Genomic DNA, 56,891 nt, shown 5'->3' with positions numbered 1-56,891 from the left:
CCCCAGACCGAACAGTAGCGGGACCCCTCTCGAAGCACTGCCGCACACGGCCGCGACCACAAGCGCCTGTGGACACGAAGCACGTCAGGAAGTCGTGTCTTCGAGTCCTTCCAGACTGTCCATGAACGAGCTGACGGAGAACACCGCCCGGCCGGGACCTGCCGGGCCGTAGCCGGGTGGGGAGCTCAGGCCGTACTCCTCGAGCGTCGCCCGGTAGGTCTCCAGCAGACGGATGTGGTACTCGAGCGGTGCGCCCAGGGGATTGGCCTTACCCAGTGGCGTCGTCGGTTCAGGGCACCAGGTGGTGAAGCGCGGTACGACGCCGTTCGACATGAAGAACCGCAGGCCCTCGGCGGTCGATTCGATCGCCTCGCTCACCTTCGTGAAACCGAAGGGCTCGGCCATCTCGATACCTGCCACGAAGTTGGGGATTACATTGCGAGGACCGAACACCTCGGCGGAGTCCAGGATCCTGCGGTGCCATTCGTCGCGGCCGACGTAGCGTTCCTTGCCCGGGCAGTGAAGCTCGAACAGCCGGCGGTCCCACACCTCGAAGTTGGGGTGGTAGATCCGGATGCCGGAGTCATGGAAGCGCTGCACGTCGTCGCGGGGCAGCGCCTGGGCGACGACCTTGCCGATCCAGCGGCCGGGGAAACGCTCCTCGATGGCCTTCGCGTAGTGGCCGTAGAAATCGGCTTCGTCGCGGCCGGCGACCTGTGAGGTGATCGAACCGCCCGTGAGGGTGTAGGCCCGGGATGTCCCCGCGGTGTCGTAGCGGTCGATGATCTCCAGGGCCTCCAGCACCTCCTCGACCGGCTTCACCCCGGTGTACGGCCGGCCTGCCGCCTTGTGCTGGCGCCAGTTGTGGTTGATGTCGCAGAACTGGCATTCCTCCTTGGCGCCGAAGTACTGGCACACCCGAAAGACCGTCAGGTAGATGAGATAGCCCCACTGGATGGTCGGCGCGACCTCCATCACCGACTTGCCGTTCGACAGCTTGTGCCGGTAGTACTCCGGCATCGGCGGCAGGCCGACGTCCGCGATCCGCACGCCGTCCAGATACAGGCCGAGCGCGCCGTCCTCGCCGCCTCGCACGACATACGGGGAGTCCGGATTGACCCGTACGGACACGACGGTGCGGCGCAGTTCGTACGGGCCACCGGTGAGCACGATTTCCTCGGGAGGCCGGTTGAGCGCGGCGGCGCCGAGCTCCGGCAAAGTGCGGTGATCGAAGGAGAAGATGAAGTACGACTTCGGCTTGACGTCGCCGGAAGCCCCGTCGGCGGTGTCGCTGAGCGCGGACTCGTCGAAGGCCATGCCGCCCCGCAGGAGGTCCTCCTTGATCACGGCTTCCCTGGGCACCTGCGGGAAGCGCCCCATCAGGCCCTCGACCAGCGCGGTACGGCTGAGGCTCTCCATGTGCTGCTCCATCCCAGGGGGCTCCTTGAGGGTCGCTTCGAAGCGTAACCCCCTGTTTCTTCCGCCTTCGCAGCGGCCATCGTGAGCTTGACCTCTGGAAACGGCGGCCTGTCACGCCCAGCGCGTGCGCCGGGTGGAGCACCTCCAGGCCCGGCGCCCGAGCAGACATCTCGGCGGAGTTGGCATTCACGGCCAGGAGAGCTGCTCGTGCCCGGGCGACCCGCCGACCCGCACACGGACCCGTGACGTCGGAGCTCACCGGACGTTGACCAGGCCATGAAGAAGCGAAGCATGGCCGCTGTTGCGTCTCTCGTCACCGGCATCGTGGCATCCCTTATCGCCCCCTCCCCCAGCGCGCACGCCGACACGCTCGACAACCACTTGGGCTTGCCGCTCGCCGTGCCGTCCGTCGCGGACGGATCCCTTGAAGATGCCGAGGAAGTCCTCGCGGCCGAGTAACCGAGCCACCACGAGCGCCAATTCGAGCCACGCGAGGCAGCGAGCCCCGGTCACCGTCGGGGGGACTCGTCCAGGGTCGCCGCCGGTGTCGGCCGGTTTCCGTCAGTGACGACGGCGGCAGACCGGCGGCCGCTCTTCGCAACGTGGACCTCGCGCAGCAGTGCGGCCGCTGCCGCACTTGTCGGATTGCCCGTTACGGTGACGGTCTCCCATGCCGGTACGGCTCCTGCAAGCCCGACAAAGTGCACTCGATCGGTCTTGACCGCGAAGGACTGCGGCACGAGCGCCACACCGAGCCCGCACGTGACCAGATCGAGCAGGGAGTGCGTGTCGGTCACCTCCAGCGAGACGTGGCGTTCGACGTCTGCGGCGGCGAGCACGTTGTCGACCAGGTCTCGGGTGCCCCAGTCCGGGTGGAAGTCCACGAATTGCTCTTCGCGCAACTCGGCCAACTCGACCTGTGCCCGGTCGGCGTACGGATGCTCGGGCGCGCAGGCCAGGACGATTGGCTCGCTGGCCAGCGGCGCCACCACGACGTCGTCCGGGATCCGGTCCGGGCGGGAGACGAACGCCAGGTCCAGCCGCCCCGCTCGTACTTGGTCGATCAGCTCGCCGGATCCTCCCTGCCGCAACCCGATCTCCAGGCCGGGGAATGTGCCTCGGAAGCGTGCGAGCACGGCCGCAAGGTGCACTGCGTGCAGGCATTGCAGGGAGCCGATCGCCAGGCTGCCGCGCAGGAGTCCCTGCACTGCCGCTACGGCGTCCTTGGCGGCATCAGTCGCCGACAGAGCCCGGCGAGCCTCGACCAGCAGTGCCCGCCCGGCGGCGGTCAGCTCGACCTGTCGGGTGCTGCGCATGAAGAGGGAGGCACCCAGTTCACGCTCGAGCGAGCGGATCGAGGCCGACAGCCCGGACTGCGCGACATGAAGACGCTTGGCCGCACGTGTGAAGTGGCATTCCTCAGCGACGGCGACGAAGTACTCGAGTTGCCGCAGTTCCATGATTCATCACCAGCACTGCTCAAAGGGATCAGATTCTTATGTTGGACAGCTTAAACGCCACGGTGGAAGCTGGGACATACCGAAAAGATCTCCAGAAGGAACCTCCCATGCAGACACGCACCATCAGCGACGTCCAGGTCAGCGCGATCGGTCTCGGCGGTATGCCGATGTCCATCGAGGGGCGCCCCGATGAACAGCGTTCGATCGCGACGATCCACGCCGCGCTGGAGGCGGGCGTGACACTGATCGACACCGCGGACGCCTATCACAGGGACGCCAACGAGGTCGGCCACAATGAATCCCTGATCGCCCGTGCGGTGGCCGGCTATGGCGGCGACACATCGGACGTGCTGATCGCGACGAAGGGCGGTCACCTGCGTCCGGGCGACGGCTCGTGGACCCTGAACGGCTCGCCGGAGTACTTGAAGACGGCCTGCGATGCCTCGCTCAAGCGGCTCGGCGTCGAGGCCATCGGGCTCTACCAGTTCCACCGGCCGGACCCGACGGTCCCCTACGCGGAGTCGGTCGGGGCGATCCGCGATCTGCTGGACGCGGGCAAGATCCGCTTCGCCGGCATCTCCAACGCCAATCCCGATCAGATCCGGCAGGCCAACGAGATCCTCGGCGGCCGACTGGTGAGCGTACAGAACCAGTTCTCGCCCGCATACCGCTCCAGCGAGCCGGAGTTGGAGCTGTGCGCGGAACTGGGCCTTGCGTTCCTGCCGTGGAGCCCGCTGGGCGGGATTTCGCATGCCGGCGAGCTGGGCTCGCGCTTCGCCGTGTTCGCGGACGTGGCGCAGGCGCACGGGGTCAGCCCCCAGCAGGTGAGTCTGGCCTGGATGCTCGCCAAGGCACCCGTGGTGATCCCGATTCCGGGCTCTTCGCGCCCCGAGACCATCCGCGACTCGGTTGCCGCGGCCGAACTGAAGCTGGCCGCCGAGGAGCTGGCCCGCCTCGACGCGGCGTGATGAGCTGACGAGGAGCGGGGGCGGTTTCTCTGGGCCATCGTTCGCCCGGATTGGCCAACACCGGGCAGCCACCCTGGCCCGGCACGGGCACGAGCTGCCAGTGGGTGACCGCCCGTTGAGCGTGCCGGCTTGCTCCTGGACGTTGCCGAACACATCTCGATCACCCCCGTACGCGACAGGTCGCCGTTCATCCGCCGATCAGCCGCTCATCGCCGGGCGAACCGGCGCGCCAGGAGGACCGCCAGGACGGCGACGAGGCCGGCGAAGACCAGCACGGCGTCGCGGACCGGCACCGTCTGCGCGGCCAGTCCCAGCCCCAGAACCGGGACGGACAGCCCCAGATAGGCGGCGAGGAACAGCCCGGTGAGAGTCTCTCCGCGCCTCTCGGGCACAGCCAGCGACAGCACCGTACTGACGCTGCCCTTGAAGGCCGTACCGGCAGCCGCGCCGGAGACCACGCCACCGACGAGGAACAACGGGAGGTCGGCAGTCCAGACCGCGGTGGTCAGTACGGCCATGCCGACCGCGAGGAACCCCAGTCCCGCGATCAGGTGGGTGCGGGTGCTCAGGCGGGCGAGCAGGATCTGCGCCAGCGCCGCCGAGCCGAAGACCAGGAAGGCCGCGAGTCCGGTGACGGTGGGGGAAGCAACGTGCAGGTCCTTGAGCACGACCGGCGTCAGCGAGGTGAAGAGGCCGAAGACCGCGAAGATGAGCAGAGCCGCGCCGGCCGCGGCGAAGAACGCGGGACGGGCCCGGTCGGGAACGCTGACGCGCTGGGGGCGGTACCGCGGCCGGGGCTCGGGCCGCTCGACGGTTTCCGGAGCCAGGACCACCGGCCGGCGAGGCGCTCGTACCGGCCGCGCGTGCGGCGCTGCGTGCCGCGGAAGAGGCACGGTCGGCGGTGGACGCCGTGCAGGGGCTGTTGCGGGGGACGGTGACGGTCGGCACGATGCAAGGCCTCTGGGCCGGCCTCCACCACGCCTTGGCCGCCTTGAGGGCGGAGCATCCCGCCGTGGTCGTCCGACTCCGGCAGGCGGCGGTGGCCGACATCCGTCAGGCGCTGCGCGACGGCACGGTGGATCTGGCTGTGGTCGCCCTCGACCGCCAGCAGCAGCGGGGGCTGGTCACCCGGCTGCTCTCCCGCGAGGAGATGGTCCTGGTGACCTCTCCCCGGCGAGACGTCACCGGAACGGGAGGGGATGGAAAGGTCGCACTCGACGAGGTGGCCGGGCTGCCCCTGGTGGACTTCGCCCCCGGCTGGGCGATCCGCCATGCGGTCGACCGCGCGTTCCGTGCCGCCCTCGTCGAGCGCGACACGACCTTCGAGGTCAACGACATCGTCGCGGCGTCCGAACTCGTCCGCCACGATCTGGGCGTCTGCATCATGCCCGAGTCGATCGCCGCGCGCTTCCCCGACCTGACCGTGCGTCGGCTCGAACGCCACGCGCCGCACTGGAACGTCATGGTCGTACGGCCCCGGGGCGAAGCGCCCCCGGTAGTCGCCGCTCTGCTGCGCCACATCACCTGACGGCGCAGACGCCCCGACGCCTGGGGAGCAGCGGGCTCGCGGGGGTCAGAGCGGCGCCATTTCCACCCTGCCGGTGAACCGGCCACCCACCTGATCGGCGAGCCATTGGATACGGGCGGCCTGGTCATCGCGCCGCACGTGCACGTGGACGGTGTGGTCCTGCGAGAGCTCGTCCTGGTACAGGTCCCGGGAGTTCACCGAGAGCGTGAGGTACGCGTACTTCTGCGAGACCTCTTCCAGTCCCGCTTCGGGGACCGCGGGCCAGCCGTCCAGGTCCCACCGGACAGCCGCGGGATCTGGCCCGAGGGCGGCGATGAACGGCTCGGCGCGGTCCAGCGGACGGCCCCAGTCGAATACCCGGATCGGCAGACAGTCCGCAGGGTCGCCGCCGGCCTCCGACGAGCCGCACTCCTTGCCGGCCAACGCCCACCATTCGAGGTCGGGCAGTACGTGGCGCACGTGCGCCAGGACATCTGACGACCGGATCACGCCTTCGAAGTCGACCTCCCCGTGCCTGACGTCTGCAATGCCCAACAAGGTACGGACGGCGCGTATCGCCTCGGCCAGGTCGGCGGTCGTGAAGACGGCAGCCGCATTGGAGTTGCTCATCCCGGGAACCATAGGGCGGCATGTGAGCAGCGGCAACCGGCCGAAGAAGAGGTCCCGTTCGGCGCGGCTGGTCACTGAACGCGGGTGTCAGGGGACCGGTCCGTGTCGCATGATCACGTCATGACGAATCCCGTGTCCTTCCGCGATCGGACCAACTGGTCCCATGGCTACTACTGGCCGGATGGTCGCAATCAGCAGGACCGGTCGTGGTCAGCCGGTCGCGGACCGTCTGACCATGCACGAGTACGGGCGGTCCAAAGCCGGCCCCTGGCCGTCACCGGCAAGGGAAGTGGCCACCGCTTCGGTCCCCGGCCGGCGGACGCGGGAGCCGGCGGCGGGACGCTCTCAGGCGACCCAGTGCGCTCGCCGGGCAGCGGACGAGGGTGAAGGTCCATCGGCGAGGGCGGTTGCCATACGGCGCACGGCCTCGCGCAGGGTGTCGGCAGGCGTTGTGTGGGGTCCGAGAGAGCGTCCGCACCGCCCGGCTGAGGTACCGACCCACCCGCTGATCGCGTGTCACTTCGCCCCCGCTGGGGCTCGCACAGTTCCGTCGGCCATACTGCTCGCCGTGGAGAAGCAGCGCATAGGTTCAGACATCCCGCCGGTGCACGCCGCCGGGCTCGATCCGGCATACATTCCCGGTCTTGTGCCCTCGGGCTCCGAGGTGGCCGACGAGGCGGACGACACAGCTTTGGAGCAGGGCAGCGAGGCCACACCGACGGACGCTGTCCCGTCTGAGGAGGCCGTCGTCCCGAACGCGCAGGAGGATCCTGCCGACGAAGAGGACGATGGGCCCGTCTTCGAGGTGTCCGACCGGCGAGGTGCCATCGTCGCCGACCGTGCCGGCATCACCTTCCGGCTGGACGAGGAGGTAGCCGAGTTCGGCTGGGACGAGATCGGGGCGGTGGAGATCGACACCCCGCGTTTCGGGCGGCGGTTCGGCGTGACGGTCTATATGTCCGGCAGGCGCTGGTTCCAGGCCGATGTGGAGGCCCCGTCCAGAGGGGTGCTCAAGGAGTGGGCAGCGGAACTCGACACGGTTCTGGACGCCCGGTTCGAGGAAACCGAGGCGTAGACCCTCGTTTCTCAGGGCCCCTCCGGCCTCCTTCAAGGCCCGTTCCTGCAAAGCCCTCGAACGACGAGCGGTGGAGATTCCGAACCCGTCCGAGCCACCCGTCTGACGGCACCTGACTGGGCCACGGCGGGGTATTACTTCTCTCAAGAGACGGGAGAAGTCATGCGTACCGAATGGTGGGTGGTGGTGGCGGTCGCCGCGGCGCTGATCGCCACCACCGTGGTGCTGGCCGGCCTGCTCCTGGTCAGACTGGTGAGGACACGAAGGCTGCTCCGGGACGCCGGAATTCCCGTCGAGAACAAGGTGATCTTCTGGGGCGCCCTGATCTACCTGGCGAGCCCCGTCGACCTCCTGCCCGACCCGGTCCTCCTGGACGACATCGGCGTCCTGCTACTGGCAGTGCGCTCTCTCCAGGCCGCGGCGGTCAGCGCCGGCGTCGCCCGCCGACGCTGACCATCCCTGTCGATCTGCTTTCAGGAGCGCGTGGGCCCTGGACGTCACGTCGGCCGTCACACCCATCCCAAGGCGTCTCAGCCGGCCACGGCCCGTTGATGTACGAGGTCCGTGAAGCGCCGCAGCCCGTGCCCGCCGCTGTGGGTGATGAAGAGGTTGGGTTCCACGAGCTCCAGCTCCATCACGACCGGTGATCCGTCGTCGCCGAGCGCCATATCGACCCGCGCGTACAGGTGGGTGTCCTGCCCGGGTACGGCCGCAAGCGCGGCGGCGGCGAGGTCCAACTCGGCGGCGGAGGGTTCGTGGGGCGCCAGCCCCGGATGCGCCGCCCGGTCGTTGTCGACCACCCCGACATCGGTCAGGACCGGCCCCTTGCGCATCGCGTGGCTGAACGCGCCGCCCAGGAAGACGAGGGCCCGTTCGCCCTCGTCGATCCGGGACAGGTACGGCTGCACCATCGCGGTCGCCCCGGCGGCGTGGAGCGCGGTGATGTGCCGTACGGCCAAGTCGTGGTGGTGTTCTGCGTACCGGGCGCTGTCGCGGGCACCGGCGGATACAGCGGGCTTGACCACGAAGGGGCCCTCGGGGAGGACGACGTCCTCGCCGGAGGCAACGAACCGGGTCGGGACGACCGGTACCCCGCGATCGGCAAGTTCCCGCAGGTACCTCTTGTCGGTGTTCCAGCGCACGACCTCGGCCGGGTTGTCGATCCGCGTCACGGCCGCGACCGCGTCGACCCACGCCAGGTACTCCGGCCACCGATCCGCGTACCCCCACGTGGACCTGATGACCACCGCCGCGCACTGTGACCAGTCGAAGTCATCGGCGTCCCACGCCACCGGCACGGCGTCGACCCCGCGCTCGCGAAGCGCCGCCACCATCCGTGGCAGGTCCACGTCCCAGCGCCGCCCCATGGCCGACGTGGCCAGCGCCACGCGGATCGCGACGGACATCCTTACCCCCAGCAGCAGTACACGCTGTGGATCTGCTGCGGCCCGCACGGTGTGCCGCAGCCTGGCCAGATCAGCGTAGGCCTCCCCCTGATCTCAAGCACGCGGGTTATTTGTCTGCGGGCTGCTGCGCCCCCAGGAGTCGCCTTGGGAGAATGCCGGTCATGCCTTCCTTGGTCGCTCCTGCGATGTCCGCTGGTCATCTTGCCGAATCCGACCAGCCCACTTTGCCGGTCGGAGGTGATGTGTTGCTACGTCCTTGGCTGCTCACAGACGCAGCCGCGCTGATGCAGGCGTTCCAGGATCCGGCGATCCAGCGCTGGCATGTTCGGAGGGCTGATTCCGTGGATGAAGCGCGGGAGTGGATCGAGGGGTGGCAGAGCAGTTGGCAGGACGAGACCGGGGGCCACTGGAAGCTGGTCGACGCCGAAAGTGAGACGCTTCTGGGCAGGGTCGCTTTGAAGTCGCTGATCCTGGCAGACGGTAAGGCCGAACTCGCCTACTGGATGGTGCCATCAGCACGCGGTGGTGGGCTGTGCCCCCGCGCGGTCATGGCGCTGACACATTGGGCTCTGGGGAAGGGCGGGTTCCACCGAATAGAACTCGAGCACTCGACCGCTAATCGGGCGTCTTGCCGCGTCGCGGTCAAGGCCGGGTTCGAGGAGGAAGGCGTCCGTCGGGGGGCGTGGCTGCATGCGGACGGCTGGCATGACGTGCACCTTCACGCCCGCATTCGACAGGACTGACTACTGGCAGGGTCTGTCCTGGCCAGCTTCGGCGAGTTCGGCCCGGGCGCCTGTGGGGTGAGGCAGAAGCACTCCTCACTGTCCACCGCGAGCTCCCAACTGGCGCCCAAGCAGGGCTCAGGCCCGCATGCCGCCGTCGACCCTCAGCACCGTGCCGGTCACGTAGGAGGAGCGGTCACTGAGGAGCCAGGCGGCGGCCTGGGCGATCTCGTCCGGGTCGGCTGCGCGGCGCAGCGGGGTGTGTGCGTTGAGCCGCTCGACGATGCCCGGGGAGCTTTCGTTCCATGCGCGCACCATCTCGGTGAGCGTGGTGCCGGGCGCGATGGCGTTGACGCGGATGCCCTCCGGGCCGTAGGTGACGGCGGCCGATTCGGTGAGGCTGTTGACCGCCCGCTTCATGGCGCCGTACGCGGGCAGTTCGGGGTTGCCCATCAGGCTGCCGACGCTGGAGTTGTTGACGATGGCGCCGGTCCCGGCCGTGGCGCGGATGGCTGCGACCTCGGCGGCCATGGCCAGCCAGGGACCCTTGAGGTTGACGGCGTAGAGGTGGTCGAAGTCAGCCTCCTGCACCTGGTCCAGCGGGCCCGGCGGCACATTCGTCGCAGCGTTGTTGAAGGCGGCGTCGAGCCGGCCGTACAGGTCCACGGCGCGGTCGACGGCGGCGCGGACGCCGGCCGCGTCGGCCAGGTCGCACACCACGTGGTCCGCGGTGCCGCCCGCCGCCCGGATCTCCTCGGTCACCGCCTTGAGCTGGGCCTCCGTACGGGCCGCGAGCAGCACCCGGGCGCCTTCCCGGGCGAACAGCCGGGCCGCGGCGGCACCGATGCCGCGCCCGGCGCCGGTGATGAAGACGACCTTGTCGGTCAGCAGGCCGGAGGCTGCGGCGGTCGGTGCGGAGGGGGTGGATGTGTCGGTGGTCGGTGTGTTGTCCATGCCGACGAGCCTGCGTCCGGCCGCACCAGCTATCCAGGCACCGGCGGTACCTGGCTGGGAGCGTGGCGCCCGCGCACACTGGGGGTGTGGACAGACTAGAACTGGCGGCATTCCTACGCAGCAGGCGCGAGCGGATCACCCCCGCCGACGTGGGGCTGCCCGCCGGGCCGCGCCGACGCACCCCAGGGCTGCGCCGCGAGGAGGCGGCACAGCTGGCGTACATCTCGACCGAGTACTACACGCGACTGGAGCAGGCCCGCGGACCGCGCCCCTCCCGCGAGGTGCTGGCCGGACTCGCCCGCGCCCTGCGCCTGTCGGACGCCGAGCGCAACCACCTCCACCACCTCGCCGGCGCTCCCCCGGGCCCGTCGGCCGGGCCCTCGCGCGAGGTGCGGCAGAGCATCATCGACCTGCTGCACCGGCTGCCGCAGGCCGCGGCGATCGTGATGTCCGCGACGTACGAGGTCATTGCCTGGAACGACCTGGCGGCCGCTCTCATGGAGGACTTCTCCGCCCTGTCGCGCCGCGACCGCAACCTGGTCCGCCGCGTCTTCCTCGGGCCGCACCCGGAGGGGCGACCGCTGTACGGCCAGTCGGACACGGACGCGTTCGCCCGGACCTCGGCCCAGCACCTGCGGGCCACCGCCGCCCGCTACCCCGACGACCCCGAGGTGGGCGGGCTGGTGGACGAGCTCCTCGCCGGCAGCGAAGAGTTCGCCCGGCTGTGGGCCTCCCACAACGTGACCGCCGAACCCACTCTGTACAAGACCCTCCAGCACCCCCTTGTCGGCCCCGTCACCGTCAATTGCGACGTGCTGGACATTGCCGACCGGGACCAGCGGGTCGTCATCTACACCGCCGACCCAGGATCGCCGTCCGAGGAGGCGCTGCGGCTGCTGTCGGTCATCGGCACGCAGCGTATGGATGTGCCCGGCTGAGCCGTGCCGGACCGCCGCCCTGCGGGCGGACGGCGCTATTGGTCAGACACGGCCCAGGCCGTCAGGTTCCCGGGCGTCAGGAGTTCCGGGCCCGCGCTCGGTAGTCGGCGAGGGTCTGCTCCAGGGCCTCTTCGAGTGGGGTGGCCGTGGCACCCAGGCGGTCGGTGATCTTGCCGCTGTCGACGATGAACGGCTCCTCGAACTCGTATCGCATCTCTATCAGTTCTCGAACCGTGGGGTTGAAGATCCCGAGGGCGCGCAGGGCGAGGGTGGGGACGCTGCGCAGTCTCGTACGCGAGTGGCCGGCCAAGTGGTAGACCATGTCGACGAGTTGGCGTGTGGTGTGGGTGCGGGGATCGTTGGGCAGGTGCCAGATCTCGCCGCCGGCATCCGGGTGCTCGCCGAGGAGTGCGAGGCCCTCGCCGATGTCGGGGATGTAGGTGTACGTATGCGGCTGGTCGGGATCGCCGATAACGCCGGCCGTCGCCCCACGCAGCGCGGGCCGGAAGACGCGGTCACCGAGGACGGTCTGGCCTCCTCCGCGAGGCCCGAAGTAGTCCGACGCGCGGCCGATCGCGACCTCGACGCGGCCCGCCCGATGGGCGGCCAGTAGGTGGTCTGCCATCCCGCCCCGCAGACGGCCCTTGCGTGTGGTGGCCGCGTTCGGACTGGTCTCGGTGAAGGGCCGGCCGCCGGGGCGCCCGTACATATAGACGTTCTCCATGCTCACCAGCCGCGCCCCGGTGGCTTCGGCCGCGGCCAGTACGCCCGCCTGGAGGCCGGGAAACTGCTGAACCCATTGGTGGTAGGGCGGGTTGAGGATCTGGTAGACGACCCGGGCTCCCCGCGCGACCGCGGTGGTGAACGCGGGATCCTTGGCGTCGCCTCCGACGACGTCGACGTCCTCGGGGACCGGAGCGGAGCCGGACCGATTCACCAGCCGGACGCTTTCGCCGCGGCGCCTCAGTGCCTCCACGGTGGCGAGGCCGATGGCTCCGGCTCCGAAGACGACATGGTTCGGGCTGTCGTTCATTGGGACACCTTCTCGGGCGTACGGACGGATGTACCGGCGAGCGTACGGGCGGGCCTGGTGATTGAACGGAAGCCGCCCGCAGGCCGTACAGATAAGGGCGGCCCCGACCTCCCGAGCCTGGTCCGCCGTTCCACCACCGGGCTTCGCACGGAAGGACCTTCGGGTTGTCGCTCTTCACGCGCTCTCGTCAGCTGCCGAAAACGGACAAGGCAACCACAGAGGCGGGTCCGACGCCGGACGGCCCCCCGGAGCCCACGCCGGAGGGTGCAATGGGCCATCAGGAAGCCGCCGCCAGCGGCGATCCCGACCAGGCCGTCGCAGGCAGCGGCTGGCGGGACAAGCACCCCGCCGCGGCGCGGACCGTGGCGCGGGTGAGCACCGCCCTGGCCGTCGGCCTTGTGCTCTTCGCCCTCCTCCTGCCGAACGAACTCACCCGCATCACACCCAGCGCGTTCGTGCGCATCCCCGTGGAGGGGATATCCGGCGCCGCCGTGCTGCTCGTCCTTCCGCCCAGGGCGAGGCGGGTGGTTGCGGTGCTCGCCGGGGCGGGCCTCGGCCTGCTGACCATCCTCAAGCTCCTCGACATAGGCTTCTACTGGTCTCTCGACCGGCCGTTCGACCTGGTGCTCGACTGGATTCTGTTCGACGACGCCGAGGCGTTCCTCAGGGACTCGGTCGGCCAGGCCGGCGCGATCGGTGCCGTGATCGGGATCGTGGTCCTCGTCCTCGCCCTGCTCGTCCTCATGGCGCTGGCGGTCGTCCGGCTGAGCCGCCTCATGGTCCGGCACAGCGCCACGGCGACCCGTACCACCCTGGTACTCGGGACCGTCTGGATCGCCTGCGTGGCGCTCGGCGTGCAGATCGCCGGCACACCGGTCGCTTCCCGGAGCACGGCCACGCTCGTCCAGGACCGCGCGCACCAGGTGCGTGCGAGCCTGAAGGACGAGCGGGAGTTCGCCAAGTTGACCGCCGTCGACGACTTCCGCGACACCCCCGCCGACCAGCTGCTGACCGGGCTGCGCGGCAAGGACGTCATCTTCGCCTTCGTCGAGAGCTATGGCCGCAGCGCGGTCCAGGACCCGCAGATGGCGTCGCAGGTCGGCGCGGTGCTCGCGGACGGGACGAGCCGACTGCGCGCGGCCGGGTTCTCCTCCCGGAGCGGCTTCCTCACCTCCCCCACGGCGGGCGGCGGCAGCTGGCTGGCCCACTCCACCTTGATGTCGGGTCTGTGGATCAACAACCAGCAGCGCTACACGAGCGTCACCTCGAGCGACCGCCTGACCCTCACCGGCGCCTTCCAGCGCGCCAGTGCCTGGCGGACGGTCGGCATCATGCCGGGCGTTACCAGGGCATGGCCGGAGGGGCAGATCTACGGGTTCGACGAAATCTACGACTCCCGGCAACTCGGGTACAACGGCCCGAAGTTCAGCTGGGCGCCCGTACCCGACCAGTACAGCCTGTCGGCCTTCGAACGCCTGGAGAACAGCAAGCCGGGCCGCGAACCGTTGATGTCGGAGATCATCCTCGTCTCCAGCCACAACCCTTGGGCACCCATCCCCAAGATGATCGGCTGGGACGAGGTCGGTGACGGCTCGGTCTACGACGCCATGAGCGAGGAGGGCAAGGACCCCAAGGAGGTGTGGAAGGACGCCGACCAAGTGCGCACCGAGTACCGGCGTTCCATCGAGTACTCGGTGAACAGCCTCATCTCCTGGGTGGAGAAGTACGGCGACGACAACACCGTGCTCGTCTTTCTCGGCGACCATCAGCCGGCCCCGATCGTCACCGGCGACGATGCCGGCCGGGACGTCCCCATCGCGATCGTCGCCCACGACCCGGCCGTGATGGAGCGGATCTCCGGCTGGGGCTGGCACGAGGGCCTCAAGCCCGGCCCGAAGGCCCCGGTCTGGCGGATGGACACCTTCCGCGACCGCTTCCTGACCGCGTACGGCCCGCGGCCCGGACCCGCCCCCTCCCCGTCGGCCCGATAGCCACGGCGCCACCGATGGGAGGCCGCGTCGGCGGTCCCCCGAGGGTGGATCTAGAAGTTGCCGTAGTTGACTTGCCAGGTGGGCAGGCCCATGCGGCGCCAGATGGCGACCACGCGGTCGCGGTCGTCCAGCGAGACCCGGACCGCGTAGCGGTGACGTACGTGCGCATCGAACAGTTCGGCCTTCACGACATCGTCGCGGCGGCCGTCACGCGCGGCACGCATCCACAGCTCGTCGTAGGGCACCTCGTGGCGCTCCAGCCACGCCTCCGTCTGCGGGCGGTGCTCCTCGCCACGCCCGGACAGGAGCACGATCACGTCGCTGTCGGCGCGCTGGAAGGAGGCCAGGGCCCGGCGCACCGAGACGTTGAGCAGGTCCTCACCGCAGCGGGTGAAGTCGTAGGGCGCACGGGCGCCCCTGATGGCGAGGGTGCCGTCGATGTCGCACATCACCGCCGACGGCAACCCCGGGTCGAGGACGTACGGCTCGACGGCGGGCTCATCGTTCAGCCAGTCGGCGGTGAGGCGCCAGCCGCCCCGGGTGGACTTCGCATGCTTGTCGGCCAGGATGCGGATGATCTCCTCGCCCACTGCCCTGGGTCGGTCGGCGTCCCGGCGGATGCACTCCTCGAGGGGTACGTCGGTGAAGTCGTGCACGAGGAACGTGGCCAGGCCGGCCACCGCGGCCTTCAGCCGCTTGGGGATGTGGGGCGTCAGGTGCGTGTTGTCGACGACCACGTCGAAACCACCGTCGACAGCCGCCCGTACGGCAGCATCCTGGATCGCCAACACGGTCTGCTCGTGCGCGTACGACCGGCCCCGCTCGGGCGCGGGGACGTCGAGCATGGCCCGCAGGTCATCGAGGTTGACCCGGCGCATCCGGCCCTCGGACTCCTCCTGCAGCTTCCGGGCGGCAGTCGTCTTGCCCGAGGCGGGCAGCCCCGTCATGACGTGTACTACGGGCACTGGTCAGTTCTCCTCATCGGTCGTGAACGGGTCGGCTGCCTCCGGCCGCAAGGACCGGTACGTGACGAGCTCGGTCGGGCGCCCGTCGAGGCGCAGGAACATGGTGGAGCGGATGCTCGCGTCCGGCAGCGCCTGGGCGGCGCGGGCGAAGGCGCCCCGGTCGCCGCCGAGGTGCGCGATCGACTCGAAGGCCTCGTCGATGGCGCGCTCGCGGTTCGCGGCGTCGCGCTCGATACGCGCGATCACCTCGCGCACCCACGCGTCGAACTCGTCCGGCACCTGCTCCAGCAGCGCGTCGAGGGGCCTGCCGCCCGACACCTCGATGTCCGCGACCGGGCAACCGAGCGCCTGGGCCGCCTTTTTGGCAGGCAGACCGGCGAAGCGCTGGATGCCGTGGCTGCGCCAGATGTCCCGCTCGGTGACGCCGGTCAGCACCTTGTGGAGCCGTACGTACTCGGAGAGCTTGGCCTTGGCCCGTACACCGGACGCGAAGCGCAGGACGAAGCCCTCGGCGTCGGTGCCCGTGGCGGTCCGCCCGCCGGGCATCGTGTTCGACTCGGTCAGCGCGAGCAGTTCGGCGAGCGGCATGGCGGGCCACACGGTGACCACCGAGCCGATCTCCTTCCAGTCGGCCGCGGCCTCGTCGAGGGGCACCTCCGAGCCGTCCTTGGCGAACGCGGCGAGAAGCACCAGGTCCCGGCGGTCGCCGTAGTCGACGACGATCCGGTTCTGCGGGTACAGGATCTCCGCGAGGTAGGTGACGCCAGGGGTCAGAGCCGAGGTGTCCTTGGCGTCGAGCCGGCACTGCGCCCAGGTCGCCTGCGTGCTGATGAACGATCCCTTGGAGGCGACCCGCCACCGGCCCGCGTAGTGGAAGACCACTGCGAGGCTGCCGTCGACCTTGTCGTACACCTCGAACGGCTCGTCCGGCAGGGCGGGCGCGTACGGCTGACAGGCCTCGTGCTCGCCGACGTTGAAGAACTTCGGCAGGGGCAAAGCGACGATCTCGCCTGTGGCGTCGTCGGCGACGAGGCCACGGCAGCGCGTGGTCACCGGGTTCCAGATCCGCTCCCACTGGCAGATCCGGCTGTAGGTGTAGATCGACAGCGGCAGCTCAGGGTGCGACTTGCGCGTGACATGCCCGGCATCGAGTGCGGCCGTCAAGTCCTGCGGCGGCAGCAGCTCCTGAAGAGTCAGGTACGCCTGGCTCATGGGTTCCTCCCCCGTTTGTGATGCTTGATTCTTTCGTGCGGGAGGCCCTGACCGACAGCGATTTAGCGCGGTCCGGCGGCAAGAGACACAGGTCACGGCGGAGCCGCCGAGTGGATTGCATGTGCAGCGCGCCGCCTGCCGCGGGAATGAGAACACCCACTGTGTGGAGAGGGCCCACGTCCCCCACGGCATGCTCAGCGGGCCTCGAGCTCCGCGATCAGCTTCTTCGTGGCAATGGTGCGGTAGCTCTCCTCCACCCAGTCACAGAGCACCTCCGCCGACGGCGCGCCCTTCTGGGCGAGGGGGATCTGCACCCAGCCCGCCTTCCCCAGTCCGTAGCCGGACGGCTCGGCGCCCGGGCACGACAGGGCATGCGCGTGCATCGCCTCGTCCTTGAGCTTGACACCGACACCCAGCGGATAGCTGCCGTCGTCCACTCCCAGAAAGACAAAGATCTTCTTGTTGACCTTGACGACGGTCTCGCCCCACGGGAATTCCTCACCGGCACCGGGCAGTCCAAGGGCAAAGGACCGCACCTTCTCCCATTTCGCCAGCGCGTGCTTCGGTGGTGCCGCCATCTCGTCCTCCCGGTAGCGCGGTCCGTCCCCTCCCACGCTAAGCGGCCCCGGGGAAGTCCGGGCGGCGTCGCGGGCCGATGGCTGTCGCCTGGCTGCGTTGTCGGCCCGGCAGGATCGGCCGGACAGTCGCACGGGGACGGGGCGAAATGGCAGCCGGGCCGGCGCCCGGCCGCCACGAGGGGAAGCATCGCTGGACATCGCTCAATTCAAAGTCCGTTGAAGTGACGCCAGTTATGCGACCCAGGTCGTCCGCCCCGTGGCGGGACCGTGGGAATCGGGTCTACTCGCGGGCTGGTTACCGTCGGGCCATGATGCCCGAGTGAGCGTTTGCCGATGCAACGGTCCACACCGGGTGCTGGGGCTCGTACGCCGGGTGCTGCGGGATCCGGCGCAGTCCGGGGACGTGACCCAGGACGTACTGCTAGAGACGTGGCGTATCGCCGGGCGGTTCCGGCCCGAGCAGGGCAGCGCGATGACCTGGTCCAGCCGGCCTCCCCCGTGCGGCTTTCCCGCCTGTTGACCTCGGTCCCGTGACCGGCCTGGTCACAGGCGGTTTCCCGGCCGCACGCCCGACGGGCAACAGGAAACCCGTCGACCCCCGGTGCGCACCGGCGACAGGCTGAGGGCGTCAGCACGAAAGCAAGACCCTCAAGGGGGAAGTCAATGCGCAAGATGATGACAACCGCTGCGGCGCTCGTGTTCGCCGCCGGCGCGGTGACCGCGGTCGGTGCGACCCAGGCCCAGGCCGCGACCACGGCCAGCCACGGGTGCGACTCCGGGTACGTGTGCCTGTACCCGGGCGCCGGCTGGAACAACGACCGGCCGACCCACAAGTACTACACATACGGGGCCCACAACCTCAGCAACATGTACGGGACGTACCGCATCTTCAACAACCAGAGCGGCGGCGCGACCATGCAGACCTGCACCGGGTACAACGGCACGGGCTGTCAGGGCCACCTGCCGTCCGGCTGGTACATCGACAAGGACATGACGCCGATCAACTCGATCGTCCTCAACCGGCCGTAACCTCCTCCCCGCGTGGACAGCTTCCGGAGCCGCCATTCGGCGGTTCCGGAAGTTCGTGTTTTAGTCACACCAAAGGAAAGGCTCGGTTCAACGTCCGACCCCCGCAGTAGCCTGGGCAACCGCCGTCTCACGGCTTGGGCGCACATTGCCATGGGGGATGCTTTGCGGGAGCAGCAGTACGGACACGAAGCCCACAACCCGAGCGAGCTGCCGGAAGGGGCGACGCCTTCCTTCCCCGCACAGCTGAGACGATTACGCCTGCAGCGCGGCCTGTCACTGGCCGACCTGGCGCGGCAGACGCACTACAGCAAGGGCTATCTGAGCAAGATCGAGACCGGTTCGAAGCGCGCGACCATCGATGTCGCACGGCGCTGCGACCAGATACTGCGGGCAGAGGGCGAGTTGCTCCGGCTGCTGCGGGAGACCCCTCCGCAGGACGGCGGCGCCGGATCCGATGCCGCTCCGCCGGGACCGCAGTCCGACGGCGAATGCCCGTACCGGGGCCTGCCGGCGTTCACCCCCAGGGACTCGGGATGGTTCTTCGGCCGGGAGCGTGCGACGGCCGCGCTGGTCGAGCGGGTCTTCGAACGGATCGGGAGCGGACCGCTGATGCTGGTCGCCCCCTCGGGCGCCGGGAAGTCGTCCCTGCTCAACGCCGGTCTCGTGCCGGCTCTCCGGCGCAGCGGCGGCTTCCCGATGCCGGGCGCCGACGGGTGGCCGGTGGTGACGTTCACGCCCACGGCGCATCCGCTGGCCGAGCTGCTCGACTGCACCGCGAAGGTCCTGGGAAGCGATCTCGGCCTCACCGCAAGGGAGTTACAGGACCGGCCCGACACGCTGCTCGAAGCTGTCCGGGGACTGATCGACGACACGTCGGCGGGCGCCGGGGACCGGCAGCCCCCGCCCATCCGTCCGGTGTTGATCGTCGATCAGTTCGAGGAGCTGTTCACTCTCTGCTCCGACGTGGACGAGCGGCGGGCCTTCGTCCAGGTGCTCTCCGCCGTGGCGACCTCCCGGCCGGCGACGGGTGGGCACGACCCCGCCGTCGTGGTGCTCGGCGTGCGGGCAGACTTCACCGGGAGCTGTCTGGAGCTTCCCGAGCTGGCCCCGGTCTTCACCGACGGGCTGTTCGTGCTGCCCCCGATGTCCGTGGCGGAGCTGCGGGAGTCGATCACACGACCGGCGGAGCTCGCCGGAGTCGGGCTCGAACCGGGCCTGGTCCAACTGGTCCTGCGGGACGCCGGGTTGCGCGACGATCCGGGTACGGGGGCCCCGGGGACCGTACCCGACCTCACGCCGTCCGGTGCGCTGCCCCTGGTGTCCCACGCGCTGATGGCCACCTGGCAGCGGCGCGAGGGTGCCACGCTGACCGTCGCTGGATACGAGCACACCGGTGGGATCCAGGGGGCGATCGCGCGTACGGCCGAGAACGTCTTCGCCCGCCTGTACCCGGCCGAGCAGAGGACGATCCGCCGCGTCCTGGTGCGCCTGGTCCATGTCGCCGACGGCACCGGGCCGACCCGGCGCCGGATGAGCCGTACCGACCTGATGGAGCAGCTGGCCGACGCGGACGGTGCCGCGGCGGCGCTCGACACCTTCGTACGGGCACGCCTGATCACCATGGACAGCGACACGGTCGAGATCACCCACGAGGCCCTGCTGCACGCCTGGCCACGGCTGCACGGCTGGATCCACGCCGACCGGGCCGGCCTGCTGATACACCAGCAACTGGCCCACGTCGCCGCCGAATGGGAGCGCGAGGGCCGCGATTCCTCCCTCCTCTACCGCGGGACCCGGCTGGACACCGTCCGCTCGTGGGCCGACGAACTGGACGGCAGGAGCCGGCTCGGCCCCCAGGAAGAGGCTTTCCTCCAGGCGAGCCAGGCCGAGGAGGACAGCCGGGGCAAGCAGGCCAGGCGCCAGGTCCGGCTGCGGCAGCGGATGCTGGCCACCCTTGTCGTCCTGCTGGTCCTCGCCCTTACCGCCGGAGGCCTGGCATACCAGCAGCGCGCGGGCGCGCTCGACCAGGAACGCGTCGCCCGCTCGCGGGCTCTCGCCGTACAGTCCACCTCCCTGGCCGCCGGTCAGCCGGAGGCATCGATGCTGCTCGCCGAGGAGGCCTACCGCACCGAGGCGACGACCGAGGCGCGCGGGGCTCTCCTGAGCGCACAGTCCCAGCCATTCTCCGCCCGGCTCGGCGGGCACAGCGGGCCGGTCAACGCGGTGGCCTTCGCGCCGGGTAACCGGTCGCTGGCGACGGCCAGTTCCGACGGGACAGTGACACTGCGGCGGGTGGCCGACCGCCGGACGATCGCGACGTTCACCGTCCCCGGGCGCGTTCGCTCGGTCGCCGTCAGCCCCGACGGCCGGACGCTCGCGGCGACCTCCACGGATGGGCCCGTACGGCTCTGGGACACCGGCGACCACGGTGTGCAGGCGGTTCTCCCCGCGAGCACGACGGGCGCGCGGGCGGTGGCCTTCGACCCCCGCGGACGGACGCTCGCCACCGCAGCCGCCGACGGGACGATCCACCTGTGGGCCACCACCCGGAACCACCGGGCCGTAGGGTCCCTCACCGGCCACGCCGGAAGGATCAATGCCCTGGCCTATGCCTCGGACGGCCGGACCCTGGTCTCGGCCGGCTCCGACCGGACCGTACGGCTGTGGGACGCGGTAGGTGCCCGTCCGCTCGCCGTTCTGAGGGGGCACACCGACGAGGTGCTGGGTGCGGCGTTCGCTCCGGACGGGCGGACGGTCGCCACCGGAGGCGTCGACCGGACCGTACGGGTGTGGGACGTGGCCGTACGGCGGGTGACCGCGACGCTGACCGGGCACAGCGACGACATCAACTCGGTCGCCTACACGCCCGACGGCACCACGGTCGTCAGCGGGGGCGGAGACGGTACGACCCGGCTGTGGGACGTGCGCAGCGGACGGCTGACCGCGACGCTCGCCGGACACACCGACTACGTGCTCGGGGTGGCCGTGGACTCCAGCGGCACGGTGCTGGCCACCGCCGGGTTCGACCAGTCCGTGGTGCTCTGGGACCTCCGCGGCCCGGTTCTGACGTCGCGGCCGTTCACCGAGATCTGGCAGGCCGCGTACAGCCCGGACGGGAAGCTGCTCGCCACCGCTGACGCCGATCACACGGTCCGGCTGTGGGATGCGGCGAGGCGCCGGGTCCTGGCGACGTTGACAGGTCACCGCGAGACCGTGTTCTCGGTGGCCTTCGCGCCCGACGGGCGGACGCTGGCCTCCGCCGGTTCCGACGGCACGATCCGCCTGTGGGACGTCGCCGGGCGCCGCCCGCTCGCCACACTCACCGGCCAGAGCGGAGAAGTGTTCTCGGTGGCCTTCGCCCCGGACGGGCGGACGCTGGCCTCCGCCGGCGCCGACCGTACGATCCGCCTGTGGGACGTCGCCGCACGCCGCGCGCTCGCCACACTCACCGGCCACACGGACTTTGCCAACGATGTCGCGTTCAGCCCCGACGGACGTACCCTGGCGAGCGCCGGTGACGATCTGACCGTGCGGCTGTGGGACGTCGCCGCTCGCCGCCCGCTGGCCACGCTCACCGGGCACACGGGCGCGGTACGGGGTGTGGCCTTCAGCCCGGACGGGCGGACTCTCGCGAGCAGCGGCAACGACGGGACCGTTCGGCTGTGGGACGCCCGGCGGCACAGCTTCGTGGCCGCGCTGACCGGCCACACCGGCTCCGCGCGGGGCATCGGCTTCTCCCCCGACGGCCGCACGCTGGCGAGCAGCGGCAACGACCGTACGGTGCGGCTGTGGGACGTGGCCGGGCGGCGGCTGTGGGCCGCTCTGACGGGTCATACGAACGCGGTGTGGGGCATCGACTTCTCCCCCGACGGACGGACCGTGGCCAGCAGCAGCAACGACGGCACCGTACGTCTGTGGAACCTGGACATCGGGGCCCGGCTCGCGGAGATCTGCCGGCTGCGGGAGGGTATCGGCCCGAAGGAGCGGGAGACGCTCATGCCCGGCCTCCCTCGCTCCCCCGGCCCCGCCTGCGCCCGTGCCTGACCCCGGCGGCGAAGTGCCCTGCTGGGGAAGGGTTTCCCAAGTGTTTCCCGTTGCCCGTCCAGATGGGGTGACGCCGAACCCTCGCCGAACGGGAGCCCGGCCCGCAGGCTGATGTCCACGTACGGAACGACGAACGGCACAACGACCAACGGCAACAGGAAACGGGGGTCCTGGCATGCTCCGCCGGACCGGAATCATCGGCATACTCATCGGGTTACTGGCCTTCCTTCTCTGGGCGCCCACCACCGCGGCCGCCGCAACCGCGCCCGCGGCCACAGCAGTTCGTACGGCCGCCGCCGACGGCGAGTGCGCCGTCCTGGCACCGGGAGCGTCCGCGGCCGCCGAGCGGGCGATCGCCGCCGCCTGCGCGCAGGTGGCAGCGGACGTCTGGTACACGTGGGGCGGCGGTCACGGACCCCAGCCCGGTGCCACGTACGGGCAGGTGGACCCCACCGACCCGGCCAGCGAGCACGATCCCGAGCGGCTCGGCTTCGACTGCTCGGGTCTGGTCCGCCACGCCTACGCCCAGGCCACCGGCGTGGACATGCTCAACGGGGTTGCCAGCGCCCAGTACTACACGCATCGCGCCGCCGAACGCTTCACCGCCGCCCAGGGCCTCGCCCCGCTGCTCCCCGGCGACCTGCTGGTGTGGGGCACCTCGCAGAAGCTGCATCACATCGCCATCTACCTCGGCGCGGGCAAGATGGTGGAGGCCAAGCAGTCCGGCACCAGACTCATGGTCAGCGATGTCCGGCTGACCGGCAGCTACTACGGAGCGGTCCGCGTCAACACCGGACCGGTGACCGGGCACGTCTTCCAGACCTGGGGCAACGGCGTCTGGACCAAGGCCCAGCCGTCCACCAAGGCCGCGCGCGTCTACGCGCTCGCCCAGCCGACGACGATCCGCGTCGAGTGCCAGAAGCACGCGGAGCTGGTCACCTCCGACGGCTACACCAACGACGCCTGGTCCTATCTGCCGGACTACAAGGCATGGGTGACCAATATCTACATCAAGGGGCCCGCGTGGCTGGACGGTGTGCCCACCTGCACCTTCTGACGTCGCGTGCCGTTCGCACCAGTGACCGCCACGGGGGTGCGGCCACTGGTGCGAAGGCGTTGACCGGCCGGGGTGGGACAGCGGATCGCACGCGCGGCGGAGGTTCAGCCGGACCGTTGCGCGAGGTCTTCCACGACGGCAGACACAACCGCGCCCAGTGGCACCCATCGTGCGGCCGCGCGGTCATGATGGATCCAGGTCAGCCAAGCGCTTCCGGCTGTCCGGAGAGAAGGTCGTCGGCAACTGCCGTCAGCACATCGGGCAAAGCCACGGCGAGGGCATCGACGGCTATCTGCCAGGCGTCGAGTCGCACTGCCTGTGCAATCAGCGGACACGCGCGAGCCGCCCCGACCTGGGAAGCCAGGTTCACCAACGCTTGCGCCCGGTAGTGCGTGAGGCTGATGCTCCAGGCGATCTCCTCGGCGTGGTCGATGTCCCCCGCCGCAGCCCATGCCTCCACCACCTCTGCCAGCCCCCACGCCTGCTGCTCCAGGTCGCTCGTGATGCTCCGGGCGACCGCCTCGGCCTCGCGGGCCACGGCCTTCGCGCGGTCGGTATCCCCCGCTCCGGCCCGCGCCCGCGCCACGTCCGCCAGCGCCCACGCCTGATCGACGGGATCGGTGATGCTCCAGGCGAGGTCGACGGCGAGGTCGACCTCCCCCACCGCGGCCAACGCCCGCGCCAGGTGTCTCAAGGCCCACTCCTGCCAGTCGTCGTCGATGCTCCAGACGATGTCCTCGGCGCGTTCGATGTCCCCCGCTCTGGCCGCTGCCTGCGCCACGTGGGTCAAGGTCAACGCCTCATCGACGGAATCGGTGAGACCCCGGGCGAGGCCGTCGGCGCGGTCGACGTCCCCCACCGCGGCCAACGCCCGCGCCACGTTCCTCAACACCCGCCTCGTGGGGTTGGCGATACTCAGGGCGAGGTCCTCGATCTCGCGGGCAATTGCTCCTGCGCGGTCGACGTACCCGGCTTCAGCCAACGCCTCCACTATGTCCGCCAGTTTCCACGCCACCTTCTCGGGGTCGGGAGTGTTCCGGGCGACGGCCTCAATCTCACGGGCCAGAGCCTCAGCGCGGGCGAAGTTCCCCGCTGCGGCCCACGACCGCGCCACGTGCGCCAACGACCATGCCCGTTGGTCGGGAACGACGATGCTTCGCGCAAGACCCTGGGCGCGGTCGACGTGCCCTGCCTCAGCGGCCGCCCACACCGCTTCCGCCAACGCCCGCGACTGCTTTTCGGGGTCGGTGATACCGCCGACAAGGTCTTTGGCGTAGTCGATGTCCCCCGCACCGGCCGCCGCAGCCGCCTCGTCCACCACTGTCCGGGTCTCTTCGTCGATATAGACGTAGCTCCGGGAGAAATACCCCTCCCCTTGGCCGGAGTCGCCAGCGCTGTGGGTGCGGTCATCGCCCTCAGCCGCTGCCCATGCCAGCTTCGCCGCCCGCGGGACGAACTCCGACGTCCACGTTCGCTGCTCTTGCCGTTCAAGGTCTGTGACGATCTGGGCCAGCTTGCGGGCGTGAGCACCGTATCCAGCCCTGGCTACGGTGCTCACCAAATCGACCAAGCCGTTGTACATCCCTGGATCCTGATGCGAAGCGGAGTTGGCGAGGGAGACAATCTCGTCAGCCAGAGCCCCTGCCCGAGAGCGGTCACCGCCCTCGGCCAACGCCGCGGTCACAGCGCCCAGCGCACGAAGCTGATCACGCCGATCCGGGATGGACCTGGCCAGGGACTCGGCGCGTAGGGGATGCCCCAGCATGGCCCATACGGCAGGCAAACCGGGAGGGATACTGGTGTTGCGCCGGGTGAGGTTGTCACGGTGGACCGACAAGAGGGTCATGGCCCACAGATCCGGAACGCCGCTCTCGAGGATCGCGTCCTGCGCGGTAGTGATCTCCGTGAGCGCGGCGGCATCCGCGCCGCTCACATCGAGCATCCGTCCGTGCCGGGCCCTGTCCAAGGCGCAGGCGATCATCCTGGTGAGGTCGCCCTCGGCCCGCAGCAATCGAAAGTAGCCGAGAAGCAGATACTCAGGTGTTCCGGCGGGCCACTCCTGCTGGCGGTACTCGTCCGCCCAGGTGTGCAGCCGCTTCCGGTACTCATCCAGGCGTGCGTCGCCCAGGAAGTCGACGGCAGCTCGTTGGAGCTCTTCGTGGCCGAGCACGTAGACCTCGTACCTCGCCGCCGGCGTGGACCAGCCCGACACGGGCCGGCGGGCGAACGTGCGCCCGGCGACGGCGTGGAGCGACTCCTCGATCTCCCAGACCTGGCGTCCCGTCAGCTCGGCCAGGTCCTGTCCGCTGAGCCCGCCCCCCGCCGCCGTGACCAGGCCCAGCAAGTCCTGTTCCGCTGTCGTGCCGTGAAGCAGCCGCACCAGCTCCCGCTCGGCATCGTGCCGGACGTCCTGGGCGTGCGGTGACGCCTCCACGTCTCGTATTACGGCCGGATCGCGCAGGGGGTGCTTGGGTGGCACATCGGACGGGACCGGCGGGTCGTGACGCCCCGACACCACGATGCGCATGCCCGCGGCAGGTCGAGCCGGGAGCAGCGCGGCAATACTGTGGGCGGCGGCCCCGCTGTCCTCGTCGAGGCCGTCCACGACCAGCACGAGGCGCTGTCCTTGCTCCTTGCAGGCCGCGGCCGCGGAATCGAGCATCGCCCACAGGTGTGAGGCATGGGTAGCGGCGGTCAAGTACGGCGGTACCGGCTCGCCCAGGAGGGTCGCCAGCTGCTCGATGACGACGTCGAGGAACGCCGCGCGATCGCTCTGGGCGGCGAGGCGGGCGGTGATGAAGAACGAGACGATGCGGGTCTCGCGTGGTGGGTGCAGGACGAACCACGACATCAGCGCGGACTTGCCCGCCCAAGCCCTGGCGCGCCACCACTGGTAGTCGCCGGCGTCGGGACGGGTGCAGAAGTCCGTGAGTTCGGCCAGCTCCGTCTCCCGGCCCGTCAGGACTTCGGGGGCGATCGCCTGTACCTGGTAGAGATACGCGGACTGTGCAGCCGGCCGGCCAAGCGCGGACACGTTGATCTGGACGTTGCCGTCTCCGACCTGCAGTCCCCTGGCTCCGCGGGCGTCGACTCCGGGGCCTGTCTCGTCTGCTCCCACCGGCGCGGCCCTGTCAGTTGAACGTGTTGGTCTGCGTGTTGTGGTCACCCACCTGCACGCCCTTGGCCTCCCGGATGTCCATCACGTTCACCCCGCCGTGCCGACCGGCCGCGTCCAGCTCCCGGAGCAACAACCGTGCGGCGGCCAGGATTTCCCCGTCCGGCTCCGAAGCTACACTCCCTGAACACCGTGCGGGCGGGGACGCCTGGGCTCCCGCCCGTGCCCGACACGTAGCGGTGGGCATCGACGCGGCTACTCGAACCGTGCGATGTCGCCTGCTCCACGGCGTACGATCTCGGCTTCGCCGCCGGAGAAGTCGATGACCGTCGTCGGCTCGGTGCCGCAGTCGCCCGAGTCGACCACCGCGTCCACCACGTGGTCGAGCCGTTCCTTGATCTCCCAGCCCTGCGTCATCGGCTCGTCCTCGCCCGGCATGAGCAAGGTGCTGGAAAGGAGCGGTTCACCGAGTTCGGCGAGTAGAGCCTGAGCGACGGCGTGGTCGGGAATCCGGACTCCGACCGTCTTCTTCTTCGGGTGCAGGAGCTGGCGCGGCACCTCCTTCGTCGCGGGGAGGATGAAGGTGTAACTGCCGGGTGTCGCTGCCTTGATCGCGCGGAACACGTCGTTGTCGATGTGCACGAACTGACCCAGCTGCGCGAAGTTCTGGCACACGAGGGTGAAGTGGTGACGATCGTCGAGGTTCCGGATCGACCGGATCCGGCCGATGCCGTCACGACTGCCCAGTTGGCATCCCAGTGCGTAACAGGAGTCCGTCGGGTACGCGACGAGCGCGCCGGACCGGATGCTGTCAGCGACATTGCTGATGGTGCGCCGCTGAGGATTCTCGGGGTGCACGTCGAAATACTTCGCCATCCGCCGAGTCTAGGTGATCCGGACATCCGCGCTCACGTGACAGGGACGGCGCCGCCGGGCCGACAGCGTCCTGAGCCGACAGCTGGGGCCCGTACAGAACAGCCTGGCTCCGATCGCCGTCCGTCCTACTCCGGATCACCGGCTTTGGGCTCCGGCGTCGCGTCGTGAACGACGGCGAACAAGCCGCGCGCCCTAGAGCCGTCCGGCTGAAGCCAGCCGGCGGCGACGTATCCCACCGGCTGTCTCGCATGGGCCGCTGAGTCGCCCTGGCCGGCGCGCAGGACACGGTTCACTCGGATGGACAGCTCTCTGTCCTGGCGGGTCCCCGAACCGGCTGTGGCGGCCGTGGTCCGTACGAGGAGATTCGTACCGTTCGACCCGTTGGTCACGCTCATCGCCCTGATCACCGCTGTAGGGCCGGTCTCTGCGAAGAAGCTGGTGACGGTCGCGTCGAGGGTGTCGCTTGCGTTCTGGTCCTGCGGCTGGGCCTCGCCCTGGATGAGAGCGAACAACTGCGCGACGAGAACGGGGTCATGGGTTCCGTCGTAGATCCACCGCCGTCCCAGCACCCCGTGCTCGGTGGTGCCGACGAGCGCGTGGTCGGCACCGGCGAGTGGAGACCCCCGGTAGCCGAGCGGCACCTGATACGTCATCGGCTGGTCGCCGGACCCGTCGGTCACCACCATGAACTCGATCCCGACCTCGCCCTCCGGGTCGTCGATCCGGAAACCGCCCACCTTGGTCAGTTCCGGCTCGCGCCCCGAGCCGACGTACCACGACTGCCGAGGAAGCCATCTCGCGAGAAGCTCGACCTTGCTGGGCGTCAGCGTGGTGTTGTGGACAACGGCCATACCGTTGCTTCCTTCCCATGAGTAGGGCGCTCTCTGCCAGTTGGGCATCCGGTCCTGGCTGCCGCCGACCACCGCCTGCCGGAGATTCGCAGCCGGCCGAGCTTCAACAGCGAGGGCTTCGTCGACGACTATGACGCGTCGCCCGCCCGCCCGGCTGTCGGGTTGCCGTACGCCGTCGACTCCGCCACGAGGTCGGCCGGTTCTGGGTCAGTGGCCAGACGGGCATGCAGGTGCTCGTCGTAGTACGCCCCATCGCCGAAGCGGTGAGAGTCCCGCAGCGTGCCCTCGGGGAGGTAGCCGCAGCGGTGGGCCACCCGGCAGGAGGCCTCGTTGCCGACTGCGTGGGCGATCTCGATCCGGCGGGCACCGGCCGTCCCGAAGGCCCAGCTGGTCACCGCCCTGGTTGCTCGGGTGGCCACACTCCGTCCGCGGGCGGCCGGCACCGTCCAGTAGCCGATCATCGCCAGGCCGTCCGCGCGGTCGACCCAGCGCACGGTGACGCTGCCCAGGAGGGCGCCGTCGGCCGCGGCCAGCGCGGCGAAGGAGGCGCTGTCACCGCGGTCCCAGCCTCCGTCGCGAGATTCCAGCCACGCCAAGGCGTCGCTGTGGTCGGATGTCGCGAGAGGGTTCCAGAGGGCGATCAGCGGGTCCGCCGCGGCGGCTGCCAGGCCGTCCAGCGTCCCTTCCAGCTCGGCGGCCTCCCTGCCCCACGGGTGCAGCAGCACATCACCCAGGTCTAGCGTCGTGCGGACGAAGGTCCGCCGGTCGACGGGGTTCTGGGGCGCGGGCGGGGGCGTGGAGGTACTCATGGCGCCCTTCCTATCCGGCCATCAGGCCCACCGCCAGCGATTTTCCGGCGGCCACGGGCAAGCCTCGCAGCTGAGCGTGTGCACCAGGCCCAGAGAGGTGATCTCCTGCATTTTACTGCTCCTTGTCCGAGGTCACATGGATGGTGCCGTCCTTCTTGGCGTCCCCTCGGGACTCCTGCGCAGGCCAGTCCCCCGGAGGATGACGGCTTCCGTATCAGGCGAGAGCGGATGCGCGTCTGATCGCGTCGAGCGTGCGCGTGACGTCGTCGTCGGTCGTCGACCAGTTGCTCACCGAGATCCGCATGACGCGACGGCCGTGCCAGGTGGAGCCGCTGATCCACGCCGTGCCGTCGTCGAGCAGCCGGGTGAGTACCTGTTCTGTGCGTTCGTCGCTGCCGAACTCGGCGCAGACCTGGGTGAAGACCACGTCGTTGAGGACACTCGCCCCGTCGATCCCGGCGATGCCGGCGGCGAACGAGGAGGCGTGCCGGCACAGCCGCTCGACGAGGTCGGCCACACCTGCGCGTCCGAGTGACCTGAGGGCGGCCCACACGGTGAACGCTCTGCCGCGCCGGGAGAGTTCGGGGACCTTGTCGATGGGGTCGCCGTGTTCGTCCTGGATGAGGTAGTCGCCGTGCAGGCCCATCGCCGCCCTGACCGCGAACGGGTCGCGCACGATGGCGAGGCCGCAGTCGTAGGGAACGTTCAGGGTCTTGTGGGCATCCGTCGCCCATGAGTCGGCCTGTGCGGCACCCGCCGTCAGATGTGCGTACGCCGGGGAGACAGCCGCCCACAGTCCGAACGCGCCGTCGATGTGCACCCACGCGTCAGCCTCGCGAGCGGCGCGGATCGTCTCGACGAAGGGGTCGAAGGCGCCGGAGTGGATGTCTCCGGCCTGGAGGATCACGATCGTGGGGCGCTGCCCGCCGGCCGCCAGGGTGTGCCGCAGGGCCTCGGGCTCGATGCGTCCCTGATCGTCCGCCTTCACCACTTCGGGTCTGCCGAGCCCCAGGTAGCGCAGCGCCAGATCGATGGCCATGTGGCGGTCCTCGCCGACGATGACGCGCACGGCCGGCCCACCCGCGAGGCCGTCGCGGGCGACGTTCCAGTCGGCACGGCGCAGCACCGCGTCGCGCCCGGCGGCGAGGCAGGTGAAGTTCGCCATCGTGGCACCGGTGGTGAAGCCGACGGCGCTGTCGCTCGGCAGGCCGAGCAGTTCGAGCAGCCACGCGCCGGCTATGTCTTCCGCCGCCGTGTGCGCGGGCGAGACGGCGCGCATCACACAGTTCTGGTCCCAGGCGCTGACCAGCCAGTCCGCGGCGAGCGCGGCCGGTCCGGTGCCACCGACCACGAACCCGTAGAAACGGCCGCTGGGAAACGCGGTGAGCCCCGGCTCGCAGGCCGTGACCAGCAGGTCGACGACGTCGGCGGGGGTGCTCGGACCGTCGGGCAGCTCGACACCGAGCGCGCTCACGATCTCGTCGACCGAAGCGCGGGCTGGGACCCGGCGATCGGACAGGCTCGCCAGCCAGCGGACGGCATGGCCGTATGCCTGTTGGAGCGCCTTCTCGCGCGCGTCCATACCTCGGACTATGAGACAGTCCCCGCCGCCGCGCAAGCCACGACTCACACGGCGCTCCCAGCCCCAGCCGGCTGACTTCCGATACGCACGCCGCCTCCGGCGGAAAGCTCGGTTTCCCGGCATGCCGGCTTCGTACCTGGATGTGGACTCGGTGTTCCCTGTTCAGGAGGTGATCGATACGGTCCTGCCATGTCACAACCAGCCGAAGCAGCAGCAAGCCCCTCCCGCGTCACCGCGGACGACCTCGACCAGGCCGTACAGCTCGCCGTGACCGTCCTCCAGGAGGCGCCGGCGACGGCGTGGGGTGGTAAGGCCGGCACGTTGGAGTGGGACTGCTGGGAGACCGTCGAGCATCTCAGCGACGACCTGTTCGCGTACGCCGTCCAACTGGGCCCCAGAACACCGCCGTTGGACGGCGAAGTGCCCTTCGTCTGGGAGAGCCGACGGCCCGGTGGCCCGGGGAACGCTGTCCATGCGGACCGGACGGCGGGTCCTGCCGGGCTGCTGCAGGTGCTGGAGGCGAGCGGGGCGCTCCTGGTGGCCATGGTGCGGACCACGCCGTCGCATGTCCGCTCGTACCACGGGTACGGAGTATCTGACCCCGAGGGATTCGGGGCGATGGGGATCGTGGAAACCCTTGTGCACACGTACGACCTGGCGGAGGGGCTCGGGCTCGTCTGGGATCCGCCTGCCGATCTGTGTGCGCGCGTGCTGGCCCGCCTGTTCCCCAACGCACCGGTGGACACGGACCCGTGGCTCACCCTGTTGTGGGCAACGGGGCGCACCGAGGTGGACGGGCGGCCTCGCCTCACCACATGGCGCTGGTACGGCGAGCCCCGGGGCTAAGCGGCCCCGGGGAAGTCCGGGCGGGACGGTCGCCTGACCCACAAAATCCGCTGGCGCACGGCGGGACGGGCATGACAGCATCTCCCGCATGACCTATGGAATCGAGTCCCACCGCACCCGGTGAGCGCCCCGGAAGAGCGCGGCGCGCTCACCCCTCGGCCCTCTCTGTACGAATACGCCCTGCGCCTGCATCGCGCGGAGCCCGACGGCCGCGTGCCCAAGGGCGGCTACTCACTTCCCGACCCGCCGCCACAGCGCCGCGGCAGCCTCGGCTGGGCCGAGGCCCAAGTGGCCGTCAGGGAGGCCCTCGTCCCCCTGCTGTCCGCCCCGGACACGTTCCGGGCCGCCGACGAGGTCCACCTTCGCCTGCACGAACTGGGCGCCCTGGACCGTCACATCCATGCCGCCGTCGCCGGACTGCCCCTGGACGACGAGGCGACAGCCCGCGCTCTCGGTCGCCGCCTCGTGCGTATGGGTACCAGCACGCCGGCCGTGAGCGTCGGCGTCGGTCTCCTGGCCCGACTCGGCGAGCCGGAGGATGTGCCGTACCTCAAGGTTCTCGGACTGCTGCACGGCTTCGCCCGCCCGGCCGTCCAAGCACTCACCGCCCTCGACTGCCCTACCGCGGCCCTGGTATGGCTGGGCCATCACGTCGAGGGCCGGGAACTGCGCCACTTGGTCGCCGCTCTCGCCGCGCGCGACGACCAAGCCGCCCGCACCTGGCTGCTGGAAGTTCCCATCGAGCCTCGCGCCGTAAGCTCCTCGACCGCCCGCAAGATCGCAGAGGCCGTCGGACTCGCCGATGTCCTCCGTGAGGATCCCGTCGACAGCCGGGTCCTGGCCCAGGCAGGACGCCTGCTGTCCCTCATGACAAGTCTGCGCGACTACCGGGCCGAGATCCTCGCCTACCCACAGGCCCTCACCGCGTACGACGCGCTCGTTGCCCGCGCCTCCCAACTGCCCCCGACCCTCGACCACTACGCGACGCTGCTCTCGCTCGCCCTCGACCTGCACAGCGGCCCCAGCTTCCTCCTCAACTGGCGGCCCGGACAGCGCGAGGCACTGCTGAACGCCCTGGAGACCGTCCTGGGTACACCCGCCTGGTCCGCCGTACCGGTCGGCGAACCCACCGATCCCACCGAACGCCGCCGGACCCACTGGATCCGGCGCGCGGCGCGGCAGCCCTTCAGCGCCCGGGCTACGTCGACCCGGCTACGAGTCGAGGTCGCCGTGCGCGACCCGGCAGACCCGGACACCGCCGAGACCCGGCTTCTGATCGACGGCCGCCCCCTGGTGCCGGAGGCCTTCGGCCTGGGCCCCGCCAACTCCCCGGAGTACCTGCTCGACAGCGGCCGCCTGCGGGCCGCGGCCGAACCCCGGGAAGTGCGGCTCGCCGAGGCCTACTGCACGGAGGGCTGCTGCGGTGCGCTCTACGTCACCATCTGCCGCGAGGGGGAACATGTGGTGTGGCGCGACTGGCGCCGCCCGGCCACGCCGCCTTCCCGGCAACCCCCGCCCGAACTCCCGGAATACCGCTTCAACGCGGCCGACTACGACGCCGAGATCGCGCGTGCCGAGAGCGACCACTCATGGGCGTGGCCCGCCCGGATCACGGCGCGGCTGATCGCCGCGGGCCTGCGAGACCGGCCGGACCTCCTCACTCGGTGGGACGCCCAGCATGGCTGGACCGGCACGGCCTTCAACGACCCGGACGTGACCTCGCTGTCGTTCACGTACTGGCCGGGGCTCAGCGCCGGGCAGAGGGACGAGGACGGCCCCTGGCTTCAGTTCGTCTGGAGACTCCCGGACGACGGCACCCCTCCCGAGGACCGCGCCGCCGCCGCGCTGCGGCGCCTCGCCACGGAGGACCCGAAGACCTACGCGGACGTCAGGGGCGGCAGCCGCGAGCACGCCGAGGCGCTCGGCTTCCCCTGGCCCGAACGCGAGAGCCGCTAGGCCGTGTCTGACACATAGCGCTGTCCGCCCGCAGGGCGTCGCGCGCCAGGCGGGATTTGTCAGACACGGCCCAGGCCTCTCGTCGAAAGCCCACCTGGCCCGCGGCCCCAACTGCCGCGGGCCTACCGATACCACTGTGGCCACGGAACCTGAGGGCGCCTCCGGAGAATCGCTGAGAAACCCGGATCGGGGCGGCCGGGATTGCCCCCTTGAGGGCCTACGACGGAGGCTTGGGCGGCGCTGCGCCCCCGGCCGTGGGTGGCGCCCTTCTCCCCCTGGCGGGGGCCCCTCACTCGGTCGGCGACAGCGTCCGGCCACCCGGCCTGATCTGGGCTTTTATCCCGGACCAACCTACGATCGACGGACAGGGAAGGGGGACCGGATGGACCGGAACATCCGCACCGTGGACGACGTACTCAGGCTCCTGGACGGCCTGTTCGCGCCAGGGGCCGACCGATGGACAGCCGGCGCCGGATCGTGGTGGGACAGCTTCTACGCCGACCGCTCCAAGCCGGTGCCGTTCTTTGTGGACAAGCCGGATGAGAACCTGGTCTCCTGCCTCGACCGCGGTCTGATCACACCGGGGCGCGCCCTCGATCTGGGCTGCGGGCCGGGCCGCAATGCGCTCCACCTCGCCTCGCTGGGCTTCGATGTGGACGCCGTGGACCTCTCCCCCGCGGCCACCGCCTGGGCCGAGGACCGCGCCCGCGAGGCGGAAGCCGAGGTCCGATTCCTGTGCGGTGACGCCTTCACTCTCGTCGGTACCGAACTCCGCGGCCCGTACGATCTGATCTACGACTCCGGATGCTTCCACCATCTGCCACCGCACCGCCGCATCAGCTACCTTGCCCTCCTCGACCAATGCCTGGCTCCCGGCGGCCATCTCGCCCTCACCTGCTTTGCGGCCGGCGGCATGGGATCCGAACTGGCCGACAGCGACTTCTACCGCCAGTCCAGCCTCCACGGCGGCCTCGCCTACACGCCGACCTCCCTGCGCCGGATCTTCTCCGACCTGACGGAGGTCGAACTACGCCGTATGCGCGACGAGCCGCCGGAGTCCCCGTGCTTCGGCGAACCCTTCCTCTGGACAGCCCTGTTCCGCCGCAACGCCCAGCCGTAGCGGCCACGCGACCGCCCTCGGGCACCCCCGTCAAAGCGCGTTGCCACAAGCCTCAGGACCCAAGGCGCTTCGAAACGCCCGCAAAGGACGGGGTCGCCGGCGCCGGTCCCAGGGTCGTCGTGCCGGGGGCCGCGCGGTGGCCCAGGCCCGTGCGGTACGCGTCGAGTGCCGCCTCGGTCCGGCCCGTGCGGCGCAGCAGGTCGCCCAGCAGCCGGCAGAGGTCGGCCAGGTCGCCCGTCGCTCCGCTCCTTTCCAGCAGGCCGAGCGACAGCACGTAGTGCTCCTCGGCGGACTCGGTGTCCCCCTGCTCCTCCGCGATCATGCCGAGCAGCCGGTGCGCCCCGCCAGCGTGCACGGCGCCGTGCCGGTCGCCCAGTTCGAGCAGCGCCGAGAGGAGTCCGGTCGCCTCGTCATGCCGGCCGAGGCGCCGCAGGACGTCCGCGAGCTCGACCTCCACCTGGGCGGTGTAGAGGGCGGCGCGCTTGGCCGCCAGCATGTCCCGGGCGGTACGCAACTGCCGCTCGGCCGCGTCGAGTTCGCCGTTCTGGGCCTGGACATAGCCGCGCATCCAGTGACAGTGCGCCAGGTCCGTGTTCAGCCGCAGCTGCTGGTAGATCGCCTGGGCCTTGGCCAGGGAGGCGTCGGCGTCCGCCGTACGCCCCTCCGCGAGGAACGTACGGGCCACCTGCCGGTGCATGCCCGCCACCAGCGCCGGGTCGTTGACCTGGGGCGCCAGGGCGAGGGCGAGCTCGGCGGCGTGCGCCGCGCGGGCGTGGGCGCCCATGTCGATGTACGGGCCGATGACGGCGGCGTACAGCAGCACCAGCGCCTCCGGGTCGGCCAGTCCGCTCGCGCCGAGCTCGTCGATGGTGGATTCGAGGAGGTAGCACGCGTACCGCAGCTCCCCGGCGAGGAGGTGCGAGATGGCGCGGCCGCGGATCGCGCGGGCGCGGCGTGGGAGCGGTTCGCCGGACAGGAGCCGCTCGGCCGTCTCGAAGTGGCGCCCCGCGTTACCGAGTTCCCCGGTCTCCAGCGCGCAGTCGCCAAGACCGAGCAGCGCCTCGGCCTGCTCGGGAGCGAGGTCGAGGTGTTCGGCGTCGGTGAGGAGCCGCCGGTAGCGGACCGCCGCCTCGTCGGCGGCGCCGGAGGCGAGCATCTGCTGGGCGTCCGTGAGGGCGAGCCGTAGTTCGGTGGCCAGGTGGGCGGGGCGTCCGGTGGCCAGTTCCTCGTACGAGGTGCCGAGGCGCTCGGCCAGAAAGCGCAGCGCGGTCTCGGAGGGCCGCACCTTGCCGGACTCCAGTGTCGAGATGTACGCGGAGGTGTACGAGGGCTCCGCCAACTGCCGTTGTGTCAGCCCGCGTTCGGTACGCAGACACTGAACACGGCGGCCGATCTCGGCCGGTTCGTCCATGGAGACCCCCTGGTCGCTCGAACTCCCTCAGTATTCAGGGCCGACTGGCCATTGCGCACCTCCCGTGCGCGCCCCTAATTTAAGCAACTCGTTCAACGCACTTATCCGTGCACTTAACTTCCGTACAAGGGGGAGAACTCCGTGCGCTCACACCTGAGCAGAGCCGTGGCAGCGGCCGGTGTCGCCGCAGCCGTCACCGCCGCACTGGCCGGCGGCGCCGGGTCGTCGACCGCCGACCCGGCGCCGCCGACCGGGACGACGACCGAGGCCAGGACGACGGAGGTCGAGATACCGGGGCCGGAGCGCGGCGGAGCCGCCGGATCCGGCCACACGCATGTACCGGCCGACGGCCTCGACCGGCCCGCGCCCCGGCTCTCCGCCCGCGAGGCGGCGGCCGACGGCGAGGTCACCAAGGTGATCGACAACGGCTCCACCGCGGACCGGCTGGACGTGGTCGTCATCGGTGACGGCTACACCGCCGCCGAGCTGGGACAGTTCCACACGGACGCCAAGGAGAAGTGGGCCGAGGTCGCGGCCGTCGAGCCGTACACGACCTACCAGAACCTCTTCAACCTCTGGACGGTCGACGCGGTCTCCAACGAGTCCGGCGTCTCCGGCGACCCCGACCAGGCCACCGTGCGGGACACCGCCCTCGGCTCGTACTTCTGGTGCGACGACATCGAGCGGCTGCTCTGCATCGACGAGACCAAGGTCGACTCGTACGTGGCCAGGGCTCCGGAGGCCGACCTCGTGATCGTCCTCGCCAACAGCACCAAGTACGGCGGTGCGGGCTACAACGAGCCCAGCGAGACCCTCGGCTACGAAGGCATTTCGACCGCGTCCGCCGGCAACGAGCGTTCGGGCCAAGTCGCCATCCACGAGACCGGCCACTCCCTCGGCAAGCTCGCCGACGAATACTTCTACCCCGGCTACCCGGACTACGAGCAGTACACGGGCCCGGAGCCCGGCGACTCCAACACCTCCACCCTGACGGCCGACCGGATGGCCGCTGAGCGCGCCAAGTGGCACCGCTGGCTCGGCGAGACCTCCCCCGACGGCGGCACGGTCGGCACGTACGAGGGCGGCGGATACTTCGTGAAGGGGCTGTACCGCCCCACCGACAACTCGCTCATGCGCGTCCTCGGCAAGCCCTTCAACCTCCCCGGCATCGAGGCGATGATCGCCGGCTTCTACCGCCACGCGACGGTCGCCACCGCCGTCACCCCCACCGACGGCACGTTGCGCTCACGCCACACCGCGAAGGTCGCCGTGCCCCGGCTGGCGGGCGTCGCCACGACGCCGCTCGCGATCCGCTGGTCGCTGGACGGCAAGGAGCTGAAGCGCTTCGAGGGGCGGAGGGAGGTACGCGTCTCCGAACTGGGGCTGAAGCTACTGGACTTCAAAAAGCACCGGCTGTCGGTCACCGTCGTCGACCGGACGGCCTCGGTACGCGACCCGGAGATCGCCGGGAAGCTGCGTTCGTCGGTCGTCTGGACCGTCCGGCGCTGATCCCCGTCACCAGGACGTATCGTCCAACAGCAGCCCCGCCGCCGCCTGCTGCCCGTTGACCAGGGACTGTTCGGTCCACATGACCTTCCCGGCGGGCGTGTACCGGGTTCCCCACCGTCCGGCCAACTGAGAGACAAGGAACAGGCCGCGCCCGCCCTCGTCCGTCGTGGCCGCACGTCGCATGTGCGGGGCGGTGCTGCTGCCGTCGGACACCTCGCAGATCAGCGTGTGCTCGTGCAGCAGCCGCACATGGATCGGCTCGGCCCCGTAGCGGATCGCGTTGGTGATCAGCTCGCTCAGCATCAGCTCAGTGGTGAATCCGATCTCCTCCAGACCCCACGTCTCCAGCTGACGGCCGCACGCGGCGCGGACAGGAGCGACGGCCGCGGGGTCTGAGGCAACGTCCCAGTCGGCAACCCGGGCAGAGTCCAGCAGGTGAGTCCGGGCCACCAGCAATGCGATGTCGTCCCTGCGGTGCGCGGGCACCATGGCACCGAACACGGCCTGGCACGTCTCCTCCGGCGTCCGGTTCGTGTCCTCGGCCAGGGTGCTGCGCAGGAGGCGGAGGCCGGTGTCGATGTCGCGGTCGCGGTTCTCGATGAGGCCGTCGGTGTAGAGGACGAGCCGGCTGCCCTCGGTCAGCCGCAGTTCGGCCGTCTCGACGGGCAGTCCACCCAATCCCAGGGGTGGGGAGACGGGCACCTCGGGGAAGTCGACCGTGCCGTCGGGGCGGACCAGTGCGGGGGCGAGGTGCCCTGCCGTTGCCAGGCTGCACAGACCGGACACCGGATCGTAGATGGCGTACAGGCAGGTGGCTCCCGTGATGCCGTCGCTGTCAACATCGCGGCCCTCCTCCTGGTCGATGCGGGAGACCAACTCGTCGAGGAGCCCCAAGATCTCGTCAGGCGGCAGGTCGAGGGAGGAGAAATTGTGGACCGCGGTGCGCAGACGGCCCATGGTGGCCGCCGCGTGCAAGCCGTGGCCGACGACGTCGCCGACGACCAGAGCGACCCGGGCCCCGGGCAGCGTGATGACGTCGAACCAGTCACCACCCACCCCGGCCTGCGCGGGCAGGTAGCGATAAGCGACATCCAGGGCGTTCTGTTCGGGCAGGACGCGCGGCAGCAAGCTGCGCTGGAGGGTCACCGCCATGGTGTGCTCACGGGTGAAGCGGCGAGCGTTGTCGATGGCCACAGCGGCGCGTGCGGCCAGTTCCTCGGCGAAGGACAGATCTTCCGCATCGAAGGGCCCGGGACGCTCCGCGCGCCAGAAGTTGGCCATTCCCAGGACGACACCACGAGCCTGCAACGACACCGTGACCAGCGAATGCACTCCGTAGGCGAGCGCTTGGTCCGCCCCCGCCGCATCCTGGGCCCGCCAGCCGTGGGCGACGGTCAGATCGGCCTCCAGCACCGCGTGGCCGCTGGCCAGAGCCGCTGCCATCGGCGTGGTGGGGACGACGAATCTGATCACGTCGCCCACCGGCTGGAACGGGTGGTCCTCACGGAGGCCGCTCACTGCCGTTCGCCGCATTTCCGTGTGCACGCCCGACGGCTCCTCGCCAAGCAGTACCGGGTCCAGCAGCTCCACCGTCACAAAGTCCGCGAACCGCGGGACCGCCACCTGGGACAACTCCTCGGCGGTCTGCACCACGTCCAGCGTGGTGCCGATCCGTACCCCGGCGTCGTACAGCATCTTCAGGCGCTCCCGGGCCACCTCGGCCGTGCCGGACAGCGCACGCAGCTCGGTGGTGTCCCGGAGCGTCGCGACATTGCCGGAAGTCCCGCCGAACGGCACCGTGGGCCGCGTGTTGACGGCCAGCAGGCGGTCCCCGGCCAGGTGCACCTCGTCGGTCACCTCACGGTCCGAGGCAAGCAGCTCCGCGGTGTCCGCATCGAGGCCGAGATCGGCGACGTGGCGCCCCTCCGCACCCGGCGGCAGCTCGAGGAGCCGGCGCGCCTCGTCGTTGGCCAGCATCAGCCGGCCATCACCCCCGATGATGAGCACGCCTTCCCGCACGGCGTGCAGGACCGCGTCATGGTGCTCGTACAGCCGGGTCATCTCGGTGGGGCCAAGGCCGTGCGTCTGCCTCCGCAGCCGCCTGCTCACCAGCGCGGAGCTGATTGTGGCCAGGGCGAGTGCGGCGGCGGCGCAGCCGAAGAGCACCGGCATCTGCCGGTCCACCGAGCCCCAGACGTTCTCGATCCGGACTCCGGCGCCGACCAGACCGACGACGGAGCCGTCGGCACCGACAACGGGGACGATGGCCCGCGCGGCGTCATTCGGCTCTCCCTCGAAGATCTCCGTGAAGGCTTCTCCGGCCGCGGCGCGTTCGATGCGCTGGGCGCGCCGGCCGATCAGCGTCGGATCGGTGTCGGCAAGGCGGATACCACCCGTGGACATCACCGCGATGAAGTCCACTCCCGATCCCCGCCGGGCCTCCTCAGCATGGGGTTGCAGCGCGGCGGTCGGATCAGGAGATCTCAGCGCCTCTACGGTGCCCGGGGCGTCCGCGAAGGACTCCGCGGCAGCGAGCGACTGCTTCTCGGCATCCCGCTCGCTGTCGTACCGCGCCTGGAACACGAGCGCCACCAGTGCGCCGGTGATCAGCAGCACCGCGACCGCGATCTGCAGGAAGAGCACCTGACCGGCGGCGCTGCGCACACCCAGCAGGGAACGCACTCCTCGCCGTGGCGAACCCTGTGACGCCCCGGGCGCCTTCCCGTGCGGAGCGTTCCACCCGCGTCCCGAAACGGGATGTCCGTGCCGATCGCGCAGAAGCCGACCGACAAATGAGCGGCCCGCTTCAAGCCTGGATCGCAGGGAATGTCCCTTCATGCCTCATTTCTAGCACTGGGCACTCTTTGCAATGGTCTGCGGGACGGCGACACAGAACGTGGACCCTGAAGGGGCCGGACCGTCGGCCCGGCCGCTTCCGGGCGCTTGCCTGTGCCCTGTGGGGTCGTGCGTTGTCTCAGGTTCAGGGCTTGCGGCCGTAGACGAAGACGTCGTCGCCGTTGCGGAGCAGGCTCCAGTACTTGGCGGCGTCACTCTTGGTCATGTTCACGCACCCGTGTGAGCCGGGCGGCGCCCAGACGCTGATACCCACGGAGTGGAAGGCCTGGCCGCCGTCGAAGAACTGGCTGTACGGCATCGGCACGTTGTACAGGCTGGACACGTGGTCGATGTGGCGCCAGTAGATCTTCTTCAGTCCGGTGCGCGTCTCGTGTCCGTTACGCCCGGTACGCACCGCGACCGGTCCGTACACCAACTTCTTGCCGTCCTGGATCCAGCTGAGCTGAAGGGTCAGGTCGACGCAGGCGATACGGCCCTTGTTCGTGGGGCACTTGCCGGCCTTGTTCGGGTTCTTCCCGACGGCCTTCTGCTTGTTCATGAGATCCATGACGCCCCAGGTGACGGGGCCCGCCAGCCCGGCGTTCGGGCTGATCGAGTGCTTCGTCTGGAAGGCCTGGATCGCCGTGCAGTCGGCGGCCGACTGTTTTCCGTCCACCGGGCGGCCGAGGAACTTCTCGACCTGCTTCTGGTACGCCCCGGTCTGGGTCGTACACGAGGCCGCCTGAGCGGGCGTGCTCCCCATGACCAGAGTGAGCGGGGCCGCCAGCGCGGTGATCCCGAGTGCGACGACTCCTCGTCGGCGTGTGTCCCCCACAGTTGTCGACTCCTTCATGTCCTTCATGCGCGCGTGTTGCGAGTTCCGCCTGGTAGACGGCACAGGGGACGTGGTAGTTGCACGCGGAAGGAAGACGGTTCGGTAACAGCCGCCACGGCAGATGCGTACGACAGCCAGTCGCGCCGCCGAGTCAACAGCGGCTGTACGCGTACCGGAAACGTTCTGGCATGCGGGCGGACGGAATGTGGCCCTGACAGCTGTCAGGGTGCGGGCTGCGCGTACGTGTTCCGTTCTGGATCGACTCGCTGACCACGAGGGGCGAACACACAGTGAACCAGTCACAGGGGAAGGCCAGTTGGCAGCGGGGCAAGGGCGGGCGCCACGCTGTTGTCACCGGACACACCGCCCTTCGGGTTCCGCCAGACGTCGAACCTGCGTCGCCGGTACGACCGTCGGGGCCGCCGCCCGGCCGGATTCCTCGCGACGGGCTGTTCGGGGCGTCGCGCCTGTCGTCGGCCCGGCGTTCCGTTCCGTACTGACCCCCGTACGCGGCCCCGTCGCCGACACCCTGCAGCCGCCGCTCACGTCAGCGCAACGCACGAGCCGCCCCGATTCCGCTGGACGCGCCGGTCACCGGCGCCGCGCACGCCGACGGTGGGCGGCAGAACGGGCGGGGCCCGGTCGTGGGGGCTGCCCGTGTGGTCAGGGAAGCAGCTTGTCGAGGGCCGCGCTGCCCTCGTCGGCCAGTTTGCGCTCTGCCCATGCGAGATTCGCGGGGGTGACGTCGCGCCCGGAAGCCAGCACCACGTCCTCGGGCGTCACACCACCTTCGGAGCCGATGTGCAGCGTTGAGTCGGGTGTCACGCCATCGGACGGCTGATTGCGATCAGGCTGAGTGTTCATGTGGCTCTCCTCGTTCGCCCGCCTTGCTCTTTTGTCATACACCAGCGGCTGCTGACCTGCGACTGCGACGGCGAGGGATCGCTGCTGCCGGTAGGTCGGGGCCCGGTCCGGCGGGACAGCCAGGCCTGGCGCCACCCGCCGGCGCGGGCCGCGAGGGCTTTGATTGTGTCGCGACGCCCGCGGGCCCCGGGCTACGTTGAAGACAACGGCGCTCCAGGGGTCAGGCCATGGCCTTCTCACGTTCCGCGGGCATTGCGCCAGAGGCATGGTGTGCGGTGGCGGTGTAGTACACGGTGGCGCCCTGCTTGGCGCGTTCGACCTTCGAGCGGGCCACCAGCCGTTCGGCGGAAGTCCGCACAACGTTGTCGCTGATCTTGCGGCCGGGGTGGGCGTCGGCGAGTGCCTTCGCGATTTCCGCGGCGGTACGCGGCTCGTCCTGTCGGCTGAGGTGACCGAGAACGAGGTCGGTGACGGCGGGGCCCTTCTCCCCGGTGGCCGCGGCGGGCTTCTTGCTGGTGGCCGCCTTGGGGGCGGCCTTCTTGGCCGGCGCTGTCGTCTTCTCCGCCTTGCGTACCCGGCGCGGTCCGGGAACGTCCGCAGGCTTCGGGCTCGCCGCGTCTCCCAGGGCTGCACTCATGCCGAGCAGCAGTTCGCGATCCTGCTCCAGGGAAGTCAGCTGCGCTTGCAGGGCGTCGATCTCTGCCCGGATGCGCTCCTGTTCGGAGGTGTTCTGCTCCAGGTCGTCGGTGACCTTGGCAGCGTATTGAGCCTTCAGATTGGTGGTTTTCGAATCGGGCACGATGACTCCTCAGTGCGGGGGTGTCTGCCGGATGTTACTCACCTGCGACGACGTGTGTATGCGTGTGAGACTGGGTTATCTCCCGTGCAGGGTGTGGGAGCGCGCAGGTCCGCGAGAGGGGCTGCCCGTTCTCTTTGGCGGAACAGGCATGTGTGGAACGGTAGTTGGAGCGAACTCGGCGGGCCGCGACCGTCCGCCCCGCCCCCCCGGCAAGCCTCCTAGTTGTGCCCTCATTCACAAGCCGTACGGTGCCGTCGCCCGGCCTCTGTCGTTGACACCGCCGTCCGGTACGAGCTGGAGCGAAACGGGCCGGCTGCCGTTGTGTTGGGCCCTGCACTAGGTGGGGCCCCGGCTCATTCAGCCCTGGGCCGCCCCTCGTTCTCGGCGGCTTTGGCCGCCTCGTACTCTCGCTCGGCCGCCGCGCGTTCCGCCGCGCTGCCCTCGATGCAGAATTCGTTGCCGGCCGGGTCTGCGAAGACCACCCAGCCTCTGCCGTTCGGCTTTCGCCTGTCGTCGACGATGGTCGCGCCGAGCGCCGACACCCGCTCCACCTCCTCATCCCGCGGCCGGTCCGGCTCCAGATCGAGGTGCACGCGGTTCTTCAGCGACTTCTTCTCGGGTACCCGCACGAACAACAGCGTCGGTTGACCGGCAGGCACCTCCAAGGCGACCTCGTCGTCGCCCGGTTCGTCGATCGGATCGACCGGTTGACCGAGCACCTGACTCCAGAACCGGGCCAGGTCGTAGGGCTCGTGCGGATCGGCACAGTCGAAGGTGATGTGCCGGACGATGGAAGTCACTTGATCTCCTTGCGTGTTGGGGATGCGACCGGCCGACGTACCCGTCGGCGATCGACATGCTCAGTGGACGCCAATCCTCGCCGGACTGTACCGGGGCAGGTCCGGCGACCGGCGGGCATTTTCGCCACCGCGTTCGACGGGTGCTTCTGGCGGACGACGCGCGAGCGGCTGCCACACCTGACACCGTCCCGCCCGCGGGAAGTGGTCGCGGACAGCGAGTGGAGTGCTGGTCGGGCCCAAGGCCCCGGGCGCCCGTGTGGCCTGTCGGGATGCAGTCGTGTTGAGGCAGGGCGACGATGGACGTACACACCACGCCGCTGCGAATCTCTCACACGCTGCCGGTACTGAAGTCGGTGAGGTAGAACTCCAGGCGTCCGGCTCCAGCTGACCGGTTCCAGCGTCGTCGCGCCGCTCGAGGCAGGACGCACAGGAAAGGCGGAGACCGATGTCGAAATATCTCTTCAGAGTCACGCTGACCATGGAGGGGCTGAAGGGCTTGCTCAAGGAAGGGGGTACGGCACGCCGTGAGGTCGTCGAACGTATGGTCCAGAGCCTGGGGGGTCAGCTCGAGTCAATGCACTGGGCATTCGGCGAGGAGGATGTCTATGTGGTGGTGGACCTGCCGGGCAACGCCTCAGCCGCGGCCATGGGGCTGACCGCATCGGCCGCAGGGGGCGTTCGCACGAGCACGGTCGTGCTGCTGACGCCCGAGGAGATCGACGAGGCGGTCCGCCAGAAGGTGGACTACCGGGCACCCGGCGCCTGACGCATCGGCGCGCTGGGGAATTCACCGGCGCCGAGCCCGTGGAGCAGAACCCCGTGAAAGGTCACGGACCGCTCGGCTTGGGCGAGAGTGCGGTGGGTGTCGGCGCGTCGCGGGGAAATCAGCTTCCGTCCCCGCGCGGTTCCACGCGGAAGTTGAACGCGACGGTCCCGGGATCAAGCGCCGTCACCCCACCGTCAACGGCAAGCACCGCGCCGTTGACGAAGGACGCGGCCGGTGAGAGCAACCAGGCGATAGCTTCGGCAACCTCACGCGGCTCTCCCGGGCGACGCGAGGGGAGCAGTCGAGTCGCCTCCTCGTAGGCCGCATCGGTACCGCCCTCTCCCAGCCCCGCCTCCTCAGCGAATCGCACCATCCGCCGGTCCGCCATCTCGGTGCGTACCCAGCTGGGGCACACAGTATTGGCGCGCAGCCCGTGCTGCCCGTAGTCAACGGCGAGAGAACGGCACATCTGGAGCAGGGCCGCCTTGGACGTGGCGTAAGCGGCATTGGCCGGCCCGTTGCGCAGCGCGGACACCGAAGCGACCGCGACCACCGAGCCCTTTGCCTTCAGTAGGTGCGGGAGCGCGGCGCGCAGAAGCAGAAAGGGGCCCGTCACGTTGGTCCGCATGACGGTCTCCCAGTCCTCCACCGACAGGTCACCGACGGCTCCCGAGCGCCCTACGCCTGCGTTGAGTACGACTCCGTCGAGCCGACCGTAGGCGGCCACGGACGCATCCACGAGATCTCGGACAGCCTCGGGGTCACCGATGTCAGAGGGGTGAGCCAGGACTCCGGTCTCCTCCGAAAGGCTCTTCAAGGGCTCAGGCCGACGTCCCGAGACAACGACGAGGTGCCCGGCCTCACGCAGCAGACGGGCCGTGGCAGCGCCAATCCCCGTCCCACCACCGGTGACAAGGACAACTCGCTGGTTCACCATCGCTACTGGCCCTCCTCGTTGGCGCGCTGCCCGAGTGATCATAAGCTCGTCCTCTGCGGCGCGATCTCGCCGGCCGGCCGGCTGAGGGGACGCTGCAAAACGCGGCCCCGGCCGGCACTGGGTTGTCGCGGTCGACTCGACCAGCCTTCGACCTCGACGCCTATTGGCCACAGCGGATGCGCGTGTCCCCGCGGCGCTCCTGGCCCTGCTCTCCGCGGGGTTCTCCGCAGGGGCCGGCTTCCTCCGAAGCGACAGCAGACGAATTGCCAACAAGCGCGCCTGGCAGGCATGGGCTGCCGTGGAAGCCGAGGCCAGCACGGTGCTGACGCAAGAGGACCCGGACGGCATTCACATGCCCTCGCCGGAAGCGGTCCGGGGTGCTCTGTGTTCCGGTGCGGCAGCTCAGGCCTTCGCGGTGTGGGCAAGAACCGCTTCGGCGAGAGGGTTCAGGACCTGGCGGGGCAGTGCGTGTCCCATCCCCGCAATCTCTACGAGTGCCGCGTCCTCTCCCAACACCTGTGCCAGATGCTGAGGGTGGGGCGGCGGGAAGACGGGCTCCGCGCCGGCCGCGATGACGAGTGCCGGGACCCGGGTGGCCGCGAGGGCCTCAGTTCGGTCCATGCCGGAGTAATCGGCCTGGCCGTGGGCGCCGGAGGAGTCGTACCGTCCCGTGTGCTCGATGATGCGTCGTTCCAGCGCACGGAAGTACTCCGCGTCGAACGGGATCCTGTCGCCGTGCAGCAGTCGCCAGTGCCTCACCCTGCGGTCGAGTTCGGCTTCGACCCCGTGGTCCTCGACCGGCCGGGCCCACTCCTCGAGGATCCGCTGGTCGATGCCTGGCAGATCCTCCACCGCGGTCGTGGTGCCGTCGGCGTGGACGAGAGGCGTCGTGCTGAGCGCGTTGGTGCCGATCAGGGTAGCGCTGAGCAACCGGTCCGGGTCGTCGGAAAGCACCAACTGGGCGAGCATCCCGCCCAGGGACATGCCGACGAGGTGCGCGCGCTCGATGCCGAGGCCGTCCAGCACCGCGATCACGTCGTCGGCGAGATCCGTGATGCGGTAGGGCTCCTTACCGTAGGACCAGGTCGAGCGACCAGTGTCGCGGTGGTCGTAGCGGACGACCTGGTGGCGGGCGGCGAGCGCGTCACAGAGTTCTTCGGGCCAGCCGAGGCCGGACGCCTGGGCGCCCATGATCAGAAGCAGCACGGAGGCGTCCGGGTCACCTCGGCGCTCTGTCCACAGGCGCACGCCCGGTGCGGCTTCCACGTACTGGACGTGTGGCTGCGGCATGGGATTCCTTCCGGCGGACAATTAGACGATACGTATCGTCTCGCGTTTGTTGGGCCTCGTCAATCCGTTTCGATTCGGCCGCGGGCGCTCCTACAGTGGCGCGGTGAACACTCAGGTGATCGTTCTCAATGGTGGGTCCAGCTCAGGCAAATCCGGGATCGCGCGCTGTCTGCAGGCTGTCCTCCCGGAGCCGTGGCTGACGCTTGGCGTAGACACGCTGATCGAGGCGATGCCCGCCTCAATGAGTGCAGTAGGTGCGGGGATCGAGTTCGGCGCGGACGGGCAGGTGACCGTCGGGCCCGCGTTCCGGCAGCTGGACGCCGCATGGGGCCAGGGGATCGCCGCGATGGTCCGCGCCGGAGCGCACGTCATCGTCGACGAGGTGTTCCTCGGCGGAGCCGCCTCGCAGGAGCGATGGCGGTCAGCCCTCAACGGCCTGGAAGTGCTGTGGGTGGGAGTGCGGTGCGACAGCGCGACAGCCGCGGGACGTGAGACCGCGCGCGGCGACCGGGTCTCCGGGATGGCCGAGTCGCAGGCGTACGCGGTCCACGACGGGGTGATCTACGACTTGGAAGTGGACACGACCCGTACCGAGTCCATCGACTGTGCACGCGCGATCGCGGCGCACATCGCCTCCGCCTCAGCAGTCCACGTCGACTGAGACCGGACAGAGGGCGAACAGGCCGATGGCCGTGGGGTGTTGGACCTCCGGGGTGGCCTTGATCGCATACCGGGGCGGAATCCCCTAACCCATTACCCCAGGTACATGATCGGACACAAGTTACTTTTAGGTATGTCGTGACTTAACGCGCAAGAAACAGTAGAACCTGTTCTCACTCCGTCGAGAGTGAGGAACATCACATGAGTGACTCCGTCATGCATGACAAGGGTTCCAAAGGCGTCTCGCGCCGCAGATTCATCGCTGGAACCAGTTCTATTCTGGGAGCCGTGGCCCTCGCGGGTCACCCCACCGCAGCTCAGGCGAAGGCCGCCGCCGCGGCCGCTCCTATCGACCCCGGGGCACACGTCCCGGTCCTGGTGATCGGCACCGGATACGGCGGCTCCGTCGCCGCCCTGCGTCTCGCCCAGGCGGGCATCGACGTGCACATGATCGAGATGGGCATGGCCTGGGACACCCCCGGTTCGGACGGCAAGATCTTCTGCAACACGACCTCGCCGGACTACCGGTCCTACTGGCTCCGCACCAAGACCAAACAGCCCATCAGCAACTTCCTCGGCTTCCCGATCGACAAGAACACCCCCCGCCACACCGGGATCCTGGACGCCGAGGAGATGGGCGGCATCATCGTCTACCAGGGCCGCGGGGTAGGCGGCGGCTCGCTGGTCAACGGCGGCATGGCCGTCACCCCCAGACGGGAGAACTTCGGTGCCGTCCTCCCGTCGGTGAACGCCGACGAGATGTACGGCACCTACTACCCGCGCGCCAACGCCGGGCTCGGGGTCAGCACCATCGACCCGGCCTGGTTCGACACCGTCGACTGCTACCAGTACGCCCGGGTCGGCCGCAAGCACGCACAGCGTTCCGGCTTCCCGTTCATCTTCGTGCCGGACGTATACGACTGGGACTACATGAAGCAGGAGGCGGCCGGAACCGTCCCCAAGTCGGCGGTGGCCGGCGAAATCCTGTACGGCAACAACCACGGCAAGAAGTCGCTCCAGCAGACCTACATCGCCCAGGCCAAGGCCACCGGCAAGGTCACCATCTCGCCGCTGCACAAGGTCACCTCGGTCGCCCCGGCGGCCGGTGGCGGCTACACCGTCGTCATCGACCAGATCAACACCAACGGCGACACCACGACCACCAAGACCGTGACCGCGGACAAGGTGTTCTTCGCGGCCGGCAGCGTCGGCACCAGCAAGCTGCTGGTCAAGCTGAAGGCCACCGGCGCGCTGCCCAACCTGAACAGCGAGACCGGCAAGGGCTGGGGCGACAACGGCAACGTCATGTGCGGGCGCGCCAACCACCTGTGGGACCCGACCGGCAAGGTCCAGTCGGGCATTCCCTGTTCCGGCATCGACAACTGGGCTGCTGGTGGCGCGTTCGCCGAGGTCGCACCGCTGCCCACCGGGATCGAGACCTACGCCTCGTTCTATCTGTCGATCACCAAGAACCCGAACCGTGCCCAGTTCTCCTGGAACGCCGCTGCGGGCAAGGTCGATCTGAACTGGCAGACCGCCTGGAAGCAGGCGTCCATCGACATGGCCAAGACGATCTTCGACAAGATCAACGCGAAGGAGGGGACGATCTACCGGACCGACCTCTTCGGCACGTACAAGATCTGGGGCGACCACCTCACGTACCACCCGCTCGGCGGCGCCGTGCTGAACAAGGCCACCGACAACTACGGCCGCCTCCACGGCCACCCCGGCCTGTACGTCATCGACGGCTCGCTGATCCCCGGCAACACCAGCGTCAACCCGTTCGTCACCATCACAGCGCTCGCCGAACGGAACATTGAAAAGATCATTGCCACCGACCTGTAACGGCGGCCTGATGACGGAGAGTTCGTTGTCAGGAGGCGGCCGTACGAGCCCCCTGCGGGGTGAGTCCGAGGCCGGGGCCGGCCGGGCTCACCGAGCGGCCCCGGACCACCCACCTCAGCCCGTGGGCAGCACGCACACCGCGTCCAGGCCCAGCACATGGTTGAGCCTGCCGAACGCCAGCCAGGAGCCGATGCTCATGCTCAGCTCCACGATCTCGACCTGGCTGTAGTGCGCGGTCATCCGGGTCCAGAACTCGTCGTCGAGGTTGTGGTGGTCCAGGGCGTACCGCTCGGCGTACTCGGCCGCCAACCGTGTGCGCTCGTCGAAGGCGTCGGCCGTACGCCACTCGGTCACCGCATCGGCGAACTCCTCCTCGACCTTCTGCCCGTCCCGGTCGGTGCGCCAGTCGAGGCAGAACATGCACCCGTTGATCTGCGCGATCCGCAGCCGCGCGGCCTCGAACTCCCGCAGTCCCAGGGTCGTGTGGGAATACACCGACAGCGAGAAGTTCGCGGCGGCCATCCCGATACCGGGGACCATGTCGCCCCACACGTACTCGATCGGGTGCTTGCCCTCGGGGATGTCGATGTTCATGGCTGCTTCCTTCCCAGTTTGCCGACTGCGGGGCGCAGCGGGACGTCGAGCGCGTCGTACAGTCCGGGTTCCGCGTCCACGAGCCAGTCGATGGCGCCGACCAGCCGGCCGACCGCAGTGGCGTTCCCGCCTGCGGACCGGTTCTCGCCCTCGTCGGTGGCCTCGACCGAGACCTCGATGCGCGGGCGGCCCTCGATGATCACCCGGTGCGCCCCGTCGCCACCACCGGGAGGCGTGGGCCAGTCCGGTGCGCAGGACGCGTGGATACGGGTGACGTGCTCGATGACGATGCGGGGTTCGCCCTCGACGATGCCCTGCACCTCGAACCGCACCGCCCCCTGGGTGCCGGCCTCGAACTCACCCATCGTCCTGGTGGTCACCGTGGCATCGAGCGGACGTCGCTCCAATGTCTCGCTGATCTCGTCGAGTTCGACACCGAGGGCTCTGGCCATCAGCCGTATCTGCCCGCCCCACACCATGGTCGGAATCGATGGCAGGAGCATCATCGGCTCGTAGTCCATCGGCTGGCCCATGCCGACCAGGTACCGGACCGAGTGCTCCTGCTCGTACGTGGAGTAGTCGAAGATCTCCTGGCAGCGGATCGCGTCCACGGTGCTGCCGAGTCCACTGATCAGCAACGGCAGTACGTCGTTGCCCCAGCCGGGGTCGACGCCCGAGACGAACAGCGAGCCGCTGCCGTCCGCGATGGCGGCAAGGACCGGGTCCCGGAACTCCGCCGGGGCATTGCGCTGGTCGTAGAGCGGGTACAGCGCGGGCGTGACGACCACGGCCCCGGCCCGGACGGCCCTGACGATGTCGTCGAGTGCCTCGTCGGGGCGGATGTCACCAGAAGCCGCGTACACAACAGCGTGGGGGCCGGCGGCCAGTACCGCGTCGATGTCGTCGGTCGCCGCGACCCCCAGTTCGCAGTCGAGCCCGCCGAGATCGCCCGCGTCGCGGCCGACCTTGTCGGGGTTGTGGACGAGCACGGACGCGAGTTTCAGGGCCGGATGGGCCTCTACGGCACGGATGGCCGCGCGGCCGACGTTGCCGGTACCCCAGACAACCGTGGAAATCATGCGCGGAGGGTAGCGAGAGGACGTATCAGTTCATAGTGCCGTGCCGGAAAAGATTGCGGCCTGCCTGCCGGCCCATCGACCGGTGAAAGCGGAACAAAGCAGGCGTAGGCTGGCCAGAACGCCCTATTGCACCGCGAGTGAGCGATGGAGGCGGCCCATGACCGACCCTCACGGCTTCCTCAGGACACCCCGTCGGCCCGTGCCGGCGCGCCCCGCCGAGGAGCGGCTGAGCGACTGGAACGAGATCTACGCGGGGCAGTCGCTGCTTCCGCTCGTGTCCGAGCAGGCCGGGCGCTGCATGGACTGCGGCATACCGTTCTGCCACAGCGGCTGCCCGCTGGGGAATCTCATCCCCGAGTGGAACGCGTACGCGGCGCGGGGCGACTGGTGGGCCGCGGCCGAGCGTCTGCACGCGACGAACAACTTCCCCGAGTTCACCGGGCGGCTGTGCCCGGCGCCGTGTGAGGAAGCCTGCGTGCTGACCATCAACGCCGATCCGGTGACGATCAAGAACGTCGAGCAGGCCATCGCCGACCAGATCTGGGAACGCGGGTACGCCGCACCGCAACCGCCGCAGCGGCTCAGCGGGATGACCGTCGCCGTCATCGGCTCCGGGCCCGCGGGGCTGGCGGCGGCGCAACAGCTCACCCGTATCGGCCACACCGTCGCCGTGTACGAGCGCGCCGACCGCATCGGTGGACTGCTGCGCTACGGCATCCCCGCGTTCAAGATGGAGAAACGGCACCTGGACCGCCGTATCGAGCAGATGCGGGCGGAGGGCACCCGGTTCCGCACCGGTGTGGACGTCGGCGGCGATCTCGACGCCACCGAACTCACGCGGCGTCACGACGCGGTGGTCGTCGCCGTCGGAGCCATGGAGCAGCGGGAGCTCCCCGTCCCCGGCCGCGAGCTGTTCGGCATCCATCAGGCCGTGGACTACCTGACCCTCGCCAACCGGGTCAGCCAGGGCGACCACCCCTCGCACCCCGTCACCGCCGCGGGCAAGCATGTGGTGATCGTCGGTGGCGGGGACACCGGCTCGGACTGTCTGGGCACCGCCCTGCGCCAGGGCGCGGCCTCCGTGGTGCAGCTGGACATCAACCCGGAGCCGGGCGACGCCCGGACGGACACGGAGCCCTGGCCCACGTATCCGAAGGTCTACCGGATCTCCCACGCCCACGAAGAGGCCCGGGGACGGGAGGGCACGGATCCCAGGGTCTTCTCCTCCGCCACCCTCCACTTCGAAGGAGGCCCGGCCGGCCAGGTGCGCGCCTTGCGCCTGACGGAAGTGGAACCCGAGGCCAGAAGGCCGCGGCCGGACACCGAGCGGGTGATCCCGGCGGAGCTGGTCCTGCTGGCGCTCGGCTTCTCCGGTCCCGAACGGGGCACCGGCCTGATGAGGCAGCTCGGGCTCACGCTGGACGACCGGGGAAACTTCGCCCGCAACGCCGCCTTCGCTGCCGAAACGGCCCCGCAGGACGAGCGGACAGGCCGCACCAGGACGGACGGGGTCTTCGTCGCGGGCGACGCGGGGCGCGGCCAGTCCCTTGTGGTGTGGGCCATCGCGGAGGGACGGTCCGCCGCGGCGGCCACGGACCGCTATCTGACGGGCTCCACCGTGCTCCCTGCCCCCGTCGCCCCAACGGACCGGCCGTTGGCGGCGTGACGCCCAGGGCAGTCGGCCGACCCTGGGCTGGTGTAGCCGGCTCCCGGAGACGGCGTCGATGCGGGCGCTCCGGGCACCCAGCGGCCGAGCCGACACACGAGGGCACCCGAACTCCCTCGCGCCTGTGCCTGCCGAGGTAAACCGGCCGTGCAGCCACGCCGGATCAGGCGCCGGCCGTGTTGTGCCCGTCCGCCGGGCGGCCGAGGCACACCGCGGCGAGAGCGGCCACGGTCGACCGCGAGAGCAGGTGGACCGCCCGGCCCGCTGGGGAGATGCCGACCGCGTGCCGGGGAAGCCGCAGACGGAGGGCCCCGGGCAGCGTAGCGAACACGATCGGCGGCTCGAGCGTCAGCGCCTCGCCGTCGACCCCGATAGCCACGGGAGCACCCGAGCGCACCTCGAACCGCTCCGCGGTCCACTGGCGCCAGCCGGGGAACCGCCGCACCTGCCCGGCCGCCTGCAGGGTCGTGAACCGTACGGCTTCGGCCGTGTCGCGGATCGTGAGCGTGACCACGCCGAGCCTCCCGGAGTCCATGCGCTCACGGGTGCCGCGGCCTTCGAGTCGGTCGAGCTGGTAGGGGCCGTTCGAGACGAGGATCAGTTGCGCCGTGGGGTACGGGGCACCGTCCGGCCCCGTGAAGCGCAGGTCGGGCGGGACCGCGTCCGGACCGAGGAGGTCGGGGAGTGTCTCCGCGGCGGTTTTGAGCTTGGCATCCCGGTACTGGGGCGACTGCACGACGCGCGCGTACAGGCCGAGCGAGGCGTTGTTGACGAAGACACGGCCGTTGACGGTCGCCAGGTCGATCCGCCGCTCGACCCCGTCGACGAACGCGTCGAGGGCGCCGACGACATCGTCACGGTCCAGTCCGAGGTCGAGCGCGAGATGATTGCGCGTGCCCGTGGGAACCACGACGTGCGGGATGTCGTGTCGCGCGGCGACCTCCGCGACGATCGCCTGCGAGCCGTCCCCGCCGGCCATGCCGATCGCGTCGGCACCGCGCGCGATCGCCTGCTCGGCGAGTTCTCGCAGGTCCTCACCCGGCTTCAACAGGACGGCTCCGATGCCGCGGCGGCTGCATTCGTCCACCAGGCCGAACCGCTCGACCTTGCCTCCGCCGGACTTCGGGTTCATCAGCAGGACCGGGCGGGCCGGCTTCGCGGCGGGTCCCCGCGCCGCCTCGACGGACCCTCCGCGCCGGCGCAGCGCGACGCGCGCCGCTGCCGCGGAGAGCGCCGCAAGCACGAGGACCAACGCGAGACGCGGCAGGCTGAGGTCCGTGAGGAAGCCGACGGCCACCAGCAGTGCCAGCGCCAGAGCGGCGCCCAGTCCGGCCAACGCGCGTCGCATCCCTTTGCGCGAGACCGCGTGCCAGCCCGCCGTCACCCCGACCAGCAACGCCGCGACGGCGGCCACCGTGGCCTCCCAGTTCATGACCGCTCCCACGATGAGGGTCGCCATCGCGACCGGCAGCGCCGCCAGGGCGATGAACGCGGCGAGGCGCTCGACGGGGCGCGGCCGGCCGGGCCGGTCATGATCGGTCACTGGGGAAGGCACCTCCCTCTGTCAGGAGCGACAGCCACATCCTCGGCCGGGACCCGGACGGCATTGGTGCCATCGGCAGCACCGCGGCTGACGTACGTCAGGCTGTCGACCCTGTCCGTGGCGTCGTCGTCGGAGGAGGCGGAGGGGGCGGCGGCGGAGTCCTGGGACATGGGATTTCCTTTCGGGGTGCTCACCGCGCGGTCACAGACGCACGATGACGAGAGCGATGTCGTCGCGGGCCCCGCCACTCACGTCGAGCTGGGCCAGCACGGCGTCGGCGAGGCGTCCCGGTCCGAGTCGTCGGTGGCGGGTCAAGGCGTCGGTGAGACGGGTCAGACCGACGTCGATGTCCTCGCCTCGGCGTTCGATGAGTCCGTCGGTGTAGAGGACGAGGACGGTGTCGGGGATGTAGGCGCGGACGGCCTGGGGACGCGGAGCGTGTACGGGGCGGGCGCCCAGCGGCGGGTCGGTGGCCTGGTCCAGGAGCTCCCAGGCACCGTCGGGGTACAGCAGGACGGGCGGCGGGTGGCCGGCGCTGCTGTAGGTGATCAGGCGGCGGCCGGTGTCGATCAATGCCAGGGCGGCGGTGGCGGCCAGAGCCCCGTCGACGGAGCGGGCGTAGAGTCCCAGCACTTCCAGTGCTGTGGCCGGGCCTTCGACGGCGCGGGCGGCGGCGCTCAATGCGCTGCGGAGCATTCCCATGACGGTGGCGGCCTGCAGCCCGTGGCCGACGACGTCACCCACCGCCACGGCGAAGCTGCCATCGGGAAGGTCGACGATGTCGAACCAGTCGCCGCACACGTTCAGCGATCCGACGGCGGGTAGATAGCGCACCGCGATGTCCTGGTGCTTGTTCAGATCGGGTGCATGGAGCATGGCCTCCTGCAGAGCGAGCGCGACGTGGCGTTCACGGGCGTGTGCCAGGCGCAGTTCTTCGTTGAGCCGCTGCAGCTCGCGTGCCCGTGCGTAGAGTTCGGCTTCCATCCCCTCCACCCGCGCGCCACGCGCCACGCCCGGGTGGCGGGCGTGGATGAAGGCGGTCACGTCCTCGACCCGGTGAATGATCCATGCAACGGTGCCGTCCGGCTTCAGGACCGGGGTGTTGATCGTGGACCACCACCGCTCCTCGAACAGACCAGGGGTCTCCGTGAGCGGGATGTCGTACCTCAGCAGGGCCAGCGAATCGGGCTTGCGGGAGGTCAGGACGCGGTGAAGCGAGGCCTCGAGATTCGGCACTCCGTCGGCTTCGGAGTCCGCGGGGTTGTCGGGGAAGGCGTCGAAGACGTACTGCCCGAGCAGCTCTTCCCTCGTTCGGAGCGTTGCCAGGAGATAGGCGTGGTTGACATCGACGATGACGAAACGTGTATCGAGCACCAGGTAGGGGCTGGGCGTGGCGGCGAACAGCGCTGCGTAGTCGAGAGTCATGCCATCACGCGCCTGCCCGTTCCAGCGGTCCACGGCCCTGCCCGCTGATCAATCTACGAGGCTTCCAGCTCTCCCGCGCGGCACCGCTGAGCCGGATGACGACGGTGCCGTGAGGAGCGGTTTGCACTGCGCGCCCCTGCACCCGGTCCTATCGTGCTGAGTATGAGTACGCACTTCGATGTGGTGGTTCTCGGAGCCGGTCCCGGCGGATACACCGCAGCGGTCCGCTGTGCGCAGCTCGGACTGTCCGTGGCGGTCGTCGAGGAGAGGTACTGGGGCGGGGTGTGCCTGAATGTGGGGTGCATCCCGTCGAAGGCGCTGCTGCGCAACGCCGAGCTGGCTCATCTCTTCACCCAGGAGGCGAAGACCTTCGGTATCCGGGTGGAGGGCCGGGTCAGCTTTGACTACCACGAGGCCTTCGCGCGCAGCCGCAAGGTGGCGGACGGGCGCGTCAGAGGCGTGCACTACCTGATGAAGAAGAACAGCATCACCGAGTACGACGGAACCGGCTTCTTCACTGACGCGCACACCCTGCAGGTGCGGGCCGCGGACGGCACGGTCCAGACCGTCACGTTCGGCCACTGCGTTCTCGCCACGGGCACCACGACAAGACTGCTGCCCGGTACCAGCCTGAGCGAGCGCGTCGTGACGTACGAGGAGCAGATCCTCAGCGACGAGCTGCCCGGCAGCATCGTCATCGCGGGCGCGGGCGCGATCGGCGTCGAGTTCGCGTACGTCCTGCACAACTACGGCGTGCAGGTGAAGCTGGTGGAGTTCCTGGACCGCCTGGTCCCGCTCGAGGACGAGGAGGTCTCCGCCGAACTCGCCCGTCGCTACCGCAAGCTGGGCATCGACGTCCTGACCTCGACCCGCGTCGAGGCGATCGACGATTCGGGCGAGCAGGTGCGGGTCCACGTCACCACGGGCGGCCAGCGGCAGATCCTGGAGACCGAGAAGGTGCTGCAGGCCATCGGCTTCCAGCCGCGGGTGACCGGCTACGGCCTGGAGAACACCGGCGTGAGACTGACCGACCGCGGCGCGGTGGACGTCGATGCCCGCTGCCGCAGCAGCGTCCCGCACATCTTCGCGATCGGTGACGTCACGGCGAAGCTGATGCTCGCGCACGCGGCCGAAGCCATGGGGATCGTCGCTGCCGAGACCATCGCGGACACCGAGACCATGGAACTGGACTATGTGATGATCCCCCGGGCCACCTACTGCCAGCCGCAGATTGCCAGTTTCGGCTTCACCGAGGCGCAGGCGCGCGAGCAGGGCTTCGACGTCCGGGTCCAGAAGTTCCCCTTCACCGCCAACGGCAAGGCCCATGGCCTGGGCGACCCCGTGGGCTTCGTGAAGATCCTCAGCGACGGCCGCCACGGGGAACTTCTCGGCGCCCACCTCATCGGCCCCGAAGTGACCGAGCTGCTGCCCGAGTTGACGCTGGCGCAGCAGTGGGACCTGACCGTGCATGAGGTGGCCCGCAACGTGCACGCCCATCCCACCCTCGGCGAGGCTGTGAAGGAGGCGCTCCACGGACTGGCCGGCCACATGATCAATATGTAGCCGGGCCCGCGCGCCCGGGCGTCGATGGGGGCGGCCCGTTGTTCACAGGCCGCGGGTGCCTGCTTCTAAGCTTCCGCTCATGACCAGGTCCGCAGTTGAGTGCCTTAATGAGTGCCGGTCGAACCTCGGCCCCGCACCACGCTCGTTCGATTTCCTCGACAAGCGTAGGTACGCCCGAATTCCCCGGCCCGAATGGATAGCAGCTGCGGAACCTCTACAGGAGATTCTGCGACAGCAGAACACTCTGCTCCGGGAAGGGCGCCTGGTGTGGGCCTCGCTGGTGCAGGCGAACGAACTGCTCTTCCGGCCGGGCGGTCACGACCACCC

50 protein-coding genes and 2 pseudogenes (2 of these 52 running past the window's edge) are annotated in these 56,891 nt (G+C 69.8%); 23 read left to right on the top strand and 29 right to left on the bottom strand.

All coding sequences use genetic code 11. The annotated features are described in order from the left end of the window. Positions 1–18 (top strand): annotated as a pseudogene (locus tag SLUN_RS36945) (dihydrofolate reductase family protein) (its annotated part extends 180 nt beyond the left edge of the window); the annotation flags it as partial. A 66-nt stretch (positions 19–84) separates the two neighbouring features. Here the strand turns inward: SLUN_RS36945 and SLUN_RS36940 are convergent. Further along, positions 85–1,419 (bottom strand): radical SAM protein, encoded by a 1,335-nt coding sequence (locus SLUN_RS36940; RefSeq protein WP_108155154.1) that lies wholly within the window; start codon positions 1,417–1,419, stop codon positions 85–87. 291 nt (positions 1,420–1,710) lie between these two features. Here SLUN_RS36940 and SLUN_RS39765 point away from each other — a divergent pair, with 291 nt between their 5' ends. After that, on the top strand, positions 1,711–1,878 hold the full coding sequence (locus SLUN_RS39765) for a hypothetical protein (RefSeq protein WP_159100421.1): 168 nt from the start codon (positions 1,711–1,713) through the stop codon (positions 1,876–1,878). Between the two features lie 50 nt (positions 1,879–1,928). Here SLUN_RS39765 and SLUN_RS36935 read toward each other — a convergent pair whose 3' ends face one another. Then, on the bottom strand, positions 1,929–2,879 hold the full coding sequence (locus SLUN_RS36935; protein ID WP_108154224.1) for a LysR family transcriptional regulator: 951 nt from the start codon (positions 2,877–2,879) through the stop codon (positions 1,929–1,931). A gap of 107 nt (positions 2,880–2,986) precedes the next feature. On the opposite strand from SLUN_RS36935, the gene SLUN_RS36930 reads away from it, so the two are divergent. Next, positions 2,987–3,847, top strand: a complete 861-nt coding sequence (locus SLUN_RS36930) for an aldo/keto reductase (protein WP_108154223.1) — start codon at positions 2,987–2,989, stop codon at positions 3,845–3,847. 206 nt (positions 3,848–4,053) lie between these two features. Here the strand turns inward: SLUN_RS36930 and SLUN_RS36925 are convergent, their stop codons facing one another. After that, the gene (locus SLUN_RS36925; RefSeq protein WP_159100420.1) at positions 4,054–4,680 is read right to left on the bottom strand and encodes an MFS transporter; all 627 of its coding nucleotides are present in this window, start codon (positions 4,678–4,680) and stop codon (positions 4,054–4,056) included. 68 nt (positions 4,681–4,748) lie between these two features. Between SLUN_RS36925 and SLUN_RS36920 the strand changes: the two genes are divergently transcribed. After that, on the top strand, positions 4,749–5,375 hold the full coding sequence (locus SLUN_RS36920) for a LysR substrate-binding domain-containing protein (RefSeq protein WP_306610737.1): 627 nt from the start codon (positions 4,749–4,751) through the stop codon (positions 5,373–5,375). A 45-nt stretch (positions 5,376–5,420) separates the two neighbouring features. On the opposite strand, the gene SLUN_RS36915 is transcribed toward SLUN_RS36920, so the two are convergent. Further along, a complete protein-coding gene (locus tag SLUN_RS36915) occupies positions 5,421–5,984 on the bottom strand; it encodes a hypothetical protein (RefSeq protein ID WP_108154221.1) in 564 nt (187 codons plus the stop codon). 568 nt (positions 5,985–6,552) lie between these two features. Here SLUN_RS36915 and SLUN_RS36910 point away from each other — a divergent pair. Next, positions 6,553–7,059 carry a hypothetical protein gene (locus SLUN_RS36910; RefSeq protein WP_108154220.1) on the top strand — a complete coding sequence of 169 codons (507 nt, stop codon included), beginning with the start codon at positions 6,553–6,555 and terminating at the stop codon, positions 7,057–7,059. A 162-nt stretch (positions 7,060–7,221) separates the two neighbouring features. Continuing rightward, positions 7,222–7,512, top strand: a complete 291-nt coding sequence (locus SLUN_RS36905) for a DUF1232 domain-containing protein (RefSeq protein ID WP_108154219.1) — start codon at positions 7,222–7,224, stop codon at positions 7,510–7,512. Positions 7,513–7,589: 77 nt separating this feature from the next. On the opposite strand, the gene SLUN_RS36900 is transcribed toward SLUN_RS36905, so the two are convergent. Next, complete coding sequence (locus SLUN_RS36900) at positions 7,590–8,465, bottom strand: ATP-grasp domain-containing protein (RefSeq protein WP_108154218.1); 876 nt, start codon at positions 8,463–8,465, stop codon at positions 7,590–7,592. Positions 8,466–8,626: 161 nt separating this feature from the next. Here SLUN_RS36900 and SLUN_RS36895 point away from each other — a divergent pair, with 161 nt between their 5' ends. Then, complete coding sequence (locus SLUN_RS36895) at positions 8,627–9,208, top strand: GNAT family N-acetyltransferase (protein WP_108155153.1); 582 nt, start codon at positions 8,627–8,629, stop codon at positions 9,206–9,208. A gap of 117 nt (positions 9,209–9,325) precedes the next feature. Here the strand turns inward: SLUN_RS36895 and SLUN_RS36890 are convergent, their stop codons facing one another. Continuing rightward, positions 9,326–10,141, bottom strand: a complete 816-nt coding sequence (locus SLUN_RS36890; protein ID WP_108154217.1) for an SDR family NAD(P)-dependent oxidoreductase — start codon at positions 10,139–10,141, stop codon at positions 9,326–9,328. Positions 10,142–10,227: 86 nt separating this feature from the next. Between SLUN_RS36890 and SLUN_RS36885 the strand changes: the two genes are divergently transcribed. Next, the gene (locus SLUN_RS36885) at positions 10,228–11,079 is read left to right on the top strand and encodes a helix-turn-helix transcriptional regulator (protein ID WP_108154216.1); all 852 of its coding nucleotides are present in this window, start codon (positions 10,228–10,230) and stop codon (positions 11,077–11,079) included. A gap of 76 nt (positions 11,080–11,155) precedes the next feature. Here the strand turns inward: SLUN_RS36885 and SLUN_RS36880 are convergent, their stop codons facing one another. Then, positions 11,156–12,112, bottom strand: coding sequence for an NAD-dependent epimerase/dehydratase family protein (locus tag SLUN_RS36880; protein WP_108154215.1), 957 nt, complete (start codon positions 12,110–12,112; stop codon positions 11,156–11,158). A gap of 269 nt (positions 12,113–12,381) precedes the next feature. Between SLUN_RS36880 and SLUN_RS36875 the strand changes: the two genes are divergently transcribed. Next, positions 12,382–14,103, top strand: a complete 1,722-nt coding sequence (locus tag SLUN_RS36875) for an alkaline phosphatase family protein (protein ID WP_254709807.1) — start codon at positions 12,382–12,384, stop codon at positions 14,101–14,103. A gap of 50 nt (positions 14,104–14,153) precedes the next feature. On the opposite strand, the gene SLUN_RS36870 is transcribed toward SLUN_RS36875, so the two are convergent. The 3 genes from SLUN_RS36870 to SLUN_RS36860 form a co-directional block, all read right to left on the bottom strand. Then, positions 14,154–15,068, bottom strand: coding sequence for a phosphatase domain-containing protein (locus SLUN_RS36870; protein WP_257153869.1), 915 nt, complete (start codon positions 15,066–15,068; stop codon positions 14,154–14,156). A gap of 3 nt (positions 15,069–15,071) precedes the next feature. After that, positions 15,072–16,280 carry a T4 RnlA family RNA ligase gene (locus SLUN_RS36865; protein ID WP_108154212.1) on the bottom strand — a complete coding sequence of 403 codons (1,209 nt, stop codon included), beginning with the start codon at positions 16,278–16,280 and terminating at the stop codon, positions 15,072–15,074. A 194-nt stretch (positions 16,281–16,474) separates the two neighbouring features. Continuing rightward, entirely contained in the window at positions 16,475–16,858 is a 384-nt protein-coding gene (locus SLUN_RS36860; RefSeq protein WP_108154211.1) for an MmcQ/YjbR family DNA-binding protein, read from the bottom strand. Positions 16,859–17,195: 337 nt separating this feature from the next. Here SLUN_RS36860 and SLUN_RS41830 point away from each other — a divergent pair. From SLUN_RS41830 to SLUN_RS36840, 4 genes and pseudogenes are all read left to right on the top strand, one after another. Beyond that, a pseudogene (locus SLUN_RS41830) lies at positions 17,196–17,339 on the top strand (sigma factor); the annotation flags it as partial. A 182-nt stretch (positions 17,340–17,521) separates the two neighbouring features. Continuing rightward, complete coding sequence (locus SLUN_RS36850) at positions 17,522–17,887, top strand: hypothetical protein (protein WP_108154210.1); 366 nt, start codon at positions 17,522–17,524, stop codon at positions 17,885–17,887. Between the two features lie 150 nt (positions 17,888–18,037). Further along, a complete protein-coding gene (locus SLUN_RS36845; protein ID WP_108154209.1) occupies positions 18,038–21,931 on the top strand; it encodes an nSTAND1 domain-containing NTPase in 3,894 nt (1,297 codons plus the stop codon). Between the two features lie 175 nt (positions 21,932–22,106). Further along, entirely contained in the window at positions 22,107–22,988 is an 882-nt protein-coding gene (locus SLUN_RS36840) for a C40 family peptidase (protein ID WP_108154208.1), read from the top strand. A 199-nt stretch (positions 22,989–23,187) separates the two neighbouring features. On the opposite strand, the gene SLUN_RS39760 is transcribed toward SLUN_RS36840, so the two are convergent. The 6 genes from SLUN_RS39760 to SLUN_RS36815 form a co-directional block, all read right to left on the bottom strand. Then, the gene (locus SLUN_RS39760) at positions 23,188–26,106 is read right to left on the bottom strand and encodes a P-loop domain-containing protein (protein WP_159100419.1); all 2,919 of its coding nucleotides are present in this window, start codon (positions 26,104–26,106) and stop codon (positions 23,188–23,190) included. A gap of 13 nt (positions 26,107–26,119) precedes the next feature. Further along, positions 26,120–26,239 (bottom strand): RIP homotypic interaction motif-containing protein, encoded by a 120-nt coding sequence (locus tag SLUN_RS42505; protein WP_302851523.1) that lies wholly within the window; start codon positions 26,237–26,239, stop codon positions 26,120–26,122. A 119-nt stretch (positions 26,240–26,358) separates the two neighbouring features. After that, positions 26,359–26,979: an L-threonylcarbamoyladenylate synthase gene (locus SLUN_RS36830; protein ID WP_108154207.1), complete on the bottom strand. Its 621-nt coding sequence runs from the start codon at positions 26,977–26,979 to the stop codon at positions 26,359–26,361. Between the two features lie 125 nt (positions 26,980–27,104). Further along, positions 27,105–27,830 carry a maltokinase N-terminal cap-like domain-containing protein gene (locus SLUN_RS36825; RefSeq protein ID WP_108154206.1) on the bottom strand — a complete coding sequence of 242 codons (726 nt, stop codon included), beginning with the start codon at positions 27,828–27,830 and terminating at the stop codon, positions 27,105–27,107. A 128-nt stretch (positions 27,831–27,958) separates the two neighbouring features. After that, positions 27,959–28,639, bottom strand: a complete 681-nt coding sequence (locus SLUN_RS36820; RefSeq protein ID WP_108154205.1) for a GNAT family N-acetyltransferase — start codon at positions 28,637–28,639, stop codon at positions 27,959–27,961. Between the two features lie 214 nt (positions 28,640–28,853). Continuing rightward, positions 28,854–30,221, bottom strand: a complete 1,368-nt coding sequence (locus tag SLUN_RS36815) for a pyridoxal phosphate-dependent decarboxylase family protein (RefSeq protein ID WP_108154204.1) — start codon at positions 30,219–30,221, stop codon at positions 28,854–28,856. Between the two features lie 189 nt (positions 30,222–30,410). Here SLUN_RS36815 and SLUN_RS36810 point away from each other — a divergent pair, with 189 nt between their 5' ends. The 3 genes from SLUN_RS36810 to SLUN_RS36800 all read left to right on the top strand — a co-directional run bounded on the left by SLUN_RS36810 (position 30,411) and on the right by SLUN_RS36800 (position 34,143). Beyond that, on the top strand, positions 30,411–31,067 hold the full coding sequence (locus SLUN_RS36810; protein ID WP_108154203.1) for a maleylpyruvate isomerase mycothiol-dependent enzyme family protein: 657 nt from the start codon (positions 30,411–30,413) through the stop codon (positions 31,065–31,067). Between the two features lie 120 nt (positions 31,068–31,187). Further along, complete coding sequence (locus tag SLUN_RS36805; RefSeq protein ID WP_257153868.1) at positions 31,188–33,023, top strand: hypothetical protein; 1,836 nt, start codon at positions 31,188–31,190, stop codon at positions 33,021–33,023. Between the two features lie 382 nt (positions 33,024–33,405). Beyond that, the gene (locus SLUN_RS36800) at positions 33,406–34,143 is read left to right on the top strand and encodes a class I SAM-dependent methyltransferase (protein ID WP_108154202.1); all 738 of its coding nucleotides are present in this window, start codon (positions 33,406–33,408) and stop codon (positions 34,141–34,143) included. A 52-nt stretch (positions 34,144–34,195) separates the two neighbouring features. Here SLUN_RS36800 and SLUN_RS36795 read toward each other — a convergent pair whose 3' ends face one another. Further along, the gene (locus SLUN_RS36795) at positions 34,196–35,554 is read right to left on the bottom strand and encodes a helix-turn-helix domain-containing protein (protein ID WP_108154201.1); all 1,359 of its coding nucleotides are present in this window, start codon (positions 35,552–35,554) and stop codon (positions 34,196–34,198) included. Positions 35,555–35,695: 141 nt separating this feature from the next. Between SLUN_RS36795 and SLUN_RS36790 the strand changes: the two genes are divergently transcribed. After that, positions 35,696–37,063 carry a M64 family metallopeptidase gene (locus tag SLUN_RS36790; RefSeq protein WP_257153867.1) on the top strand — a complete coding sequence of 456 codons (1,368 nt, stop codon included), beginning with the start codon at positions 35,696–35,698 and terminating at the stop codon, positions 37,061–37,063. Between the two features lie 6 nt (positions 37,064–37,069). On the opposite strand, the gene SLUN_RS36785 is transcribed toward SLUN_RS36790, so the two are convergent. The 5 genes from SLUN_RS36785 to SLUN_RS39755 form a co-directional block, all read right to left on the bottom strand. Next, complete coding sequence (locus SLUN_RS36785) at positions 37,070–39,706, bottom strand: SpoIIE family protein phosphatase (RefSeq protein ID WP_371413930.1); 2,637 nt, start codon at positions 39,704–39,706, stop codon at positions 37,070–37,072. Positions 39,707–40,043: 337 nt separating this feature from the next. Then, the gene (locus SLUN_RS36780) at positions 40,044–40,733 is read right to left on the bottom strand and encodes a L,D-transpeptidase (RefSeq protein ID WP_108155151.1); all 690 of its coding nucleotides are present in this window, start codon (positions 40,731–40,733) and stop codon (positions 40,044–40,046) included. Between the two features lie 663 nt (positions 40,734–41,396). Beyond that, the gene (locus tag SLUN_RS36775; RefSeq protein WP_108154198.1) at positions 41,397–41,597 is read right to left on the bottom strand and encodes a hypothetical protein; all 201 of its coding nucleotides are present in this window, start codon (positions 41,595–41,597) and stop codon (positions 41,397–41,399) included. A gap of 220 nt (positions 41,598–41,817) precedes the next feature. Continuing rightward, on the bottom strand, positions 41,818–42,396 hold the full coding sequence (locus tag SLUN_RS36770) for a hypothetical protein (RefSeq protein ID WP_108154197.1): 579 nt from the start codon (positions 42,394–42,396) through the stop codon (positions 41,818–41,820). Positions 42,397–42,749: 353 nt separating this feature from the next. Beyond that, positions 42,750–43,196 (bottom strand): VOC family protein, encoded by a 447-nt coding sequence (locus SLUN_RS39755; protein ID WP_159100418.1) that lies wholly within the window; start codon positions 43,194–43,196, stop codon positions 42,750–42,752. Between the two features lie 445 nt (positions 43,197–43,641). Between SLUN_RS39755 and SLUN_RS36760 the strand changes: the two genes are divergently transcribed. After that, the gene (locus SLUN_RS36760) at positions 43,642–43,962 is read left to right on the top strand and encodes a GYD domain-containing protein (protein ID WP_108154195.1); all 321 of its coding nucleotides are present in this window, start codon (positions 43,642–43,644) and stop codon (positions 43,960–43,962) included. A gap of 118 nt (positions 43,963–44,080) precedes the next feature. On the opposite strand, the gene SLUN_RS36755 is transcribed toward SLUN_RS36760, so the two are convergent. Both SLUN_RS36755 and SLUN_RS36750 read right to left on the bottom strand, forming a co-directional pair. Then, on the bottom strand, positions 44,081–44,899 hold the full coding sequence (locus SLUN_RS36755) for an SDR family NAD(P)-dependent oxidoreductase (protein ID WP_108154194.1): 819 nt from the start codon (positions 44,897–44,899) through the stop codon (positions 44,081–44,083). 402 nt (positions 44,900–45,301) lie between these two features. Beyond that, entirely contained in the window at positions 45,302–46,189 is an 888-nt protein-coding gene (locus SLUN_RS36750) for an alpha/beta fold hydrolase (RefSeq protein ID WP_108154193.1), read from the bottom strand. A gap of 103 nt (positions 46,190–46,292) precedes the next feature. Between SLUN_RS36750 and cpt the strand changes: the two genes are divergently transcribed. Further along, entirely contained in the window at positions 46,293–46,850 is a 558-nt protein-coding gene (gene cpt, locus SLUN_RS36745) for a chloramphenicol phosphotransferase CPT (protein ID WP_218929505.1), read from the top strand. A 200-nt stretch (positions 46,851–47,050) separates the two neighbouring features. Beyond that, positions 47,051–48,694 (top strand): GMC oxidoreductase, encoded by a 1,644-nt coding sequence (locus SLUN_RS36740; protein WP_108154191.1) that lies wholly within the window; start codon positions 47,051–47,053, stop codon positions 48,692–48,694. A gap of 114 nt (positions 48,695–48,808) precedes the next feature. Here the strand turns inward: SLUN_RS36740 and SLUN_RS36735 are convergent, their stop codons facing one another. Beyond that, positions 48,809–49,288 (bottom strand): carboxymuconolactone decarboxylase family protein, encoded by a 480-nt coding sequence (locus SLUN_RS36735; protein WP_108154190.1) that lies wholly within the window; start codon positions 49,286–49,288, stop codon positions 48,809–48,811. Further along, entirely contained in the window at positions 49,285–50,367 is a 1,083-nt protein-coding gene (locus SLUN_RS36730) for an NAD(P)H-dependent amine dehydrogenase family protein (protein ID WP_108154189.1), read from the bottom strand. The genes SLUN_RS36735 and SLUN_RS36730 overlap by 4 nt, the downstream gene beginning before the upstream one ends. A gap of 157 nt (positions 50,368–50,524) precedes the next feature. On the opposite strand from SLUN_RS36730, the gene SLUN_RS36725 reads away from it, so the two are divergent. Next, on the top strand, positions 50,525–52,033 hold the full coding sequence (locus tag SLUN_RS36725) for a glutamate synthase subunit beta (RefSeq protein WP_108154188.1): 1,509 nt from the start codon (positions 50,525–50,527) through the stop codon (positions 52,031–52,033). Positions 52,034–52,196: 163 nt separating this feature from the next. Here SLUN_RS36725 and SLUN_RS36720 read toward each other — a convergent pair whose 3' ends face one another. Genes SLUN_RS36720 through SLUN_RS36715 form a run of 3 tightly spaced genes read right to left on the bottom strand, consistent with a single transcriptional unit; the run spans position 52,197 to position 55,001 of the window. After that, a complete protein-coding gene (locus SLUN_RS36720; RefSeq protein WP_108154187.1) occupies positions 52,197–53,576 on the bottom strand; it encodes a diacylglycerol/lipid kinase family protein in 1,380 nt (459 codons plus the stop codon). Then, the gene (locus SLUN_RS39750) at positions 53,573–53,746 is read right to left on the bottom strand and encodes a hypothetical protein (RefSeq protein ID WP_159100417.1); all 174 of its coding nucleotides are present in this window, start codon (positions 53,744–53,746) and stop codon (positions 53,573–53,575) included. Before SLUN_RS39750 ends, SLUN_RS36720 begins: the two co-directional genes overlap by 4 nt. Before the next feature lie 31 nt (positions 53,747–53,777). Continuing rightward, entirely contained in the window at positions 53,778–55,001 is a 1,224-nt protein-coding gene (locus SLUN_RS36715; RefSeq protein WP_108155150.1) for a PP2C family protein-serine/threonine phosphatase, read from the bottom strand. A 162-nt stretch (positions 55,002–55,163) separates the two neighbouring features. On the opposite strand from SLUN_RS36715, the gene lpdA reads away from it, so the two are divergent. Then, complete coding sequence (lpdA, locus tag SLUN_RS36710; protein WP_108154186.1) at positions 55,164–56,564, top strand: dihydrolipoyl dehydrogenase; 1,401 nt, start codon at positions 55,164–55,166, stop codon at positions 56,562–56,564. Between the two features lie 79 nt (positions 56,565–56,643). Continuing rightward, positions 56,644–56,891: the 5' end (the start) of a hypothetical protein gene (locus SLUN_RS36705; RefSeq protein WP_159100416.1), read on the top strand. 370 nt of this gene lie beyond the right edge of the window; only the first 248 of its 618 coding nucleotides appear in the window; it begins with the start codon at positions 56,644–56,646; the stop codon falls past the right edge of the window.

This window comes from Streptomyces lunaelactis (assembly GCF_003054555.1).
GTDB classification, from domain to species: domain Bacteria; phylum Actinomycetota; class Actinomycetes; order Streptomycetales; family Streptomycetaceae; genus Streptomyces; species Streptomyces lunaelactis.
Note: the sequence above shows the minus strand (reverse complement) of the source record. Positions and strands in the feature narration are given on the sequence as shown.

What these genes read in the sequence shown, in the direction of transcription:
- SLUN_RS36940 (WP_108155154.1), bottom strand. Translation starts at nt 1,419, where the DNA reads ATGGAGAGCCTCAGCCGTACCGCGCTGGTCGAGGGCCTGATGGGGCGC.
- SLUN_RS39765 (WP_159100421.1), top strand. Translation starts at nt 1,711, where the DNA reads ATGGCCGCTGTTGCGTCTCTCGTCACCGGCATCGTGGCATCCCTTATC.
- SLUN_RS36935 (WP_108154224.1), bottom strand. Translation starts at nt 2,879, where the DNA reads ATGGAACTGCGGCAACTCGAGTACTTCGTCGCCGTCGCTGAGGAATGC.
- SLUN_RS36930 (WP_108154223.1), top strand. Translation starts at nt 2,987, where the DNA reads ATGCAGACACGCACCATCAGCGACGTCCAGGTCAGCGCGATCGGTCTC.
- SLUN_RS36915 (WP_108154221.1), bottom strand. Translation starts at nt 5,984, where the DNA reads ATGAGCAACTCCAATGCGGCTGCCGTCTTCACGACCGCCGACCTGGCC.
- SLUN_RS36905 (WP_108154219.1), top strand. Translation starts at nt 7,222, where the DNA reads ATGCGTACCGAATGGTGGGTGGTGGTGGCGGTCGCCGCGGCGCTGATC.
- SLUN_RS36900 (WP_108154218.1), bottom strand. Translation starts at nt 8,465, where the DNA reads ATGTCCGTCGCGATCCGCGTGGCGCTGGCCACGTCGGCCATGGGGCGG.
- SLUN_RS36895 (WP_108155153.1), top strand. Translation starts at nt 8,627, where the DNA reads ATGCCTTCCTTGGTCGCTCCTGCGATGTCCGCTGGTCATCTTGCCGAA.
- SLUN_RS36890 (WP_108154217.1), bottom strand. Translation starts at nt 10,141, where the DNA reads ATGGACAACACACCGACCACCGACACATCCACCCCCTCCGCACCGACC.
- SLUN_RS36880 (WP_108154215.1), bottom strand. Translation starts at nt 12,112, where the DNA reads ATGAACGACAGCCCGAACCATGTCGTCTTCGGAGCCGGAGCCATCGGC.
- SLUN_RS36875 (WP_254709807.1), top strand. Translation starts at nt 12,382, where the DNA reads ATGGGCCATCAGGAAGCCGCCGCCAGCGGCGATCCCGACCAGGCCGTC.
- SLUN_RS36865 (WP_108154212.1), bottom strand. Translation starts at nt 16,280, where the DNA reads ATGAGCCAGGCGTACCTGACTCTTCAGGAGCTGCTGCCGCCGCAGGAC.
- SLUN_RS36860 (WP_108154211.1), bottom strand. Translation starts at nt 16,858, where the DNA reads ATGGCGGCACCACCGAAGCACGCGCTGGCGAAATGGGAGAAGGTGCGG.
- SLUN_RS36850 (WP_108154210.1), top strand. Translation starts at nt 17,522, where the DNA reads ATGCGCAAGATGATGACAACCGCTGCGGCGCTCGTGTTCGCCGCCGGC.
- SLUN_RS36845 (WP_108154209.1), top strand. Translation starts at nt 18,038, where the DNA reads ATGGGGGATGCTTTGCGGGAGCAGCAGTACGGACACGAAGCCCACAAC.
- SLUN_RS36840 (WP_108154208.1), top strand. Translation starts at nt 22,107, where the DNA reads ATGCTCCGCCGGACCGGAATCATCGGCATACTCATCGGGTTACTGGCC.
- SLUN_RS36830 (WP_108154207.1), bottom strand. Translation starts at nt 26,979, where the DNA reads ATGGCGAAGTATTTCGACGTGCACCCCGAGAATCCTCAGCGGCGCACC.
- SLUN_RS36825 (WP_108154206.1), bottom strand. Translation starts at nt 27,830, where the DNA reads ATGGCCGTTGTCCACAACACCACGCTGACGCCCAGCAAGGTCGAGCTT.
- SLUN_RS36820 (WP_108154205.1), bottom strand. Translation starts at nt 28,639, where the DNA reads ATGAGTACCTCCACGCCCCCGCCCGCGCCCCAGAACCCCGTCGACCGG.
- SLUN_RS36815 (WP_108154204.1), bottom strand. Translation starts at nt 30,221, where the DNA reads ATGGACGCGCGCGAGAAGGCGCTCCAACAGGCATACGGCCATGCCGTC.
- SLUN_RS36810 (WP_108154203.1), top strand. Translation starts at nt 30,411, where the DNA reads ATGTCACAACCAGCCGAAGCAGCAGCAAGCCCCTCCCGCGTCACCGCG.
- SLUN_RS36800 (WP_108154202.1), top strand. Translation starts at nt 33,406, where the DNA reads ATGGACCGGAACATCCGCACCGTGGACGACGTACTCAGGCTCCTGGAC.
- SLUN_RS36795 (WP_108154201.1), bottom strand. Translation starts at nt 35,554, where the DNA reads ATGGACGAACCGGCCGAGATCGGCCGCCGTGTTCAGTGTCTGCGTACC.
- SLUN_RS36775 (WP_108154198.1), bottom strand. Translation starts at nt 41,597, where the DNA reads ATGAACACTCAGCCTGATCGCAATCAGCCGTCCGATGGCGTGACACCC.
- SLUN_RS36760 (WP_108154195.1), top strand. Translation starts at nt 43,642, where the DNA reads ATGTCGAAATATCTCTTCAGAGTCACGCTGACCATGGAGGGGCTGAAG.
- SLUN_RS36755 (WP_108154194.1), bottom strand. Translation starts at nt 44,899, where the DNA reads ATGGTGAACCAGCGAGTTGTCCTTGTCACCGGTGGTGGGACGGGGATT.
- SLUN_RS36750 (WP_108154193.1), bottom strand. Translation starts at nt 46,189, where the DNA reads ATGCCGCAGCCACACGTCCAGTACGTGGAAGCCGCACCGGGCGTGCGC.
- SLUN_RS36740 (WP_108154191.1), top strand. Translation starts at nt 47,051, where the DNA reads ATGAGTGACTCCGTCATGCATGACAAGGGTTCCAAAGGCGTCTCGCGC.
- SLUN_RS36735 (WP_108154190.1), bottom strand. Translation starts at nt 49,288, where the DNA reads ATGAACATCGACATCCCCGAGGGCAAGCACCCGATCGAGTACGTGTGG.
- SLUN_RS36730 (WP_108154189.1), bottom strand. Translation starts at nt 50,367, where the DNA reads ATGATTTCCACGGTTGTCTGGGGTACCGGCAACGTCGGCCGCGCGGCC.
- SLUN_RS36725 (WP_108154188.1), top strand. Translation starts at nt 50,525, where the DNA reads ATGACCGACCCTCACGGCTTCCTCAGGACACCCCGTCGGCCCGTGCCG.
- SLUN_RS39750 (WP_159100417.1), bottom strand. Translation starts at nt 53,746, where the DNA reads ATGTCCCAGGACTCCGCCGCCGCCCCCTCCGCCTCCTCCGACGACGAC.
- SLUN_RS36715 (WP_108155150.1), bottom strand. Translation starts at nt 55,001, where the DNA reads ATGACTCTCGACTACGCAGCGCTGTTCGCCGCCACGCCCAGCCCCTAC.
- lpdA (WP_108154186.1), top strand. Translation starts at nt 55,164, where the DNA reads ATGAGTACGCACTTCGATGTGGTGGTTCTCGGAGCCGGTCCCGGCGGA.